The sequence below is a fragment of the Lysobacter sp. KACC 24251 genome, from assembly GCF_057747755.1.
In genome coordinates this window covers 341,259-396,404 of the sequence record NZ_CM173222.1, presented here as the reverse complement: position 1 = coordinate 396,404, position 55,146 = coordinate 341,259, and the positions used below count along the sequence as shown (strand labels likewise).

Genomic DNA, 55,146 nt, shown 5'->3' with positions numbered 1-55,146 from the left:
GGGGCCCGATGGCACCCTCGTCGCAGAGCCACCCGCCGACCTCGCCGACCCGAAAGTGCTGCTGCCGCTGTTCAAGCAGATGCTGTTCGTGCGCACCTTCGACACCAAGGCCATCGCCCTGCAGCGCACGGGCAAGCTCGGCACCTACGCGGCCTGCCTTGGCCACGAGGCGACGCATGTGGGCATCGGCGCCTCGATGCAGCCCGACGACACCTTCGCCCCGAGCTACCGTGAATACGGCGCGCAGTTCATGCGCGGGGTGAAGCCGCGCGAGGTGCTGCTGTACTGGGGTGGCGATGAACGCGGCAACGATTTCTCGGGGCCGAAGCACGACTACCCGTGGTGCGTGCCGATCTCCACCCAGATGCTGTACTCGGCGGGTGCCGCGCTGAAGTTCAAGCTGCGCGGCGAGAAGAACATGGCCGTGGCGGTGTGCGGTGACGGCGGATCGTCCAAGACCGACTTCTACGCCGCGGTGAACTCCGCCGGCGCGTACTCGCTGCCGCTGGTGCTGTGCGTGGTCAACAACGGCTGGGCCATCTCGGTACCGCGCTCGGCGCAGACCGGCGCCACCACGCTGGCGCAGAAGGGCCTGGCCGGTGGCCTGCACTGCCTGCAGGTGGACGGCAACGACATGATAGCCGTGCTGGAAGGCATGCGCCGCGCCAGCGAGCGGGCGCGCAGCGGCGAAGGCGGCAGCGTCATCGAGTTCATGACCTACCGCCTGCACGACCACACCACCGCCGACGACGCGCGCCGCTACCGTGACGAGCAAGAGGTCAAGGACGCCTGGACGCGCGACCCGATGACCCGCCTGCGCACCTACCTCACCGCCAAGGGTGCGTGGAGCGAGGCCGAGGAAACGGCGTGGATCGCCGAATGCGGGGTCAAGGTGGACGAGGAGATCAACGCCTACCTCAACACCCCGGTGCAACCGGTGGAGGCGATGTTCGACTTCCTGTACGCCGACATGCCCGAGGACGTGCGCAAGCAGCGCGCGGCCGCGCTCGCCCTGGAGGGCCGCGCGTGAACAAGGCCGAGACCATGACCAAGATCGACTCCAACGCCAGCACCCCTGCCGCCATCACCCTGATCGAGGCGATCACCCAGGCGCTCGCCTACGAGATGCGCAACGATGATCGCGTGCTCGTGCTCGGCGAGGACGTGGGCGTCAATGGCGGCGTGTTCCGCGCCACCGCCGGGCTGCACGCGCAGTTCGGCAGCAGCCGCGTGCTCGACACGCCATTGGACGAAACCACCATCGCCGGCCTGACCGTCGGCCTGGCCAGCCAGGGCATGCGCCCGGTGGCCGAGGCGCAGTTCGACGGTTTCATGTACCCGATGGTCGACCATATCGTCTGCCACGCGGCGCGCCTGCGCTACCGTACCCGCGGCCGCCTCACCTGCCCGATGGTGCTGCGCGTGCCGTGGGGCGGCGGCATCCGCGCGCCGGAGCACCACAGCGAGGCCAACGAGGCGATCTTCACCAACGTGCCGGGCCTGCGCGTGGTCATGCCGTCTTCGCCGCAGCGCGCGTACGGCCTGCTGCTGGCCGCGATTCGCGACCCGGACCCGGTGATCTATTTCGAGCCCAAGCGCATCTACCGCCAGTACAAGGAAGTGGTGCCCGACGATGGCGAGGCGCTGCCGCTGGACGTGTGTTACGTGCTTCGCGACGGCACCGACGTCACCCTCGTCACCTGGGGCGCCCAGGTCAAGGAGTGCCTCGAGGCCGCCGACAAACTGGCCGCCGAAGGCATCAGCGCCGAGGTCATCGACGTGGCGACGCTGCGCCCGCTGGACTTCGACACCATCGCCGAGTCAGTGAGCCGCACGGGCCGCTGCGTGATCGTGCACGAAGCGCCCAAGACCGCCGGCTTCGGCGCCGAGATCGCCGCTCGCCTGGCCGAGGAGTCGATGTACGACCTGCTCGCACCGGTCGAGCGCGTCACCGGCTACGACACCCACATCCCGCTGTTCCGCCTGGAAATGAAGTACCTGCCCAGCGTGGAGCGGATCGTGACCGCGGCCAAGCGCACCTTGGCCGCCGGCTGAGCCGTCTCGACAGCGGCGTGCGCGAGGCCTTGCAGCGCGCGCCCCACCCCGAACACACCGCGGACGCCCACGGCGTCCCACGAGGATCCAGCATGAGTGAGAAGAAGACGTTCCTGCTCCCCGACCTTGGCGAGGGCCTGCCCGACGCCACCATCGTCGAGTGGTACGTGAAGGAAGGCGATGTCATCCGACTTGACGACAACCTGGTGTCGATGGAAACGGCCAAGGCGGTGGTCGATGTGCCGTCGCCGGTGTCGGGCAAGGTGGTGCGACTGTCCGGCGGCGCGGGTGACGTGATCGTCACCGGCACGATGCTGGCCGAATTCGAGATCGACCCGTCCATGCCGCAGCGCGCCGAGGGCCAGGACACGGGCCACCACCATGGCCCAAGCCACGGCGTGGGCAGCCACGCCCCCAGCGATGGCGACAAGGTGGTCGCCTCCGACGAGGGCGGCGCGATCAGCGCAGGAGCAGCGGCACCGGCCAAGCGCGAGGACGCAGGCACCGTGGTCGGCGCGATGCAGAGCTCCGATGCGGTGCGCAGCGAGCAGGCGGTAGCGGTCGGCGGGGTCAAGGCCATGCCGGCGGTGCGCGCGACGGCGCGCAAGCTGGGCGTGGACATTGCCCGCGTGCGCGCCACCGGCGCCGATGGCGTGGTGACCATGGATGACGTCAAGCGTGCCGCCGCCGATGGCAGCGCCAAGCCGGGCGCTCGTCCTGCCGTGGGCGAGGTGCCGGAACGCGCACCCGCCCACCGCGAACTTCCGCCGGACACGCGCAGCGACATGGCGCGGGACACCGTCCGCAGCACCCTCTCGCAGTCCGGCAAGCCGATGCGCACCCAGCCGCCGGGCGTGGCCGCCAGCGGACAGCCGGAACAGCTCAAGGGGGTGCGCCGCAACATGGCGCGCGTGATGGCCGACGCCCACGCCAAGGTGGTGCCCACCACCCTGTGCGATGACGCCGACCTGCACGCCTGGCTAGGCAAGCAGGACATCACCGCGCGCCTGGTGCGCGGCATCGTCACCGCGTGCAAGACCGTGCCCGCGCTCAACGCCTGGTTCGACGGCGACAACCTGACCCGCACCATGCACCCCAACGTCGATATCGGCGTGGCGGTGGACACTGACGATGGTCTGTTCGTGCCGGCGCTGCGCAATGCCGACATGCTCGATGCGCGCGGCATCCGCGAGGGCATCAACCGCCTGCGCGCGCAGGTTGAGTCGCGCAGCCTGCCGGCCAGCGAGCTGTCGGGCTACACCATCTCGCTGTCCAACTTCGGCATGTTCGCCGGGCGCTACGCCACGCCGGTGGTGGTGCCGCCGTGCGTGGCGATCATCGGCGCAGGGAAGCTGTCGCATGACGTGGTCGCGGTAATCGGCGGCATCGAAGTACATCGCCGCATGCCGATCTCGCTGACCTTCGACCACCGCGCCTGCACCGGCGGCGAGGCCGCGCGGTTCCTCAAGGCGCTGCTGGACGACATGGCGCTGCCGCAGTAAGCGGTCGCGCGCCGGCGGCGCTCAGGCCGTCGGCACCGTCGCGGGCTGCTGCATCGCCGCCCGCGGCCGGCTGGGCAATGCATGGCGCAGGATGCGCCACACCACCTGGCCGAACTGGCTGGCCATCGAGCCGGTGTTGTAGTGCTGGCCATAGCGCGCGCAGATGCGCCGCACTTCCACCGCCATCTCCGCATAGCGGTTGGCTGGCACGTCGGGGTAGAAGTGGTGTTCGATCTGGTGGCTCAGGTTGCCGGTCAGCACGTGAAGCCAGCGCCCGCCACTGAGGTTGGACGAGCCACGCAGTTGGCGCAGGTACCAGTGCCCGCGCGATTCCCCCTTCACCACGTCGCGCGGGAAGGTCTCGACGTTGGCGGTGAAGTGGCCACAGAAGATCACGGTGAACGTCCACAGGTTGCGCAGGCCGTTGGCCACCAGGTTGCCCAGCATCACCGGCAGGAAGAACGGCCCGGCCAGCGCCGGGAACAGCACGTAGTCCTTGCCCAGCTGACGCACCCACTTGCGCGCTACGGGGCGGAACTGGCGCCACATCGCGCGCGTGGTGGTACGCCCGAACAGCCAGCGGCCCAACTTGAGTTCCTGCACTGCCACGCCCCACTGGAACATCAGCGCCAGCGCCAGGGCCGCCAGCGGCTGCAACAGGTACGTCGGCCGCCAACGCTGCTCGGGGAAGATGCGCAGCATGCCGTAGCCGATGTCGTCGTCCAGGCCGCGCACGTTCGTGTAGGTGTGGTGGCGGAAGTTGTGCGACTTGCGCCAGTTGTCGCTGGTGCCGGCGATGTCCCACTCGTAGGTGCGGCCATCCAGGTGCGGGTCGCGCATCCAGTCGTACTGGCCGTGCATCACGTTGTGGCCCAGCTCCATGTTCTCGAGGATCTTGGACAACGCCAGCAGCAGTACGCCGCCAGTCCACGCGGTCCACATCAGCGGCGTGCTGCCCATGGCCAGCGCGACCGCGCCGAGGAAAAGCAGGCCACGACCGCCCAGGCCGGTGTAGCGGACCGCCTTCACCACGCGGCGGATATAGCGGGCGTCGCGTTGGCCCACCGAAGCGAGGATGCGCGTGCGCAGCGCGTCGAGCTCGGCGCCAAAACGCTCCAGTTCGGCGGCGCCCAAGGGTCGGTTAGGGATGGTGCGGGACATGGCGGGGAGGCTCAAAGCTGGATGACGAGGTCGGTGGCGGCGCTGTGCACGCACAGCTTCAGCGCGGAAACGGGTTCGGCAATCGCGTCGCCGGTGTGCAGGTCGCGGGTGGTGCCGCTGAGCTTGGTGCAGGTACAGGTGTTGCAGATGCCCATGCGGCAGCCGTGCGCGGGCTTGAGGCCCTCGGCTTCGAGCGCGTCCAGCAGGGGCACGCCGCGCGGCACCGTCAGCGTGCGGCCGCTGGCGGCCAGCGTCAGTTGCACGTAGCCGCCCTCCTCCACCACCCGCGGGGGCGGCGTGAATGCCTCGGACTGGAACGAGCGCACCTGGCCGGCGAGCAATTCGCGCGCGTGGGCGACGAAACCACCGGGGCCGCAGGCAAAGACCTCGCACTGCGCCAGGCCCGGCACGCGGTTGGCCAGCAGGTCCGCGTCGACGCGGCCGCTGGACTCATCGCGGGCGCAAGCCGCTTCTCGGCTCAGCGCGAAGTGCACGTTGAACGCCGGGTGGGTGGACGCCAGCGCGCGCAGCTCCTCGACAAAACACAGGTCGGCGCGGGTCCGTGCGGCGTAGACCAGGCTGAGCGGCGCCGGCATGCCCTGCGCCGCCAGCGCGCGGACCATCGCCATCAGCGGGGAGATGCCACTGCCAGCGGCCAGGAACAGCCGGCGGCTGGTCGGCGACGCCGGCAGCGTCATCTCGCCGAATGCCGGACCCAGTTCCACCACGTCGCCCACCCGGGCGTGGTGGCACAGGTGGGTACTCAGGCGGCCATCTGGCACGTGGCGCACGGTTACCGCGAGCCGACCGTCGGCGCGGGGCACGTCGGACAGGCTGTAGCTGCGGGTGGTCCAGCTGCCGTCAACCTCGGCGCCCAGGCTCAGGTGCTGGCCGGGTTGGAACCCCCGCCAATGCCGGTTGGGCGCCAGCAGCAGGGTCACCGCATCGTGCGACTCCTGCCGGCGGGCGACGATGCGCGCCCGCGGCCGGTGCAGCGACCAGGCCGGGTTGAAGTGCGTCCCCCAGAACTCGAGGAAGGCGGGCGACACCAAGGTCTGCGCGAGGCGCGCAAACCAGCCTGGACGGAGCGGCAGCGGCCTGGCAGGCGGCGGGGACGGAAGCACGGCACTCATGGTCGGCCACTATACACGCGAACGCACACCCGTATATACACGTGTACATTAACCATTTAGCTATGATGGGGCTTCACGCCTGCCGGCCCATCCCGTGACCCTTCCCTCCGACGTCGCCACCGACTTTCATACCGGGCGCAAGTCCACGATCTCGCGTGAGGACCTGACCGCGGCCGCACTGCGGCTGATCGGGCCCCACCGCAGCGTGTCCTCCCTGAGCCTGCGAGAGGTCGCGCGCGAGGCCGGCATCGCGCCCAACAGCTTCTACCGCCACTTCCGCGACGTGGACGAGCTGGCGGTGGCGCTGATCGACCTGGCCGGCCAGTCGCTGCGCGAGATCGTGGGCAAGGCGCGCCGCCGTGCGACCAGTGGGCGCAGCGTCGTGCGCAGCTCGGTGGGCGCCTTCATGGAACAGGTCCGCGCCGACGACAAACTTCTGCATGTGCTGCTGCGCGAAGGCTCGGTCGGGTCGGACGCGTTCAAGCACGCCGTCGACCGGCAGCTGGTGTTCTTCGAAGAAGAGTTGCGCGCCGACCTGGTGCGCCTCGCCGCCGCCGACAACCTGCCTCTGCACGAGCCGGCGCTGGTGGCCAAGGCGATCACCCGGCTGGTGTTCGCCATCGGCACGGCCGCAATGGACCTGCCGCGGGAGCGCGACGCGGAGCTGGTTGAGCAACTCACACAGATGGTGCGCATGATCCTGCGCGGTTCGCAGGCGATGGCGCGCCCGCGCCCCTGAGGACACCCGCATGGCCCACCGCAGCCGCCTGGCCGGCTTCATCATCGACTGCCAGACCGACGACCTCGACACCGCGGCCACGTTCTGGAGCCAGGCCCTTGGATTGCACGTGGCCGACCCGGATTCGGGTGGTATCGGCCGCTATGCCGAATTCGGCGACGCGCCCGGCGGCCTGCACGTGGAGGTGCAGAAGGTCGAGCACCCCTCGCGCGTGCACCTGGACATCGAGGCCGACGACGTCAACGCCGAGGCCACGCGGCTGGAAGCGCTGGGCGCGAAGAAGATCGCCTTCGTCCGCGAGCGCTGGTGGGTGATGGAAGCGCCGACGGGCCAGCGTTTCTGTGTGGTGCCAATGCGCGAGGACAGCCGGCGCGAACCACCCAACGTCTGGCCCTGAGCGCGGCCGTCAGTGCAGTTCGGCGGTGGTGGGATCGATGATCCCGTGCACCTCCGACACCCGATCCACCGGAAAACCGCCCATCTCGCCATGGCGGCGCAACGCATCCTCGTTTTCGGCGATGTAGACGCAGTAGACCTTGTCGTCGGTCACGTACGACTCCTGCCACTGGATGTGCGGTCCCATGGTGTCCAGCACGCCGCAGGACTTCTGGGCGATGCCCTGCAGTTCGGCGGCAGTCAGTTTTCCCGCGCCGGGGATGGAACGCTCGATGACGTACTTGGGCATGACGGCGCCCTCTCGTTCGCGCGGTGTCACCTGTCCAGTGCCCGCGTTGGGTGGTTGGCGGCACCGCATCCGCGGGCCGCGCCTGCCGCCCAGCAGGCGGCATGCACGAGTCTGCGCCGCTCAGCCGGGGGTGGCAATCGGCGCGGGCTCCTGTCTGGCCAGCCACACGCCCAGGCCCTGGGCGTTGAGTTCGATGTCCATGCCCAGAACTTCAGGCACCACCGCGTTCGCATCGGCCACGCCATGCGCCCGGGCGCGCGTCACGTAATAGCGGGTTAACCCATCCACCAGCAGCACCTGGCGGCCGACATCGTCGTGCGCGCCCGCGTGGGCCTGCCAGGCGAGCGCCACCATCGCATCGACCTGCTCCAGCAAGTCCGCGCCCAGGCGTGCCACGTCGCCGACGCGGCCGTAGTGGGTGAGATGCATCGCCTCCGGGCCGCGCGCGAGCAGCGTGCGGATCGAGCCTTTGAGCGGCTCGGGCTCGAACTGCACCGGCGACGTGGTGGGGATGACGAATGGCCGATCCTCGACATCCAACTCGCGGTACGACAGGCCAAAGGTGTCGCCGGTGAACCAGCTGCGGCTGCGCGCATCCCACACGCAGAAGTGGTGGCGGGCGTGGCCGGGCGTGTCCACGCACAGCAGCGGCCGACCGGCGAGTTCGATGACCGTGCCGTCATCGGCTTCGCGCACCCGGTCAGCCGGCACCGCTTGGATGGCGCCGTAACTGCGCGCGATTTCCGCCTCGCCATACACGGCGGTGGCGCCGGCGACCAGGCGTGAGGGATCGATCATGTGCGGCGCCCCGCGCGGGTGCACCACCAGCGTTGCGTTGGGCAGGTGCTGCATGAGCAGGCCGGCGCCACCCGCGTGGTCGAGGTGCACGTGGGTGAGGATCAACCAGTCCACCGCTTCCGGGCCGAGGCCCTGCTCCGCCAACGCCGCCAGCATCGCCGGGACGCTGTGGTTGGTGCCGCAATCGATGAACGCTGCACGACCCTGCTCCACCACCAGGAAGGCCGCGTCGAAACGAGGTCGCTGGAACCCCGTGTCGATGGTGAAGATGCCGTGCGTCGCACCCATGCCTGCCTCCACGAACCGCGTCATGCCTTGGCTGCTTCTTCCTTGTCCTTGGCGGCCTGCACGATTGCGTCCAACGCAGCCTGTGCTTCCGCCACGGCCACGCCTTCACCCAGCGTCGCCTGCGCACCCAGCGCCGACACCGAAAGCGTGCCGTCCTTCATCGCGCCAACCAGCTGCCCGGCCTCACGCGGCGAGGCGAAGCCGATGCTCTGCAGCAGCACGCGATCGCCATCGGCCAGCTTGAAGTAGAAGCGGCCATCACTTTCGCGGTACTGCTTGATGACCGGCAACGTGGTCTTCTCGGCCGCGGTGGCCACGACCACCGGCACGGCAGCGAGGTTGCGCAGGCCCACTGCCTCGCGCAACTCGGCCATCAGCGGCGTGGCGTACTGCGCGCGCAGGCGGCGCGCGCCATCGCGCAGGATGTCCTCGATGTCGGCCGGGCGCGCCATCAGCGCCTCATACTTCTCGCGCTGCGGTGCGATCTCGGCGTCGATGCGCTCGAACAGCGCCTGCTTGGCATCGCCCCAGCCAATGCCATCGGCAAATGCCTGGCGCATCGCCGCCGCCTCGGCCTCGGTCGAGAACGCCTGGTACAGCTGGAACACATGGGAGCCCTCGGCCTCCTTGGCCTCGCCGGGTGCGCGCGAGTCGGTGACGATGCCGGCGATGAGCTTTCGCAGCTGCTCGCGCGGGGCGAACAGTGGGATTGTGTTGTCGTAGCTCTTGCTCATCTTGCGACCGTCCAGGCCGGGCAGCGTGGCCACCTGCTCCTCGATGTGCGCCTCGGGCAGCACGAAGTACTCACGCCCGCCGGCCTCGCCATACAGGTGGTTGAAGCGCTGGCCGAAGTCGCGCGCCATCTCGATGTGCTGGATCTGGTCACGGCCCACCGGCACCTTGCGCGCGTTGAACAGCAGGATGTCGGCGGCCATCAGCACCGGGTACATGAACAATCCCGCGGTCACTGCCGCGTCATCGTCCTCGCCCGCTTCGCGGTTCTTGTCCACGGCCGCCTTGTAGGCGTGCGCGCGGTTGAGGATGCCCTTGCCGGCCACGCAGGTCAGCAGCCACATCAGCTCGGTGGTCTCGGGGATGTCGCTCTGCCGGTAGAACCACACCTTGTCCGGCTGGAGCCCGCACGCCAGCCACGTGGCGGCGATCTCCAGCGTGGAGCGCTGCACGCGCGCCGGGTCCTGCACCTTGATCAGCGCGTGGTAGTCGGCGAGGAAGTAGAAGCTCTCCACGTCGGCGGCACGGCTGGCGGCCACGGCGGGACGGATCGCACCGGCATAGTTGCCAAGGTGCGGGGTGCCGGAGGTGGTGATGCCGGTGAGGACGCGGGTACGGGACATCGAAGGGCAACCGTGAGGGGAGCGGAACCGCATTTTACCCGGCGCCGGCCAACCCCGTCGGGCGCGGTCATGCGTTCCATGGAGCACCCCAAGTGGAGATACGCCCATGTTGCGCCCCACCCTGTTGCTGGCCGCGGCCTTGTTCGCCGCCTGCGCCCTACCTGTGTCGGCCCGGCCACGGGTCGAGATCAGCGTGATCGACCGCGACGAGGGCGACTGGCTCGCCCCGATGCGCCACCGTGGCCAGGATTGGATCGCCGGTACGCCCGGCCACCGATACAGCGTGCGGCTGAACAACACCAGCAGCGAGCGCGTGCTGGTGGTGCTGTCGGTGGACGGAGTCAACGCGGTGACCGGCCAGACCGCGCACCCGTCGCAGGCCGGCTACGTCCTGGGCCCGTGGCAAAGCACCGAAGTCAATGGCTGGCGCAAGTCGCTCGATGACGTGGCCCAGTTCGTGTTCACCGACCTGCCCGACAGCTACGCCGCGCGCACTGGACGGCCTGACAACGTCGGCGTGATTGGTATCGCGGTGTTTGCCGAAGCCCGGCCGATGGCGCTGCCCCGGCCGTTGTACCCGTCCGCCCCGGTGGCGCGCGAGGCATCGAAGGCGGCGCCGCCAGCAGCCGCCCAAGCAGACGCGGCCAGTGCCGAGGCCATGCCGCAAGGCATCGGTACCGGTCACGGCGAGCGCGAATGGTCACCGGTCTCCCGTACTGATTTCGTACGCGCCACGCGTCATCCGCAGCAGGTTGTGGAACTGCGCTACGACGATCGCGCCAGTCTCGTTGCGCGCGGCATCCTGCCACGGGATCGCCATTGGCATGCCCCCCATGCGCCACGCGCGTTTCCAGACGGCTTCGTCGCCGACCCGCCGTACCCGCGTTGAGCACCGTCACGCTTTAACCAGTTATTCGCTCCCCGCACAGCACACGGGTCGGCATTGCCGACCCGTGAGTTACTGAAGGTGACCAGTCACCGATGTCGCCATTTCGCAACACCGATCGAACCGGCCGTAGCGATCAATGCAGTGACTTCTCGAAGTCACGGACTTCGCGTTGCGCGCGGTCTTTATCCCAGCCGTACTGTTCCTGCAACTTGCCGGCGAGATATTCGGCGTTTCCCTCGCGAACATCGAATACGTCGTCAGTGAGATCGCCCCACTTGGCCTGGGCCTGACCTTTCAGCTGCGTCCACTTGCCTGCGATGATGTCCTTGTTCATTGCCATTGCCTCGTTCCTCGTTCTACTGGGGAGGGGTGCGGCCGCTTGGTGCCGCAGACACAGCATCGCAAGCCGTGCATTCGCATCCCGTAGCCATTGCGTTACGTGGAACTTCGCATGCGGTGAAGGGCCGCGCATTCAGTCGGATGAGCGCGGGATTCGCAAGAAGAAGGGCCGGACAAGCCGGCCCTTCCGCATGCACATACGCCGCAAAGGCGATCAGCGCGTGATCAGCACTTGCCGTCCTTGCAATCGCCGGCCTTGTCTTCGACCTTCTCGCCAACCTTCTGCACGTCCTCGCCCACGCCTTCCATGGTGTTGCAGGCGGTGAGCACGCCGGTCGAGAACGCGGCCAGCAGCATCAGGGAAAAAATACGCTTCATGGGTCATCTCCTTGGATCATGGGGTGGGTCGCGCCACGCGCTGGGGAGGTCACATCACCGCCCGTGTCCGCATCTAACGCGCCGGGATGTGAAACCCATGTATGGAATCCCCGGCGGCGATCAGGGCCCGTTCACGCTGGGATAGCGGACTGTGCACGCAAAGCCCGGCCCAAGCGCCCGCGACACGCTCGGGGCACCGCTCCAGCGGTGGCCACAAACGCCGAAGGGCCGGATCGCTCCGGCCCTTCGCAGGATCACGCGGCTGCTGGAAGACCTTACTTGTCGGCCTTCTCTTCCATGTTCTCGCCCACCTTCTGCAGATCCTGGCCGAAGCCCTTGACGGTGTTGCAGGCGGTGAGGCCGGTGGTCGCAAGCAGGGCAATCAGCAGCAGGAGGGTGGAACGCTTCATTGGGCTCTCCGGGTGGATCTGGCAAGCGGGATGTGGGCCAGCAAGCTATCACAGCGCCTCGCGCGCGGGCGGGACCGGCGCCGCACTCCTTGCAGCCGGCCCGCACGGATTGCGACGCGGGTCGGGCCGGGATACGGCGCCGTCTGCGCTCAGTCGCGCATCAGGGTCGACTTGCCGAACAGGCTTTCGACCAGGTCCACCGCCAGCTTGCCGGTGCGGTTGCGCTTGTCGATGATCGGGTTGAGCTCGACGATGTCCAGCGAGGCCATGCGCCCGGTGTCGGCGATCATCTCCATCACCAGCTGCGCCTCGCGGTAATTGGGGCCGCCGGGCACGGTGGTGCCCACGCCAGGCGCGATGCTCGGGTCGAGGAAGTCGACGTCGAAGCTGACGTGCAGGTGGGTGTTCTCGTCCACGCCTTCCAGCGCTTCCTCCATCGCCCGCTTCATGCCGACTTCGTCGATGTAGCGCATGTCGTAGACGTCGAGGCCGTATTCCTTGACCAGGCGCTTCTCGCCTTCGTCCACCGAGCGGATGCCGATCTGCCGGACCACGTCGGGGGTGATGGCCGGGGCGTCGCCGCCCAGATGGGTGAGTTCGCGCGGGCCCATCCCGCACAGGCACGCGACCGGCATGCCGTGGATGTTGCCGGAGGGCGTGACCTGGCTGGTGTTGAAGTCGGCGTGGGCGTCCAGCCACAACACGCGCAGCTGCTTGCCGGTCTCGCGGCAATGGCGCGCGACAGCGGTGATCGAGCCCAGGCCGAGGCAGTGGTCGCCGCCGAGCATGATCGGCAGACGGTCCTGCCGCAGCTCGGCGAGCACGGCCTCCATCACCAGGCGGTTCCACTCCACCACTTCGGCCAGGTGGCGGTAGCCTTCCACCGGCTTCTGCCACGGGTTGCGGGGGCCGTCGAGGTTGCCACGGTCGGCCACGTCCACGCCCCGGGCCACGAGGGCCTCCCCCAGCCCAGCGATGCGCAATGCTTCAGGTCCCAGGCGGGCACCGCGGTGGCCGGCACCCACGTCGGTGGGCGCGCCGATCAGGGACACGGGTGGGTAACGTCGGCTCATGCGGCAACGGCTCCGGCAGGTCCGCGCGGCGACCCCGGCGGGGCTCCCGGGCGGGGATTCCATTCGATGGTGCCGACAGTCCGATTTGAACGGACGACCTACCGCTTACAAGGCGGTTGCTCTACCAACTGAGCTATGCCGGCATCTGGCCGTACAGTTTACCCGACCGGCGCGCCAAAGCTTCAGCGCAGCGCCGCGCAATCGGTCGGCCGCATCTGGCCGGCGCCGATCTGCGCACGCGCGGCGGCGGCATCGAAGCGGGCCCCGCCACGCACGTCGACCCACGCCGAACCGGTCCCGGTCCCCAGCGGCTCGGCTCGCGCGGCAAACCCGGCGGCGTTGAGCGCATCGGCGTGGCGGCGCGCAGCGGTCTCACTGCCGAATCGGCCCAGCGCCACCGAATTGGCCTCCGCGCCTTCGCGCACGATGAAGTAGTCACGGAAGCCGGCGGCCGAGATTCGTCCCGCGGTGGCGGTGGCTTCTTCGGCCGTCGCCAGAGGCGGCAGGTAGACGCGCCAGCCGCGGCCCGCGAGCAGCGGCATCCGGCGCACGAGCAGTGCCTCGGTCAGTGGTTTGAGCGTCGCCTGGGCGGCGACGAGGCTGTCCTCGCTGTCGAACGGACCGTAGCTGTAACAGCGGGGCGTTTCACCCGGGGAAGCCGGCGTCTCGACGACTGCCATGGCCGACGCGGCGGAAGTGGCGGCCGCGTTGTTACCCGCGGTAGTCGTTCCGGGCACCGGCGCCGTAGCCGGGACCTCCGTTCCCGACATCGGCGGCGGGACATTCCCCGACCCGGTCCGCAGCGTCACGCGCGGTGCGGTCGCCGCAGCGTCATCGCGTTCGCGTACCAGTTGCAGGGGCGCCACGTGGGGCGGCAGGTCCACCGTGCTCTCGGGCGAAGCTGGTGCGGACCAGAACCACCACGCCGCGACGCCCAGGTTCAGCACCAGCAGGAGGACGATGAGGGCACGGATCAGCATGCGGCGATTGTATGCGGCGGGGGTGCTTCAGGCGTCGACGGCCGTCTCGCTCCGCGCCCACACCGCCAGCCCGTGCAGCACCAAGTCGGGCGCAGGCCGCGCCTGCGGCCAGTGGGGCAGCAACGCCGCCGCGCCGCCGCCATGCACGCGCAGCTGCGGTGTGTGGCCCAGGGACGCGGTGGCCTCGCGCAGGCTCTGCTCCACCAGCGCGATGGCCGCGCCTTCGCAGCCCGACGCGAGCGCATCGCCGGTGTCGCAGGCGAAGGCGGTGTAATGCCCGCCCTGCAACGGCAGGTGCGGGGCGCGACCGTGCAAGGCCTCGCGCATGAGCGTGGGCGATGGCGCGATGCGGCCGCCGAGGTGCGTGCCCGCGGCATCGATCAGGTCGATGGTGATGGCCGTGCCCACGCCCACCAGCAAGGCCGCGCCTTGGCCTTCGGCGTGCGTGGCCAGCAATCCAAGGAAACGGTCCACGCCCAGTCGCCGCGGCTCGGAGTAGGCGATGCGCACACCCGCAAGGGCGCGTTGCGTGCGCGCCAGCGAGATCCGCGTGCAGTGCCGGCCCAGCACCTGCAGCACACGCACGGTCAGTGCGGACGGCGCCACGCTGGCCAGATGGGCCACGTCGAACCGAGGCGGCAACACCTGGACCAACCGGGCCTCGAAGGCCGCATCGGCATGGGGCACGGCCCGCACCGGCCCGAGGCGGCCGTCGGCCAGCAGCGGGGCACACTTGAGCCGGGTATTGCCGAGGTCGAACAGCCACACGCTCATGCTTGCGTCCTCATCGCGGCGCCACGCGGCGCACGCTCACTTCACCGGAAAGCACGCGTGTTTCCTGCCCATCGGACAGGCGCACGCGCAACGCGCCGTCATCGGCCAAGCCGAGCGCGACGGCCTCCCGGGTGCCGCTGGGGGCGATCAAAGTCACCGGCTGCCCCGCCAGCGCGTCGAGCGCGGCATAGCGCGACAGGAAAGGCGCCAGGCCTTCGGCGTCAAACTGGTCCAGCGCGGGGACCAGGCGGTCCAGGACGGTGGCGGCGACGGCATTGCGGTCCACCGGGCCCAGCAACGTGGCGAGGTCGCACCACGGCTGGTCGATCAGCGCGGCCTGCGCGCCGGGCATGCGCACGTTGATGCCAAGGCCAATCACGGCACGCGCGGGGCCGGCATGCTCGCCGCCGCCCTCGACCAGCAGCCCGCCCAGCTTGCGCAACCCATCGTCAGTGACGACGACGAGATCGTTGGGCCATTTCAGCCGCACCGTGCGGGCGCCCATCGCGTGCAGGGCCTCGGCGGTGGCGATGCCGGCAACCAGGCTCAGTCCGCCCAACCGCCCCAGGCCTCCGGCGAATCCGCGCGCCAGCGACAGGTAGACATGTGCGCCCAGGGGCGAGGCCCACAACCGCCCGCGGCGGCCACGACCGCCGGTCTGGCGCTCAGCCAGCAGGGCCAGGGCGAGGCCTTCGTCTGGCACGTCGCACGCGAGCAGGCGCGTATTGGTCGAATCCACCGACCACGCCACCTCCAGCGCGGCCAGGCGTGCACGCGTGGCGGGCGACAGGTCCCCTTCGATGGCGTCGGCGGCAAGCAATTGCATCGGCGCGGCCAGCACGTAACCGCGGCCGGGCTTGGCCTCGATCGGCACGCCAGCCTCGCGCAGCGCCTCGATCCGCTTCCACACCGCCGCGCGGGTCAACCCGGCGTGGCGCGCCAGCGCATCGCCCGTCGCGGGACCGGCGATGAGTTGCTCCAGCAGCACGCGGTCGTCCATCAGCCGCCCCGGCGCAGGCGGTGCAGCAGCCTCGCCTGCGCGAACCGCGACTCGGTACCGGCCGCCAGCCGCTGCAGGTTGGCGCGGTGGGTGAACACGAGCAGCGCGGCGGCTGCGACGGCGAACGCCAGGCGCGGCGCTTCCGCCCCGCCCCACCAGGCCAGCAGCGGCAGCACCAGCACCGCCAACACGGTGGCGAGGCCGACGTAGCCGGTGAGGATCACAACCAGCAGCCAGCTCGGCACGATGGCGGCCAACGCCCACGGCCACAACACAGCAAGCGCACCCACCAGCGTGGCCGCGCCCTTGCCGCCGCGGAACCCGTGCCACGCCGGCCACACATGGCCCAGGACAGCGGCGAACGCCGCCAGGTAGCCGTGGGTCGGCACGGCCAAGGGCACCGCCACCGGCGCGAAGCGCATGCCCAGCCAGGCCGCCAGCGCGCCCTTGCCGATGTCGACCAGGACCACGCCCAGCGCGAACTTCGCGCCCTGGGTACGGAAGGCGTTGGTGCCGCCGGCGTTGCCGCTGCCCTGGGTGCGGATGTCGACGCCGCGCAGCCGCCCCAGCAGCAGGCTGCCGGACAGCGAACCCAGCAGGTAGGCCGTGAGCACGACGAGGGCCGACGTGGCCGGCGACGGAAACAGTTCGGCGAAGGACATGGGTGGATTATGCGGGAGCGCGCCCCCGAATCCGGTCAGGGCGCCGGCTGCACCGACACCACCAGCGCTCCGCGACCGGCGTGCGCGCCGATCGCCGGGCCGGTTTCCACCAGGTGCGCCTCGACCACGTCCGCGCGATCGCGCAGGGCCTGCAGCAGGCGCGCGCCATCGTCGGCCGCGTCGCAGTGACCGACAATGGCGCGCCAGCGGGTTCCTGTCGGCAGGCGCCGGGCCACGTACCGCGCGAAGGCTTCCGGCGCGCGCTGGCGGGCCAGCAGGCCGCCGGCCACCTTCAACCGGCCGTCGTCGCGGAATCGCGCCACGGGGGTCAAGCCGGTGAGGCGCACCACGGGTTCGGCCCACGCCGGGATGCGGCCGCCGCGCACCGCATGGCGGATGTCGCGCGCCATCGCCCAGGTCAGAGTCAGGGGACGCAGGCGCTCCAGCTCGGCGACGATGTCGGCCACCGCGCCCCCCGCCGCGGCGAGCTCCGCCGCGCGCCAGGCCAGCAGGCCCTGCCCCCCGGCGGCGTTGACGCTGTCCAGCACGTGCACCCGGCCTTCGCCCACGCGCGTGGCCGCCTGCTCGGCCGACTGCAGCGTGCCCGAGACCGCGCGCGAGAGGCCCACGTACAGCACCGCCTCGTGATGCGCCAGCAGGAACTCGAACGGTCGCCGGAAGTCACCCGGCGGTGGCTGGCTGGTGCGCGGCACATCGCGCGCTTCGGCCATGCGCCGGTAGAAGTCGGCGGTGGCCAGTCCGACCTTGTCGAGGTAGTCGCGGCCATCGACGCTGACCCGCACCGGCACCAGGTAGATGTCGTAGCGCTCGGCCAGCGCCTCGGGCAGGTCCGCGGCGCTGTCCGTGATCACCGCCACGCGTCGGGCGGTGTCGCTGCTGTGTTGCTGCCGCAGCATGTCGTCGGCCTTCATCGCCTCGACCTGGCCGAAGGCCGCGCAGGCATCGAACAGCGCCTGCGGACGTCCCACGTGCGCGTGCACCCGCATGCGCGCGGCGCCGCCGGCCAGCACAAGTGAATCCGCGCCGATCGCTTCAAGCGCGTCGCGCAACGCGACGCGGTCGATGGCCGTACCGAGCACCAGGCACTCGCCGCACCAGCGGCGCGCGGGATCCACCGCATCGTGCGCGGGATGCGCGTCGCCGCAGCCGGCATGTGCCTCGTCATGCGCGGCTTCGGTCAGCGCGCGCGCGGCGCGGGGGCCGCCTTCCAGGTAATCGGACATGCCTTCGAGCAGGTCGACAAAGCCCTTGGCACCAGCATCCACTACGCCGGCCTTCTGCAGTGCCGCCATCTGCCGAGGCGTGTCGGCCAGGGCCTGGCGCGCGCGGGCCAACGCGGCCGCGAATCCGCGGCGCGGGGCCAACTGCGCGTCGCGGCGTACCGCATCCTCCAGCGCTTCGGCGAAGGCGGCGATCACGCTGAGGATGGTGCCTTCCACCGGATGCGCGAGCGCGGCACGGGCGCTGTCGGCGCCGCGACGGGCCGCCGAGGCCAACCCCGCCCCGTCCATCGCCGCCCACCCGCGTGCCTGTTCAGCGGCGCCGAAGAAGAACTGCGCGAGGATCGCCCCGGAGTTGCCACGGGCGCCGTCGATCGCATCGTTGCCGATGCGCTGCAGCAACTCGCCCACATGGCGGCTGCGACGCCGCAGCGCGCCGTTGAGCAGGCTGCCCAGTGTCTGCGCCAGGTTGTTGCCGGTGTCGCCATCGGCCACCGGGAACACATTGATGCGGTTGAGCTGGTCGCGGTCGGCAATGACCCGCCGGGCCCCGGCAATCAGGGCGCGGCGCAATGCGGGGGCGGTGAGGAGTTCGGTTTCGGATGGCCGTACGGCCAAGGATGGTGCGGGCATGGTGCCGAGTGTGCGGCAGGCGCGCGCCTGAACCATGCCGCGCCGCAACAATTACGGCCCCGCCGACACCCTGGCGTGTTTCACGCTATAGTCGCCCGGTTATCCCCTTCCCGCCGGCCGAGGCCAATCGCATGCTCCGTACCAGCCTGCTCATGCTGCTTGTCCTGGCCAGCGCGACGGCCGCCGCGCGCGACGTCAAGCATGCCGACGCCAACGGCGCCTGCAGCAGCCAGGACGACGAGCGCGCGCCCCAGACCGATGCACCGCGTTATCCGTCGACGGCCAAGCCCGCGAAGCCGCGTCCCAGCGTGCACGGCGATGCCCCCGCGCGGATGCAGTCGCCCCGCTGGCACAGCTTCCTGCCGGGCATGTTCCGCTGACGGAGCGACCGGCGGTTCCCGCAGTCGCAACCCGTTAGCCTCGTGATTGGTTTCCTGCGCCGCCTCCGCGGCGGCCCCGCACCCATCCCCGACGACCTGTGGCGGGCCACAGCCGGAGCCCTGCCGTGGGTGTACGCGCTGCCCTCCGCCCGCCAGGCCTCACTTGCCTCTCTCGCAGCGCGCTTCCTGCACGAGAAGACCATCACCCCGGTCGATGGCCTGACGCTGGACGACCGCCAGCGCTGCATGCTCGCCGCGTTGTGCTGCCTGCCGCTGCTGGAATTCGGCGCGGAGGGGCTGCATGGCTGGTCGCAGCTGATCGTGTATCCCGACGCCTTCCGGGTGAACCGCAGCCACGTCGACGCCGCCGGCGTGATGCACGAATGGGACGACGAACTGATCGGCGAAGCCTGGGACGCCGGCCCGGTGATCCTGTCGTGGGCCGACATCGTGGCCGACTGCGCGGACCCGCGCGCCGGCTACTGCGTGGCCGTGCACGAGATCGCGCACAAGCTCGACGTGCTCGACGGCGTACTCGACGGCACCCCCGCCCTGCCGCGCGAATGGCAGCGCGAATGGGCCCGCGATTTCCAGGCCGCCTACGATGACTTCTGCGTCGAAATCGACGCCGGCCGCGAAACCACGATCGATCCGTATGCCGCCGAAGCGCCGGACGAATTCTTCGCGGTGCTGAGCGAATACCACTTCAGCGACCCGCACACCTTGCGCGCGGCAATGCCCGCGGCGGCGGATCATCTGACGCGCTTCTATGGCCCGCCTCCGTTCGCTTGAGCCTTACAACCCCGGCGGCAACACCACCTCGAACCGCGCCCCACCCAGTTCCTCGGACCGGCGCACGTCCAGCGTGCCGCGATAGCCCTTCACCAGGTCCTGCACGATCGACAAGCCGATGCCGTGGCCCTGCACACGCTCGTCGCCACGCACGCCACGCTGCAGCACCAGCGCCACCTTGTCTTCCGGGATACCCGGGCCGTCGTCGTCCACCGCGATCACCAGGCCGGGGCGGCGGTTGGACGCCGTCTCGCCCACGTGCACCGTCAGCAGCACGCGGGAGCGCGCCCACTTGAACGCGTTCTCCAGCAAGTTGCCCAGCAGCTCCTGCAGGTCGCCTGGCTCGCCGTAGAACTGCACGCCCTCGGCCACGTCGAATTCGCACAGCACGCCCTTGGCGGTGTACACCTTCTCCAGCCCCCGCACGATCTGTTCGGCGTGCGGCTCGATCGCGATCGGTGCGGCGAACAGCGCATGGCCCGAGCGCGCCGCACGCGACAGCTGGTACGACACCAGGTCGCTCATCCGCCCCACCTGCGTGTTCACTTCGTCGCGCAGTTCGGCCTCGCTGGCATCGCTGTCCACGCGCGCGCGCAGCACCGCGAGCGGCGTTTTCAGGCTGTGGGCGAGGTCGGCCAGCGTGTTGCGCTGGCGGTCCAGGTTCTCACGCTCGCTCTCGATGAAGGCGTTGATGCTCTCGGCCAGCGGCTCCAGCTCGCGCGGATGGCGCTCGCTCATGCGCGAGGCGGCGCCGCGCTGCACGCGCTTGAGCTCGTGGATCACGCGACGCAGCGGCAGCAGGCTCCAGCGCAGGATCACCGTCTGCAGCAGCAGCAGGATGATCCCGGCGCCGCCGAGGTAACGCCACAGTTCCTGTCGGAATACCTCCACCTGGCGGCTGAGCGCCGTGGTGTCTTCGAAGATGTACACGGTGTAGGCGAACTCGGCCGCCTTGCCGCCTTCCAGGCTCCAGATCAGGCCGCGGCCGTAGCGGTAGGCCTCGCCCTTGGCGCCGCTGATCTCGGTGATCGGCAGCGGGCCTTCGAACACTTCCTCCTGGGCCTTGAGCATGCGCCCCTCCGGAAGGAGCGGGCCGATGGAGGACGGCGAGTCCCAGTGGCCGTTGGGGAACACCACTTCGGCATACAGGCCACTGCCCGGACGCTCGAAGCGCGGGTCGGGCAGGTCATACGGCGGGATGAAGGTGCCGTCGCGGGCGAAGTCGCTGTCGGCGAAGGCCAATGCGTAGCTGCGCATGCGCTCGCGGAGGTTGCCCTTGGCGGTCTCGAGGAAGGCGCGGTCGAGCGCGTAGCCGGCCAACGCGAGGAAGGCGACCAGTCCAAGACTGGCCACCAGCACCTGGCGCGCCTGCAGGGATAGCGGTTGCCTCCAGCTCAATCCGTGCCCCCAGAACCCCTTGTCCCCACGCCCACATGGCTAGCGCCAATGGTACGGCCTGGGGAGGTACCGCTATCAGTCACCCGATCGCGGAATCGCGAATCGGTAGCCGCGGCCGCGCACGGTCTCGATCGGCTTCATGTTGCCGTCCGCGTCCAGCTTCTTGCGCAGTCGGCCGATGAAGACCTCCAGCACGTTGGAGTCGCGGTCGAAATCCTGCTGGTAGATGTGCTCGGTCAGGTCGGCCTTCGAGACCAGTTCACCGGCGTGCATCATCAGGTACTCGAGCACCTTGTACTCGTAGCTGGTGAGGTCGACGTTGGCGCCGCTGACGGTGACCGTCTGCGCGGCCAGGTCCAGCACCACGGGGCCGCATTCCAGGGTCGGCTTGCTCCAGCCAGCGGCGCGGCGCACGAGGGCGTTGATGCGCGCCAGCAGTTCCTCGACGTGGAACGGCTTGACCAGGTAGTCGTCGGCGCCCTGCTTCAGGCCCTCGACCTTGTCCTGCCAGCTCGAGCGGGCGGTGAGGATCAGCACCGGGAATTTCTTGCCCTCGGCGCGCAGGGCCTGGATCAGTTCCATGCCCGACATCTTGGGCAGGCCGAGGTCGATGATGCCGAGGTCGAAGGGGACCTCGCGGCCCATGTACAGGCCTTCCTCGCCATCCTGGGCCGCGTCCACCGCGAAGCCTTCGCGCTTGAGGCGCGCGGCCAGGGTTTCGCGGAGCGGGGCTTCGTCTTCGACCAGCAAAATGCGCATGGGAACTCCTGTTTCCGGCTGTCGGTTGCGGCGGTTCGGCGTCACACGCCGATCCCTGCCAAAGCGCTACTGTGCGGCGTCAGTCGTCGTCGCCACGTGTACGCGGGTCGGGCCCACGCCCGGGTTGGTCTTCCATGTACACGCGAACGCGACCGCTGGAATCGACGACCTTGACCCGGCTGACGTCGCGGCCATCGTACGGCACGCGCTCGGCGCTGAGCACCTGGCCGCCGGTGCGGCGCTCCACGCGGCGCACCGCCTCGGCCAACGCGGCATTGCCGCCGCGGCGGTCATGCTCGCGCTGCGGGCGGCGGTCGTCGTCGCGTTCGGGGCCTCGGCCCATGTCCTGCACCACGGGCACGCGCTCGGGCAACACACCGCGCAGCTGCGCCATGGCGTCGCCCGCGCCCACCAGGGCGGCGAAGGAAAGGGCGATCGAGGCGAGACGGACGGCGGGGCGGGTCATGGCACTCCCAGAACCTGTGGGCAGGTGAGGCGAAGGTCCGGATCGACCGGGTTGACGCCATTCTTGGAACGAGGCGGTGAATCCGGTCTGAACTTTTCCTTCACGCTGCGGCCTCCATTCAGGATGGACTGCGTTGGCGTCCGGCGCCAGCCCCCTCCCATGGGGCAACTCAGAAAATTTCGCCGACACAGCATCGCAGCGAGCCGCCGCCAGCCTCGATCGCGTCCAGTTCCACCGTGCCCACCTCGAAGCCCGCCGCCTCCAGTTGGGTGCGGTGCGCCGGGGTCAGGGCGCGGCCGGCGCCGGCACTCATCCATACCCGGCCGGGGGTCAGGGCGATGCAGTTGCCGACAAAAGCAGCGTGCTCCTCGGGCGTGCACAGCAGCGCGTGCGGAGCGTAGAGGGCGGCGATGGCGTCCACCGCCGCCGGGTCGGCGAAGCCCTTGGGGCAGATCACCGCGGCGCGGCCGGCCAGCACCGCCAGCACCACGTTGGTGTGGTACTCGCCCTCCGCCAGATCGAACAGCAACGTGGCGCGGAGGCCCAGCGCCTCGTGCATCAGGCGCGCGCCTTCGGCGTCGCAGCGCTCGGACAGGCCGGCGAAGCCAAGGCCACGGGCGCGGTCGATGACCAGCGCGCCGGTCAGTTCGGCCGGGTGCGGCTGGGTGGAGAGGTCGACCTCTTGGTAGCCCAACGTGGCGAAGAACCCGCGGATGTCGGGACGGTTGGCCTCGCGCTGCCGCACCTCGTGGCGCATGCGGCCGACCACGTAGCGCGGCGCGCCGTGCGGCTGGGCGGCGGCATCGGGGCGGCCGGTGGCGAACACGTTGTTGGGAAACAGCGCGTCGGGGGTGTCGGGATTGCCGGCAAAGCACACCGTGGGCAGCGCGCTGGCGAAAGCGCGGTGCAGGTCGCGGTGCTGGGCGGAGGCGCGCGCGGCGTCGAAGGCGGCGGCATCGGCCATGTAGCGGTTGTCCTGCGCCGACTGCTCGGCCAGCGTGAAGCCATCCGGTGCGACCAGGAACGCGGCGCGTGCGGTGGCGGGACCGAAGTCCGGGGCCGTGCCGCGGGCGAAGGCAAGGAAGGCGGTGGCGTCGCGGGTGATCATGGGCAGTCCTGTGCGTGGGGGTTTGAGGCGTGCAGGGCGCGCTAGGCTTGGGCGAACGACTCGGTGATGGCGATGGCCTGCTCCACCAGCGCCCAGTCCGCGCCCGGCTTGTGCGCGCCTTCGCTGAGGATCTGCCGGAACGCGCGACCACCGCGCTCGCCGGCGAACAGGCCGAGCAGGTGGCGGGTGATGTGCTTGAGGAACACGCCGCGGGCCAGCTGCGCCTCGACATAGGGGCGCAGGGCGCGCAGCAGCTCGGCGCGGCTGCGCAGTCCGCCGCCGAACCACGCCACGTCCAAGCGGTGCAGCAGGTAGGGGACGTGGTACGCGGCGCGGCCAAGCATGGCACCGTCGGTGTGCTGCAGGTGCGCGGTGGCTTCCTCGGCAACGGCGATGCCGCCATTGACGATGATCTGCAGGTCGGGCCGCTCGCGCTTGAGCCGGTAGGCCCAGTCGTAGCGCAGCGGCGGCACCTCGCGGTTCTCCTTCGGCGACAGGCCCTGCAGCCAGGCATTGCGCGCGTGCACGATGAACATGCCGCAACCGGCGTCGGCGATCCGGTCGATGAAAGCCCGGAAACGGTCGTAGTCGTGGTCGTCGTCCACGCCCAGGCGGCATTTCACCGTCACCGGCACGTGGCGATCCAGCGACGCGCACGCCTCCACCATCGCCGCCACCGATTCGGCCACCAATTCCGGTTCGCGCATCAGGCAGGCGCCAAAGCGGCCGGCCTGCACGCGGTCGGAGGGGCAGCCGCAGTTGAGGTTGATCTCGTCGAAGCCGGCATCGGCGCCAATGCGCGCGGCCTGCGCCAGCAGTTCCGGCTCGCTGCCGCCCAACTGCAGCGCGACCGGGTGCTCCATCGGGTCCATCGCCAGCAGGCGCGCGCGATCGCCGTGGATCACCGCGTTGGCGTGCACCATTTCGCTGTACAGGCGCGCATGCGGGGCCAGCAGGCGGTGGAAGACCCGGCAGTGGGAGTCGGTCCAGTCCATCATCGGGGCCACCGAAAGCCTCAGTGCTTCCGGGGGGATCTGTCCTGTCCTGTTGGCGGGCATCTCGGGGGCGATCACTTTGGGGGCATGACTCCAGAGACCGCACGCGCCCTGGCTGGGCGGTGCAGGAGGAACATGCAGGAAGGCGTGGGTGCCATTGTCCGCTGAAACTCCAGCCGCACCAAATCCGCGGGTTAACCCCCCCGAGGGCCCCGGGCCCCGTCCCCTGCCAGTCGCGGCCTACGTTGGATTCAACTACAGGGGTGTGAATGGCCGCCCATCGGACCGGCACACGAGGAGCGACACCATGCCTGTCCTACGCACGCCACGGCATCGCGGACTCGTGGCCGGCGCCTTGATCGCCTTGGCGGGTGTGGCTGCATGGGCCACCGTGCAGGCGCTGCTGGGTTCAGGCACCTGGTCCAGCGACGATGGCACCGCGCTGGTATACGCACCCAAGAGCGGCGAGTACGCGTTCGCGGCGGCGAAACCCAATGATGCGCGGCGAAATCAGGTGTTCTCCGGTGACGCCGGTACGTTGGCGGCGTTCGAGACCACGCACCCGATCGGCGCAATCACCGCCCTGCCTGCCAGCGGTGATCCGGTACGAGGCACGTTTTCCCCCGTGGTCGACTGGCCCCTGGTGGCGATCCACGCCGTGCTGACCCCCGACGGACGGGTGCTGACGTACGGCAGCACCACCACGGGCGTGCGCACCGGGTACTTCGATTACGACGTCTGGGATCCACAGCTGGGATTGGGCCTGGAATCACACACCACGCTGCCCAACACCAGCGCGGTCGACATCTTCTGCAACACCCAGCTGCTGATGCCCAATGGCACCGTCGAGATGTGGGGCGGCGACATCCTGGACCCAAGTCGCAATGCGGCCTCGCTGCTACCCAACGACGACAGCAATGTGTTCTTCCCTGCCGACAACACGTTGATCCGCACGGGCAAGATGCACCGCCCGCGCTGGTACGCCTCGTCGACCATGCTGCCCAACGGCGAGGTATATCTTCAAGGCGGAACTGGGGGCGGCGATTACCCCGAGGTGCGTACCGGCACCGGCGAGTTCCGGCTCCTGACCGGCGCCCCGACCGGCACGATCGATGAGCTGTACCCGCGCAACTTCCTCGCGCCCGATGGCACCGTGTTCGGCATCATGGGCAACCGCATCTACCGCGTCGACGCGTCGGGACCGGGCGCCATCATGCAGCTGCGGCCCTTCAACAACACCGATACGGGGTCTACGTCGACCTCGGTGATGGTCAAGCCGGGCTTGGTGATGCAGGTGGGCGGTGGCTACAACGAACTGGCCGCAAGCCCCGACGCGCACCTGATCGACATGGCGACGACGGACATCAGCGCGATTACCCCCCCGGCCCATCGCCGGCACTGGGCCAACGCCACCGCCCTGCCCGACGGCCGTGTGTTCCTGTCCGGCGGCAGCACCGCGGACAACGATCCAGTCAACGGGGTGGCCTACACCAGCGAAATTTACGATCCCGCGACGGACACGTGGTCGCTGGGCGCAACCGCCCGGCAGATGCGGCTTTACCATTCCGCCGCGCTGTTGTTGCGGGACGGCACCGTGCTCACCATGGGCGGCGGCGCCAACGGACCCCAGCTCAACCTAAACGCCGAGATCTACTACCCGCCCTATCTGTTCCAGGCCGATGGCACGCCTGCGCCACGGCCTGTGATCGCCTCGGCGCCGATGACGGTCGACCCGGGGAGGTCGTTCCGGATCGGCACGCCGGTGCCCTCCTCTATAGCCCGGGTGACGCTGGTGAAGTCCGGTTCGGTTACCCACTCGGTGGACATGGACCAGCGCTTCCTGGAGCTGCCCTTCTCGGTGGGGGCGGGCGAGCTGCAGGCCAGCCTGCCACCCAATATCTTCGACACGCCACCCGGCTACTACATGGTCTTCCTGATAGACCGGCAGGGAGTGCCGTCGGAAGCGGCGATGATGCGGATCAACATCCAGCCCGAGCCCGCGGCCACGCTGACGGTCGCGACCGTGGTGGTGAACGACAACGGTGGCAAGGACCAGCCCTCCGACTTCCGCTTTTCAGTCAACGGTTCGCCGGGCATCGCCTTCGAGGCCGACGGAAGCAACCAGCTCACCGTGCCGGCCGGCACGTACGACATCGAAGGCCCGGCCACGCCTGGCTACGCGACCAGCCTGTCGGGCTGCAGCGACATCGTGTTGGCCCCGGGCGGCAGCGGGAACTGCACCATCACCCACGATGACACGCCCACCCAGCCCGTCAACCTGGTGGTCAACGGCGACTTCGAGGTCAACACGGTGCCCAACGGGAGCATGCAGCACGTAAAGAGCCTCGTCGGATGGGCCAGCAACGTTGGCGTGATCGAAATATGGAAAGGCAGCAACGGCTACGTCGCGGGCTCCGGCGACTCGCACATGGAAACGGATGCCGTCGACACCGGCCCCAACTTCGTCTACCAGGACATCGCCACGCAGGTCGGGGCGACGTACGACCTCTCGTTCCTGCAGTCGCCACGCCCCAACCACTCGCCGGCGCGCAATGCCTTCGATGTGTATTGGAACGACACGAGGATCACATCTATCGCACGCGACGGACAGGACCTTGCCAACACCACGTGGCGCCGCACGCGCCTGGTGGTCACCGGCACGGGCACCGACCGTCTGTCGTTCCGCGAGTACGACACCAACAAGAGCGGTGCCTTCCTCGATGACGTGCGCCTGGTGGCGCGGAGCGTGTCGCCGCCCCCGCCGCCACCACCGCCGCCACCGCCGCCGCCTGATCCAGCGACGCTGACCATCACCAAGGTGGTGATCAACGACCACGGCGGAAGCAAGGCGGCGTCGGACTTCAGCTTCTCCGTCAACGGGGCGGCGCCGGTCGCGTTCGAGGGCGATGGCAGCAACGTGCTCAGCGTGCCGGCTGGCACCTACAACGTGACCGAGCCACCGGTGCCCGGGTACGCCGCCAGCCTGTCGGGCTGCAGCAACATCGTGCTGGCCGCCGGCGACAGCGCCACCTGCACCATCACCAATGACGACGTGCTTCCCGCAGCCATCAACCTGGTGGTCAACGGCAGCTTCGAGGTCAACAGCGTCCCCGACGGCAACAACTGGCGGGTCAGCAACCTGCTCGGGTGGCGCAACACCGCCGGTGGCGTCGAGGTATTCCGTAACGTCGCCGGCGCGCCGTCGGGCGACGGCCACAGCCACATGGAGACCGATGCCATCGAAGGCGTGCCCAATGCGGTCTATCAGGATTTCGTGACCGTGGCGGGCACCTCGTACGACCTGTCGTTCCTGCAGTCTCCCCGCCCCGGGTATTCGGCCGCGCGCACGTCCTTCGAAGTGTTCTGGAACGACACCCGCATCGCGGTGATCGCGCGCGAGGGCGGTGGCCTGGCCTTGCCAAGCTGGCAGACCACGGCACTGGTTGTCGTGGGCACGGGCTCCGACCGGCTCTGGTTCCGCGAATACGACGCCGACAAGTCCGGCGCCTTCGTCGATGACGTGCGCCTGGTGGCCCGGAGCGGTGGGACACCGCCGCCTCCCCCACCCGCGACGCTGACCATCACCAAGGTGGTGATCAACGACCACGGCGGAAGCAAGGCAGCGTCGGACTTCAGCTTCTCCGTCAACGGGGCGGCGCCGGTCGCGTTCGAAGGCGATGGCAGCAACGTGCTCAGCGTGCCGGCTGGCACCTACAACGTGAGCGAGCCACCGGTGCCCGGGTACGCCGCCAGCCTGTCGGGCTGCAGCAGCATCGTGCTGGCCGCCGGCGACAGCGCCACCTGCACCATCACCAACGACGACGTGCTTCCCGCAGCCATCAACCTGGTGGTCAACGGCAGCTTCGAGGTCAACAGCGTCCCCGACGGCAACAACTGGCGGGTCAGCAATCTGCTTGGCTGGAGCAACACCGCAGGTAGCGTCGAGGTATTCCGGAGTGTGGCCGGCGTGCCCTCGGGAGACGGCAACAGCCACATGGAGACCGATGCCATGCAAAGCGCGCCCAATGCCGTCTATCAGGACATCGTGACCGTGGCGGGCACCTCGTACGACCTGTCCTTCCTGCAATCGCCGCGACCGGGCTATTCGGCCGCGCGCACCGCCTTCGAAGTGTTCTGGAACGACACCCGCATCGCGGTGATCGCCCGCGAGGGCGGGGGCCTGGCCTTGCCAAGCTGGGAGACCACGGCGCTGGTGGTCGTCGGCACGGGCGCCGACCGGCTCTGGTTCCGCGAATACGACGCCGACAAGTCCGGCGCCTTCGTCGATGACGTGCGGCTGGTGCCCCGTTAGTTCCTGTCGCCGCGTCAGGCTCGCGACAGGTGCGCGATTGCGGCCGTAGCGGCCTCGCGATCGGCATCGTCGAACGCGGTGACGTCGAGCCGCTCGACAGTTCCCGGGTCCAGGCAACGCGCGTTGACGCTGAATCCGTCGGGATGGCTGCGCGGCACGTAGAAGCTCTTGATCCCGCAGTGCCGGCAGAACAGATGGTGCGCGGTGCCGGTGTTGAAGGTGTATTCGGTCAGCGCATCGGCGCCCTGCAGCAGGCGAAAGCGCGTGGCCGGCACGATCAGATGCTGGAACCCGGTCATGCGGCAGATGGAGCAGTTGCACTCGATCACCGGCAGCACGGCCGGGGCATCGACTTCAAAATGCACGCGGCGGCAATGGCAGCCGCCGCGGTGCGTTATCAGGGGCGAGGGTGCGGGCGTCGTGTTCACCCGCCCAGCTTACCCTTTGCCGTTGCCCTTCCCTTTGCCCTTGTCGTCATCCTGGCCCTTGCCCTGGCCGCCCTTGCCGGACTGGCCCTGCGCCTTGCCCTGGCCGCGGTCGTCCGCACGGCCGCCCTGCGCGCCCTGGCCCTTGCCGGCGGGCGGCCCCTTGGCCTGGCCGTGCCGGTCGCCCGCGCCCGTCGCCTTGCCCGGGCCATTGCCCGGACCGCCCGCGTGCGCCGGATTGCCGGCCGCGCTCGGCGCCTTGCCCTTGGCCGAGTGGCCGGGCGCATGGCTGCCGTTCGGACCCTTGCCGCGGGCGGGAAAGTCGTTGCGCAGGTCGTCCGACAGCGAGATCGGGCGACCCCAGCGGTCGTAGGTGGGCACGAAGCCCTTCTTCAGCCGATGGAACTCGGCCGACCCCGGCTTGATGCCCAGTTCCTTGGCGACTACGCCCCAACCCTTGCCGCGGTGCTCCTCCCAGTAGTCGGCCACGTAACGGCACGGCCGGCCAAGCACCTGCGCAACCGAGCAGGCGTAGTAGACATCGCCGGGCGCCCAGTTGCGGGTGGTCAGCAGGTCCACGACCAGGTCACGCGGCGCGCCGTAGTAGCGCACCATCTCATTGACGAACGGCTCGCGGTAGCGACTGCCGTAGCGGTTGACGTCGCCGAGGTAGTTGTCGACCCAGACGTCGCCGCTGCGCGGGTCCCAGCCGATGCTGTAGTCCTGCGCGTTGGCGTTGCCAGTGAATGCGGCCATCGCGGTGGCCAGCGCCAAGATCATGGGCTTGAACGAACGCATCAGCGGATTCCTCCGTGTTCGAATGGTTGACCGGTGTCGGTAGCCGGCCCGGTGGATCGACCGGGGCGCGCCACGGGCGATCAGGTTCCGCACGGATACTGGCGACCACGGCATGAACGCGTGGTGAGAAACATCCACGCGGGGGCGCAGCCATTCAAGCCCCGTTGGCGGAGGTGAGGGCCGTGGCAACGACGCTACTGGCTCAGCGTCACCTTGCTGACCGCGAAGCCGAGATCCCAGCCCCGGCCCTTGCCCACCATTCGCAGCCGCACCGGTCCGTTGGTCATCGCGTGCGCCGAACCGGCACGGTGGGCACCAGCGTGCGCATCCACCGACATGTAATTGCCCAGCACGTCGCGGATCCGGTACACGCCGGTAAAGCGGCCTTGGCCCTCGATGGTACGAAGGCGGCCGAAACTGAGCCCGGCGCCCCGTGCGCGGATCTTTACCGTCAGGGTGCGTCCGCCGTTGCAGGTCACCTTGCCGGTGCCGGTGGCGGTGCTGTACACGGCTGACCAGCCGGTCAGGGTGTAGCGCAGCGTGCACGCCTGCGGCCCCTTGGCCGCGGCCGCCGGCAGCGACATCCCCAACAGCAAAACCAACGCCCATCCTGGCGTGAACCGGCTCATGCAAACCCTCGCGGTGATTCCTTGCCGCAAGGCTATCACCGGGCGCGGGTCTGGCAAGCGCTGCGGCCCGCCCAAACGACGACGGCACCGGAGATCCGGTGCCGTCGGTGATCCGCATCACAGTGCCTCAGTCGTCCCAGCGGTCGCGCCAGCGATAACCGTCCCAGTAGCGGTCGCCACGGTCGTAACGGTCGCTGTAATAGCGGTTGTCGTAACGGTTGTCGTAACGCCGGTCATAGCGGTTGTCGTAACGCGGGTCGTAGTACTTGCTGGTGCAGCGACCACGGCTGTCGCAACGCGCCGTCTCGCGGCTGCCCGGCCCGTTGCGCCAGTAGCCGTGGGCCTTGCCGTACGGCGGGCCGGCACGGTAATCGCGCGGCACCTGGCGGTAATAGGTGGGGCGACCGTAGCGGTCACGTACCACGATCAGGCGATCGTCGTAGCCGTAATTGCCATGGCGGTAGTACGGTTGGCCGCTGCGGTAGATCACATCGGCCACGTCGACGATGACGCGCGCCCAGTCATTGCTGCTTTGCGCCTGCGCAGGCGCGGGGGACAGGCCGGCCACGCCGAGGCCGGTGGCGAGGACTGCAGGGGCAAGCCAGCGGGAAAGCATGGTCATGGTGACTTCTCCTTCGTCGGGCTCACCCGCAATGGGTGGCCACGGGATCGACGATGCAGAAGTGCCAGTGAACCGGTTTTTAACCGTGCCCCAGCGTGGGCTGAATGCAGTAGCGCGTATACGAAGCGTTCACCCGCTGGCCTGCGACACGAGTGCGCGCACGGCGTCGGGGAGCTCGGCGGCGGCCGCCACGCGGCGCATCCGCGCGGCGTCCTGCGTCGGCACGCTGGCTTCGTTCTCGTGCGCCCAGGTGGTGTGGTACGGCATGTACACGCCCCACCCGCCCAACGCCAGCACCGGCACGATGTCCGATCGCAGCGAGTTGCCGATCATCAGGAACTGCGACGGCGCCACGCCGAACTCATCGAACAGCCGGGTGTAGGTGGCAGTGTCTTTTTCGCTGACGATCTCGATGCGGCGGAAGCGGTCGGCCAAGCCGCACTGCTTCACCTTTGCTTCCTGGTGGAACAGGTCGCCCTTGGTGATCAGCACGACGTCGAAATCGCGGGCGATCGCCGCCACCGCCTCGGGGATGCCGGGGAGCAGTTCCACGGGATGGCGCAGCAGGTCTTTGCCCATGCCAACGATGCGGTGGAGGTCGGCGGCGCTGATGCGCTGGCCGGTGATCTCGACCGCGGCCTCGATCATCGACAGCACCATGCCTTTCACGCCATAGCCGAAGACTTCGATGTTGCGCTTCTCGATCTCGTACAGATGCTGCTGCGCACCCCGCGCATGCAGGTCGACGTACTGGCCGACCAGCCGTTCGAACTCAGCCTGGGCCTCGTCGAAATAGTCCTGGCTGCGCCAGAGGGTGTCGTCGGCGTCGAAGCCGACCAGTCGGACCGAGGGAGCGGCGTTGGGCATGTGTGCAGTATGCCGCGGGCCCATGTGCCGAGGGTGGTGGTTGTGTGGCGAAAAACAGGGGGCGGCGGGAAGACCGCCCCCGAAAACAAGCCAGCCGCGTCCTTGGTCTTTTACTTCTTGGACGCGCCGCCAGCCTGCTTGCCAGCACCACTGTTGGCCGCGGCCACGTAGGCCTTGTACTCGGCGCCCGTCAGGGAACCGTTGGCGTCGGCATCTGCCTTGTCGAACACGGCGGCGAGGGCTTCCATCGCGCTGGCCTCGGTCTTGCTCAGGCTGCCGTCCTTGTCGGCGTCCAGCTCGGCCCAGGTCTTGCGGGCCGGGGCGGTGGCGGACACGGTCGCACCCGGGGCGGTGCCGGTGGCAGCCGGGTTGCTCGACGCGGCTTCGTTGGCCGGCGCGCTGGTGGCAGCCGGCGCGGCGGCATCGGCGGCGGGGGTGGTAGCGGTTGACTGGGCGAAGGCCAGCGGGGCGGCCATCACGGTGGCGAGCGCCGCGGCACCCAGCAGCGTCTTGCGGGAAAGGGTCTTCATCGATTGAAACTCCATGTGCGGAACGGGAGGGATGATCGGCCCGTGCGGGGGAAGCACGGTGGGGGAGCCGAACGCCCCGAACCTTGCCGTCGCACAGGTGAACGACGCCCCTGTGGCAGACGCGGGCTCCACGTGGTGTTAACCACTTCCTCGCGCAGACGCGCTAGCCGCAGCCCCAAAACGTGATGCGCTAAGTGCTTGGAGCACGTTCAGTGATGGGTGCGTTGGCTGAACACAACACAACCTTTACGAACGCACGGGTCAACCGTCGGGCTCAGTTCAGGAGCCGGCCTCGGATTCGACGGTCACGATTGGCGTGCCGTCGTCATCGATGTCCACGACCACGTACATGGGCTTGCAGCACACCGGGCAGTCCTCGGTGTAACGCTGCTCTTCGGCGCAATTCTCCACGCGCAGTTCGATGCGCTCGCCGCAGTAGGGACATTGGACTTCGACACTCGGCAACATGGCGGCACCCCCGGTCACAGGGGACAACGGCCGTGCGTCGCGGCAACGGCCACGGCGTCGCAACCAAGAGCCAGGCTGGGCCCTCACGCCGTCACGCATGGATAACAGTGGCGGTACAAGGCTATGCATGCTCCCCCAGCGAGAAGCCGCGATGAAGACCCGGCATGTGTTCAGCACGCCCGATATCGCCAGCGCCCAGGCCGCGATGGACGCCGCGCGCGACGCGGGCGTCGAAGACCACGACCTGCTGCTGGTGGCACGCTCCGACATCGAGCTCGCCGCGATTCCCAACGAGCGCAAGGAGGCCGATACCGACATGATGCCCGCCGCGGTGCGCGGCGCCGGCTACGGCGGCGCAACGGGGCTACTCGTTGGGTTGGTGGCGTTCGCCATTCCGCCGCTGGGCGTCACCCTTGCCGGAGCGGCGGCCGCGGGACTCGCGGGGGCGATGGTCGGCTGCTGGGCGTCGGCGCTGGCGGGCGCGTCTTTGCCTGATCCGATCCGGCGCCGCTTCGAAGGCGAAATCGAGGCGGGCCGCATCCTGGTGGTGGTTGACGGCTCGCATGAGCTGCTGTCCAAGGTGGAACCGGCGATCACCCGCACCGGTGCGACCCTGCTGCCGTTCGAGGCGCCCAGCCTGATGGCCTGAGCGCCGCAACGCGGTTCAGCGGCGCAACACCAGCGTGGTGCGCTCGGTTTCCTGCTTGCCCCCAAAACGCTTGCGCTGCACCAGTTCCATGCGCTGCACGATGCCGCTCTGCGGATCCACGCGGTAGGTCACCTCGGTGACGAACTCGGCGTCTGCCTTGAGCTTGGCCACCATCGCCTCGCGCTCCTTGCCCGCTGGCGCCTGGCCCTGCAGCGTGCGGTCGACGAACCGCGCGATCACCGCGGTGATGGCGTCCAGGTCCGGGCGCACCGTCCAGCGCACATCCACTGCCTTGGTGTCGTCGGCCGGGCGCGACAGCAGCAGGCTGTTGCTGCTGGCGATCATCTCGCCGTCGAGGGGGTTGGCGTATTCGTCGTCGTAGTCGTAGCGCCGGTCGGGCACCAGCCCGCCGCGGCTGACGAAGTTGTAGGCCGCAGGGGTCTCGCCCAACTGTGACTCCAGCACCGCCGGCGCCGACATCGCGTCGACCATGCGCGCGAACATCACCTCCGCCTCGCTGGCGCCGGGTTTGCCCTTCAACTCACCCAACACGCCATCGAACATGCCCTGCAGCGCGCGGCGGTAGCGCGGCTGCACGTCGGGCAGGTTGGCCACGTTCTCGAAGTGACCCTCGGGGCCCAGGGCGATGTCGATGGGCAGGTCGCGGAACGACTCCACCGCCACCGCCATCAACTTCTGCATCTGCGGCGGCAAGCCCTCGGTCTGCACCTGCGGCGCTCGGCCGGTCCAGCGCTGGACCCAGCCGCCCCCGGCACGCTCGCTCATGCGCAGTTCCAGCACGTCGGTGGACCTGATGCGCATCGACTCCCCGTCCTTGGATTCCTCCGACTCGTAGGCCTGGTCGTAGGTCAGGACCATGCCCGGCTGCCAGGGCAAGGGCCAGCTCAGCGCATTCGGGTCGGGTTTCGACGAACTCTTCGAGATTTCGCGCTTCTCCCCCGCCTGCACCGATAGGCAAGACGCAAGCACCACGGCCGCCACCAGCAGCCGACCCCATCCTTTCCGCATGCGATGTCCCCTTGTACGACCGGCCCAGGGAAGGACCGCCCCACATAGTCTAGCCTTGGCGGGCGGGCCGGGGGTCGGACCGCCCGCCGAGCGCAATCCGTCATGTTCGACAGCTAGAGTCGGCGGCTTCATCGTCAGCAGGGAAGGGTTTGCATGTCCACACATCCACATCGCATGGCGCGCCGGCTGTTGGTCCTCGCGCTGGCGGCATCGCCGCTGGCAGCGTCCGCCGACGTCTTCATCAACGAACTGCATTACGACGACGCCACCAGCAGCGGCGACGTCGGCGAGAAGGTCGAAGTGGTGGCCACCGCGGGCGAAAGCCTTAGCGGCTATCGCATCTACCTGTACAACGGCGCCACGCCGTCGGCGGCGACGTCCTATGACAATGACCTGGTGCCCACCGGCAGCCTGGTGACCTGCGGCGGCACGGTGCGCATCGCCACCGTGAGCTACCCCAGCAATGGCATCCAGAACGGTGCGCCGGATGCCATCGCGCTGGTCAACGGCAGCGGCCAACTGGTGCAGTTCATCAGCTACGAAGGCACGGTCACCGGCTCCAGTGGCCCTGCGGCCGGCCGCACCAGCACCAACCTGCCCGTGTCCGAAACCGGCTCGACGCCAGCGGGTACCTCGCTGCAACTGGGCGGCAGCGGCAGCACGTATGCCAACTTCAGCTGGAAGGCATCAGCGACGCAGACCTTTGGCGCGTGCAACAACGGCCAGAGCTTCGCCGCGGCCAACCCGGCGCCGACGGTCGTGTCCACCTCGCCGGCCAACGGCGCGACCGGCGTGGCCCCGGCCACCGACCTGGTCGTGACCTTCAGCGAGTCGGTGGGACTCACCAGCGGTGCCTTTGCCCTGCAGTGCAGCCAGAGCGGCGCGGTGGGTCTGACCCATCCGGCCAGTGGCACCAGCTTCACCATCACCACCGGCGCCACGCTGGCGGGCGGCGAAAGCTGTGCCTTCACCATCGACGCGAGCAAGGTGTTCGATGCGGGTGGCGCATCCCCCGCGCAGAACACGGTGGCCAACTTCACCGTGGCCAGCAGCGGCGGCACCGGCTACTACTCGCGGGTAAACACCAGCAGCGCCAGCCAGCTGCGCTGCTCGCTGCACGAGACCATCAAGGGCCACACCGCCTACCCGTACAGCGCCAGCACCACCGACACCTGGGACATCCTCGAGATCGCCGACGAAGACCCGAACAACGCGGGCCGCATCCTCGACGCCTACCGCAACCGCAGCTACATCAAGGGCAGCGAGCGCGCGGGCACAGGCACCGGCATCACCTACAACCGCGAGCACACCTGGCCGAACTCGCTGGGCTTTGGCAGCGCCACCGGTGACAAGGGCCTGCCCTACGCGCCGTACACCGACACCCACATGCTGTACCTCACCGACACCACCTACAACGCCGACCGCGGCAACAAGCCCTATGCCAATTGCGCGCTTTCCGGCGGATGCGGCGAGCGCGCCACCGAGGCCAATGCAGGCTTTGGCGGCGGCAGCGGCGTGTACCCGGGCAACTCCAACTGGGTGAAGGGGCCGGACGGCAACGGCGGCTCGTTCGAGGTGTGGGGCCACCGCAAGGGCGACATCGCGCGCGCGGTGCTGTACATGGCGATCCGCTACGAAGGCGGTGTGCATCCGACCCATGGCCAGGGAGAGCCCGACCTGGAGTTGACCGACGACCGCAGCAAGATCGTCATCACCTCCGCCTCCCCCGCGTACATGGGCCTGCTGTCCACGCTGCTGGCCTGGCACCAGGCGGATCCGGTCGACGCCGCCGAGCGCGAACGCAATGAAGTGATCTACAGCTTCCAGGGCAACCGCAACCCGTTCATCGACCACCCGGAGTGGGCAAGCCCGGCGCTGTTCACCTCCAGCAAGCCCGCCAGCTGCCAGCTCAACTGAGCCCGCAGGAGTGACAGGGAAAGGCCCGGGTACCGTCCCGGGCCTTTCTCCGTTTTCGTATTTCCGCATGGGGTCTCGCGACAGCCACGCCAGGCGACGGCGCCGGTCGCATAATCAACCGGCACCCCCACGCCCCCACCGGAGCCACGCATGACCACCAAGGCCTACGGCGCCCACGCTGCCGACAAACCGCTCGAAGCTCTCGACATCCAGCGCCGCGCCCCCGGCGCGCACGACGTGCAGATCGACATCGCCTACTGCGGCGTGTGCCATTCCGACCTGCACACGGTACGTTCGGAATGGGGCGGCACGTTGTACCCCTGCGTGCCCGGCCACGAGATCGTGGGCCATGTCACCGCCGTCGGCAGCGATGTGAGCGGCTTCAAGGTTGGCGACACCGTTGGCGTCGGCTGTCTGGTCGACAGCTGCCAACGTTGCCACGCCTGCGACGAGGGCCTGGAGCAGTACTGCGAGAACGGGTTCACCGGCACCTACAACAGCGCCACCCCTGACGCGCCGGGCCACACGCTGGGTGGCTATTCGCAGCGCATCGTGGTCCATGAGAAGTTCGTGCTGCGCATCCGTCACCCCGAAGCGCAACTGGCCGCCGTCGCGCCACTGCTGTGCGCCGGCATCACCACCTGGTCGCCGCTGCGTCACTGGAACGCGGGCCCGGGCAAGAAGGTCGGCATCGTCGGCATCGGCGGACTGGGGCACATGGGCATCAAGCTGGCGCACGCGATGGGCGCGCACGTGGTCGCCTTCACCACCAGCGAGAGCAAGCGCCAGGACGCGCATGACCTGGGCGCGGACGAAGTGGTGGTGTCGCGCAACACCGACGAGATGAAGGCACACACCGGCAGCTTCGACTTCATCCTCAACACCGTGGCCGCCAGCCACGACCTGGATGCCTACACCCGCCTGCTCAAACGCGACGGCACGCTGTGCCTGGTCGGCGTGCCGGAGCATGCGCACCCCAGCCCGAACGTGGCCGCGCTGATCTTCGGGCGCAAGGCGATCGCCGGCTCGCTGATCGGCGGCATCGCCGAGACGCAGGAGATGCTGGATTTCTGCGCCGAGCACGGCATCGTCTCCGACATCGAGCTGATTCCGGTGCAGCAGATCGACGCCGCGTACGAGCGCATGGTCAAGAGCGACGTGAAGTACCGCTTCGTGATCGACAGCGCGACGTTGGCGGCGTAAGCCGCACAGGCCGAGGATGCCGCCGGGGTTCTCGCCCGGCGGCATCGTCACCGTGCGGCGGCCGCGCGGAAGCTCGCCTCGCGCAGGCCACCGCATCCAGCCCGCGTCGCGGCACCTGTGCCGCGACCGGCCCACGCATGCACCACCGCGAACGGCGACGCACCCCCTGCGGGCTGTGCGCACCCCTGCCGCAAGGCCCAAGACAACGGTCTGGTTGCGTGCTATATATCCGCCCCTTCATCGATGTACTGCACGCGCTCAACGGACTGAGACCGCGTTTCCCAACCCGGGAAACTGGCTGACAGGCGGGCGCGGAATCTCAAAGGAATGGGACATGCGTAAGACCACCGCCACACACTGACGGGCGCCTCGCCGCCCACTTGCCCGCATCGGGCCATCACTCGCCCCTTCCGCTCGCCGTTCTCGGCGCGGACGCGCGGGCGTTCAACACCATTCCGTTCGACGTGCATGTGCGCGCCGGCGAGGAGTACCCCCGTGGTTCAGGCCGTACTGTTTGATCTCGATTTCACCTTATGCGACGCCTCTGATGGCATCCGCCTGTGCGTTGAGCACGCATTGACCACGATGGGCAAGCCATTGCCCGAACCGGAACGGATCAGGCGCTCGATCGGCCTGTCGTTGCCCGAGACATACCGCTTCCTCACCGGCGACCACGGAGCCGATGCGGCCGAACGCGAATTCGAAAGCCACTTCCTGACAGCGGTTCCCACCCACCTCACCGCCAACACCCGCCTGTACCCCGGCGTGGCTGACACCCTCGCCCAGTTGCGCGGCTACGGGCTGCGCACTGCGCTGGTGACCTCCAAGTACCGGGAGGCCGTGGAGGAACTGCTGGAACGCCACGCGCTGGCGCCGCTGTTCGACTGCGTGGTGGGTGGCGACGATGTCAGCGCCACCAAGCCCAGCCCCGAGGCGCTGGCGCTGTGCTGCCAGACCCTGGACGTGGACCACTATGTCTACATCGGCGACAGCCATGTTGACCTGCAGGCGGTCAGCAACCACGGCCAAGGCCACTTCCTTCCGGTGCTGACGGGGACCGTCGCCCGCGCCGACTTCGAGCAGGCGGGCGTCACCGCGGCCATCGAGCACATTGCCGCGGCGCCCCAGGCCGTGGCCGAACGGCTGTGGCCCGCGCCGGCTGCGTATGGCGAACTGCAGGCCCAGGTTGACCGGATGGTCAGCCGGCTGGGGGGCTACTGGAGCGCCCCCAGCGCCATGCTGCGGGTCATCGAGGAACTGGGCGAGCTGGGCGCCGCCCTGCGGGCAGGGGACGTGCAGGAGATCGCCGATGAGATGGCGGACCTCTTCGTCATCACCACCTGCCTGGCCAACCAGTACTGCGCGGTGCTGCCGGAACGCCACGACGTGCTGGCCCCGGAAGCGGTCGCGGCCCTACCGGCCCTGGGCGCGCAGGACAGCCTGGCCGCGCTGCTGGAGATCGCTGGCGAGCTCGCCCGGCGGGTGAATGCCTATGACGGCGACAAACCGCCCAAGGCAAGCGAAGCGCACGAGACGGTGGAAATGCTGGTGGCGCGCTTCCACGCGCGGCTGATGCGGCTGGGCGCGACCCTGCACCTGCGGATCACCGACCAGATCCAGTCCAAGATCGATGCGTGCATGGCGCGCGACGCCTCGCGTTTTGCCAGCAAGTTCGACCCCGCCGCTTCCCCGGTGCTGACGGGTTTCCGGCACGTGCAGCAGCAGACCAGTTGCCCCTTCGCGAAGCGGGCGAAGGTGTGGGGCGCGCCGCAATGGGACGACGGGATCGGCTTTGCTGCCAACGTGGTCGCCATTGCACCGCATCTGCGCCGCTTCGCCCGCATCTCGCGGCACGAAGGGCTCGACGTGTTCGTGGTCGCTCTGCCTGACCACGCCGGCGCGACGCTGGACGCCCTGCAGGAGAGCACCTTCCGGCTGCTTGACGGGTTCACGCGCCTAGAAGACAGTCGCGGCCTCGTGCCTGATGACGTGGGCGTGGCCGGGTGGCAGTTCACCTTCGGCGGTGAGCGCTTTTTCGTGACCACGCACGCGGCGTGCTACCCGCGCAGCCACTCCCGGCATGCGTACGGCTGCGGGCAGACGTTGTTCGCCTTCCACCCCGAGCACTCGTTCGACTCGCCCCGATTCAACGTCAACGGCCCTGTCTTCCACAACGTGGTGCAGAAGCTGTTCGCCAACAACGGACAGGCCTATGCGGACGGTGCCGCCATGCGCACGCGGGTGGAGGCGGCGAAGTACGTCAAGCCGCTCAACCTGGACGATGCCGTCGTCGAATGGTGGCGCACGTCATCCACCGCCCACTGAGGCGCCCCCCGCCGCGCCGCCCACAGACCCAGTAGCAGCACACAGATGATTCAATGGATTGAAGCCGAGATCGTCGGCAGGATCGAGGAGGCGACGGACGCCGTATCCCTGATGATCCGCCCGGCCGTGGACTTTGCGTTCCGCCCGGGCGACCACGTGGGCATCCGTACCTGGATCGATGGCCTACCGCTGGTCCGCACCTACACGGTGTCGGACGCGCCGCGCCCGGGAGAACCGTTCCGGATCACCTTCCGTCGCGTGCCGGATGGGCGCATGACCGAGGACCTGTGGCGGAACGGCGTGTCGGGCAGGCGCATCGGCGTGTCCCGCCCGTTTGCCGGCATGGACTTCTCCCACCTGCCCGCGAGCAACGTGGTCTTCGTGGCGGGAGGCAGCGGCATCACCCCCTTCCAGTCCTGCCTGGAAGGCATCGCCGGCAACACGCCGGCCATGCTGAAGCTGGTTTACGTCACCCGATCACTGCAGGAGTGCATCTTCCTGCCCAAGCTGCAGCAGTTGGCCCGCGCGCATGCCTGGTTCAAGCCCGAGTTGTTCGTGACCCGGGTTGCCGCCACCCAGGCACCGCTGGACGGGCTGCCCGTGCACTGGCGTCGCCCACACCTGGACGACCTCGCCGAACGCATGATCGGCGCAGACCGCACGTACTGCGTCGGGCCGACGGGACTGATCGCATCGGCCCGGCAGGCGCAGGCTCGCGCGGGCCTCTCGCCCGAGCGCATGCAGACCGAGACCTTCGTGCCGCGGGTGCCGGATGAAGGCGACTCAGGTGACATTCGCATCGAGGTCAACGGCGCGCCCGCATTGACCACGCGCAAGGACCGCAGCCTGCTCGAAGCGCTGGCCGATAGCGGCATCCACCTGGGCTCGGGCTGCGGCGCCGGCCTGTGCCAGACGTGCAAGGTGCAGGTGGTGCGCGGGCAGGTACGACACATGGAAACCTCCACGCTGTCCAGCGCGGAACGTGCCAAGGGCTACTGCCTGGCGTGCACGGCCGTGCCGGTCTCGGACGTGGCGATACGCACCATCAACTAGGAACAAAGCCATGAACCAAGCTTTCCGCACCGACCTGGCACTGGATGAAACGCTGGTCCGGGCCGACCTGCAGCGGCGCCTGAACAGCGCCCCGGAGTTGCGCGTCAATCACATCTACGAAAGGCTGCTGGATGCGGGCATCGGGTGCTACATCGTCGGCGGCGCGGTGCGCAACTGGGCGCAGGGCCTGCCGGCGCGCGACCTGGACATCGCCATCACCACGCCCATCCAGGAGGCGATGAAGGCGCTGGAGGGCGTGACGGCCGGGGTCAAGACCAAGGTCAATGAAAGTTTCGGGCTGACCTACGTGCTGGGCGACGTGGACTCGGTCGACGTGACCATCATGCGCAACTGCGACGACATCGATGGGGAGATCGACGACGTCACCTTCAGGGGCGGCGCCACGCTGGTGCAGGATGCGTTGTCCCGGGATTTCACCATCAACACGTTCTATTACTGCCTTGGGACGAACACCATCCTCAACCCGTTCCCCTCGGCGAAGCAGGACCTGGAGGATCGGGTTGCCCGCCTGATCATGGACCCGCGCAAGACCGCCGTGGACTACCGCATCGGCATCCGGCTGGTGCAGTTCCTCTCACGCGGCTACGCACTTTCTGCGGAGTCGGCCGAAGTGCTGCAGGCCAAGCTGGAGCCGGACGTACTGAGGTTCGACGACTTTGGCTACTGGATGGATATCTACGTGCCCAGCACCCAGCCGAACTATCCGGCCTTCAAGCAGCTGATGTACGCCCACACCACCAGTGCGGCCGCGCATGCGCGCCTGGGGCAGTGGTTCGAGGACATGGAACGTGATGCGCGCCCGCAGGCGTCCGCGGCCTGAGGGCGCCCGGTAGGTGAACTCGGAATCCGCGGGCTCGATGCGTTACGTGGGATGTCCCGGCGCGATGGACAGCCCGCCGGTGCTCAGACCATGTGCGCCGATGCCACAACGTGGACGCCCGGCGTGGCACTGACGGCCGCCTGCAACAAGCGCCGTGCAATCTGGTCCGCCGGATTGATCCGCCAACGGCGCGGCAGCAGCGGCCGCAGGGCTCCGAGCGCCAACAGTCCCACACGCTCACCGGGGCGAAACTCCTCGCGCTGGCCGCCAATCAGGCCAGGCCGGACCAGTGTCAGCGAACGGAAGCCGACGTCGGCCAGCTCACGCTCCACTTCGCCCTTGACCCGGTTGTAGAACACGCGCGAGTTGGGATCGGCGCCCAATGCGGAGTTGAGCACGAAGGTCGGCGTTCCATGCCGGCGCGCCAAGCGCGCCACGGTCAAGGGATAGTCATGATCGACGCGGCGAAACGCCTGCTCGGATCGCGCCACCCGCATGGTAGTACCCAACGTGCAGATGACGGCGTCGGCTTGCCACCACGGTGCACCCTCTGGCAGGGCATCGAAATCAACAATGGGGGCCACCAGTTTGGGCGCGGCGTTCATCGCGCGACGCACCGGCGCAACGACCGTTTCGACTTCCGGGTGCACCAGCGCCTGGGCCAGGACGTGGCGTCCCACCAGACCCGTTGAACCCACCAGGAGCAGCTTCATCGTTCCATCCTCGCACTATTCACGGGGCGATGGACGGCACCACATCCAGCTGCGTCAGGTAGAGGCGCAGATCGAACTCCAGCTGGTGGTAGTCAGGCGCCATGTGCGTGCACAACTGGTAGAACGCCTTGTTGTGCTCGGCTTCCTTCAGGTGTGCCAGCTCATGCACCACGATCATCTTCAGGAACTCCGCGGGCGCATCGCGGAACACACTGGCGATCCGGATCTCGCGGCTGGCCTTGAGCTTGCCGCCGTGCACCCGCGAGATGGCCGTATGGGTGCCGAGCGCGTGCTTCATCACCTGCAGTTTGCCGTCGTAAAGCACCTTCCCCAGCGGCACCGACTTGCGCAGGTGCCGGTCCTTCAGCGCCTGGACGTAGTCATAGAGCTGGCCGTCATTGCGCACCGCGTGGGCCTGGCCGTACTTGTCGGCCAGCATCGGGCCTAGCCGACCTTGCGCGATCAGCGCGTGCACCCGCTCCAGGATGTGCGGCGGGTAACCGGCAAGGTATTTCAAGGGCTGCATCGGCAGGCAGATCGAGGGCGGGCGGTGGGCACGGCAGGTATCATGGGCCGGAAACCCTGAACAAGACACTGCAACATGGCGAAGGCGAATCCGCTACAGGAACAGCTGCTCAAGGCGGGCCTGGTCAAGAAGTCCAAGGTGGCCGAGGTGGCGCGCGAGCAGAACAAGGCCCGGCATGCCAAGGGCCCGGCCGCGCCGAACGAGATCCAGCTGGAAGCCGAGCGGGCGCGGGCCGAGAAGGCGGAGCGCGACCGCGCGCTGGAGGCGGAGCGCAAGGCCCAGGCACGCGCCAACGAGTTACGGGCCCAGGCGCGGCAGATCGTTGAAGACCGGAAGGTGCCGCGCACGGGTGAGAGCGAGTATCGCTTTACGGCCGACGGCGCCATCCGCACGCTGCTGGTCAACGATGACCTGCGCAAGCAATTGGCGTCAGGCGCGCTGGTGATCGCACGTCTGGGCGAGCGTTACGAGCTGTTGCCGCGCGTAGCGGCCGAGAAGGTGCGGGAACGCGATGCCAGCATGATCGTGCTGGATCATGGGCAGGCGGCGGGCACCGAGCAGGCGGCCGCGACGTCCGAGGACGATGCGTACTACGCGCAGTTCAAGGTGCCTGACGATCTGATCTGGTGACAGTGCAACGGGGGCCGCTCCCCCGCTGTCCTCGATAATTCCGGGTGGTCCGAACCCCACCAGAGAAAAGAAAAGGGCCCACCGGGCCCTTTCTTCTTGTTTCGATCCTACGCCACCCTCACCCGCACTTGCTGTAACCGCAGTTCAAGCAAGTCGCACACCCATCCATGATCACCACGGCCTTCTGGCTGCACTTGTGGCACATGGTGGCCGACGGCGGGAACGAGGCGCCTTCGCCGGTGACCGCCACGTCCTCGCTTCGCGGGGCTTCGGCCACCTTTGGCTCGGGGAACAGGTCGGTTACGTCAGAGTTTTTTTTTGAGCGGTCTTCGTACGCGCGGCGCTTCTCGGCGATCAGCGCGCGCTGCTCCGGGCTCATTTCCGGGTCGTGCAGCATGCCGATCGACTTGAGGTGGTCCTCGACAATCGCGCCCAGTTCGGCCACCAGCGACGGCATGTACACGCCACCGGCCTTGAAGTAGCCGCCGCGCGGGTCGAACACGGCCTTCATTTCCTCGACCACGAAGGTCACGTCGCCGCCCTTGCGGAATACGGCGCTCATGATGCGGGTCAGCGCCACGATCCACTGGAAGTGGTCCATGTTCTTCGAGTTGATGAAGATCTCGAAGGGGCGGCGCAGTTCGTGCTCGGTGCCGGCATTGAGCACGATGTCGTTGATCGTCACGTACAGGGCGTGCTCGAACAGCGGCGATTTGATCTTGTAGGTGCTGCCGATCAGGATTTCCGGGCGCTCGATGCGCTCGTGCATCTGGATGACGTTGTCGGCCGGGGCCTCAACCGGCGCGGCGCTCTTGGCAGCCTCCGCCTGGGCCTGCTGCTTGGCCTTGTCCTCGGGCGTCACGACGCTGTAGCCCTTGATTTTCTTGTCGATCTTGACGGCCATCGGCCCTGCTCCTGATGCGGTATTGCGGCTGTGTTGCGGTGTGGGGTGGTCCGGGCCTCCCCTGCAACGCAGGGGAGGTTCGGTACCGGGACGTGCTTACTTCTTCTTGGCGGCCTTCTTCGCGACCTTCTTGGCGGGACGCTTGGCTACCTTCTTCGCGGCCTTCTTGGCCGGCGCCTTCTTGGCTACCTTCTTGACCGCCGCCTTGCGTGCGGTGGTCTTCCTGGCGACCTTCTTCGCAGCCTTCTTGGCCGTTGCCTTGCGGGCGGTCGTCTTCTTGGTGGCCTTCTTGACGGCCTTCTTCACTGCCTTCTTGGCCGCGGCCGTCCTGGCGGTCGCCTTCTTCGCCACCTTCTTGGCGGCCTTCTTCACCGCCGCCTTCTTGGCGGTGGCCTTCTTGGCAGCCTTCTTGGTGGCCTTCTTGGCGGCGGTCTTCTTGCCGGTGGCCTTGGCCTTCAGCACCTTGGCCTCCTTCTTGGCGGCGGCGCTGGCGCTGGCGAGCTTCTTCTTCGCCGTACCGACGGCCTTCTTGGCCGCCTTGCGTGCCTTGGTCGCGGTCTTCTTGACCTTGGACACGGCGCCTTCGGCGGTGTGGGCAATCGCGGAGCCGATGTTGCTGGCGGTTTCCATCACGTTCTCGGCGGCCTGGTTCAGGGTCGCCGTCACTCCATTACCGTTGCTCATGCAGCCCTCCTTGCGGGCATATGCGTACAGAAGTTGGGTGTTACCGGAGCGATGCTATACCTGCTGCGCGTGCAACGCGCTGTGAAGCGCGCGCACGCGGGGCCAGGAACGTGACCACGGAACCGGCCCGGTTTCCGCGCGGGGCGTTGCGGTCGCCCCCAACCGTGATCCGCAAGGATCAGAACTTGCCGTAATAGCCTTCCTTCAAGGCATCGAACAGGTTGGCGGCGGTGTGCATCTCGCCGTCGTATTCGATCTGTTCGTTGCCCTTGACCTCCAGCACCGTGCCATCTTCCAGCTCGAAGCGGTAGGTGGTGTTCTCCAGGTCGGCTTCCTTGACCAGCACGCCCTGGAAGGCGGCCGGGTTGAAGCGGAACGTGGTGCACCCCTTCAGGCCCTGCTGGTGGGCGTAGGTGTAGATGTCCTTGAAGTCCTCGTACGGGTAATCGGTCGGGACGTTGGCGGTCTTGGAGATCGAGCTGTCCACCCACTTCTGCGCGGCGGCCTGCACGTCCACGTGTTCCTTGGGCGTGATGTCGTCGGCGGAGATGAAGTAGTCCGGCAGCTTGGCGGCCTCGTCCTCGGCAAACGGCATGGCCTTGGGGTTGACCAGCTCGCGGTAGGCCAGCAGCTCGAACGAATAGACGTCGACCTTTTCCTTCGACTTCTTGCCTTCGCGGATCACGTTGCGGCTGTAGTGGTGCGCGAACGAAGGCTCGATGCCGTTGGAGGCGTTGTTGGCCAGCGACAGGCTGATGGTGCCGGTCGGGGCGATGGAGCTGTGGTGGGTGAAGCGCGCGCCGACGTCGGCCAGCTCGTCCACCAGTTCCGGGGCCACGCTGGCCACGCGTTGCATGTAGCGGCTGTACTTGGCGTGCAGCACCTTCCCGGGGATTTCCTGGCCGATCTTCCAGCCGTCCTTCACCATCTCCGGGCGCTTGCGCAGCATCTCGGCGGTGACGGCAAAGCGCTCTTCCATGATCGGCGCCGGGCCCTTTTCCTTGGCCAGCTCCAGGCCCATCTCCCAGCCGGCGACGGCCATCTCGCGGGCGATGCGCTCGGTGAACTCGCACGACTCCTTGGAGCCGTACTTCATCTGCAGCATGGTCACGGTGCTGCCCAGGCCCAGGAAGCCCATGCCGTGGCGGCGCTTGCGCATGATCTCGTCGCGCTGCTGCTGCAGCGGCAGGCCATTGACCTCCACCACGTTGTCCAGCATGCGGGTGAACACGCGCACCACTTCCTTGTACTCCTCCCAGTCGAACTCGGCCTGGTCGGTAAAGGCGTTGCGCACGAACTTGGTCAGGTTGACCGAGCCCAGCAGGCACGCGCCGTACGGCGGCAGCGGCTGCTCGCCGCACGGGTTGGTGGCGCGGATGTTCTCGCACCACCAGTTGTTGTTCATCTCGTTGACGCGGTCGATCAGGATGAAGCCCGGCTCGGCGTAGTCATACGTCGAGACCATGATCATGTCCCACAGGTGGCGGGCACGGATGTGGCCGTAGATCTTGCAGGCCACCAGGCCGTCGTCGCGGGTGATGTAGTTGCGGTGCGCCGGCCAGTCGCGCCAGACCACCTGGGTGGCGTCGGCCAGGTCCAGGTCGTCCTTTTCCTTGATGTTGACCGGGAACACGAGCGGCCAATCGGCGTCGTTGTGCACGGCCTCCATGAAGCCGTCGGTGATCAGCAGCGACAGGTTGAACTGGCGCAGGCGGCCGTCCTCGCGCTTGGCGCGGATGAAGTCCTTCACGTCCGGGTGCGACACGTCGAAGGTGCCCATCTGCGCGCCGCGACGGCCACCGGCCGAGGACACGGTGAAGCACATCTTGTCGAAGATATCCATGAAGGACATCGGGCCGGAGGTGTACGCGCCGGCGCCGGCGACGAACGCGCCGCGCGGGCGCAGCGTGCTGAACTCGTAGCCGATGCCGCAGCCGGCCTTCAGCGTGAGGCCGGCCTCGTGCACCTTCTCCAGGATGCCGTCCATCGAATCCTCGATGGTGCCCGACACGGTGCAGTTGATGGTCGAGGTGGCGGGCTTGTGCTCCAGCGCGCCGGCGTTGGAGGTGATGCGGCCGGCGGGGATGGCACCGCGGCGCAGCGCCCAGGTGAAGCGCTCCTGCCAGTACTGCTGCTTCTCGGCGGTCGGCTCGGCCTCGGCCAGCGCCTTCGCCACGCGCTGGTAGGTGCCGTCGATGTCGGCATCCAGGGCCTCGCCGGTCTTGGTCTTCAGCCGGTACTTCTTGTCCCAGATGTCCGTGGACGCGGGCTGCATCGGGATTTCCCTGGCTGTGGTGACCATCTTTACCGCCTCGAGGCGCACGGTGCTCATGCCTGTCCTGTCTCCGTGATTGTGGCTGCGGAGGGCATCCGCAACCATGGTTTCTTGTTGTTCCCGCGCCCGCGGACATCCGCCGACGCGCTTGCCCGCGGCTGCGTCATCCGCGCCGCGTTCGCTGCTGTTTTTCCGGGCCAAAGGTCATGCTGGCTTCGTTCACGCGCCACTCCCCAGGGCCGCACTACCGATCCAAGCGAACCCCTACGACTGGGATTCCCCGCCGACACGACCACAAGATGTAGTGTGCCCCGACGGCATTCGAAACTACCCCCCACCCCGGACGGTGTCAACGGATTTTTGATGGCCGTCTCGTATTGACTTCGCTGTCGCGCAGTCACGGCGCGGGCTGCAACGGGATGGCGCAATTTCCCATCCGACGGCGGCGTGGTGCGCCGCATCACAGAAGCAGCGCGGTTGCCGGAAGCTCGCTACCGGCGACCCAACCGCGCGCCCCCGCACCATCGCCACGCAGCCGGCTTGAACCGCCGGCCTTCAGCCCCGATTGCAGCACCCGATTCGAAACTGAACGCCAACCGCTTATGGTGGGGCCTCGCGCTCCGTGCGGCCCGCCCCCAACCGATGCAACGCCGATGAAGACTTCGACCAAGACGCTGCTCGCCCTGTCCCTTGCCGCCGCCTTCGGCGGTTTCGCCGCCACCGCCATCCGCGAAGGCCTGCGCACCCCGGCCCAGGCCGCGCCATTGCCGGCCGCGACCACGCCGATGACCGCCGCGCTGCCGGCCGCGGTGGGCAGCCAGACGCTGCCCTCGCTGGCGCCGATGCTGGCCCGGGTCACCCCGGCGGTGGTCAGCGTGCACACCAAGCAGCGGGTGCGGGTCAGCCCGTTCGGCAGCGACCCGATCTTCCGCCGCATGTTCCCCGAGCTGACCCAGGAACGGATCAACGAGTCGCTGGGCTCGGGCGTCATCGTCGACGCGCAACGCGGGCTGGTGCTGACCAACCACCACGTGATCGAAGGTGCCGACGCGGTGTCGGTGACCCTGTCGGACGGGCGCACGCTCAAGGCCGACTTCATCGGCTCCGACGCCGACACCGACATCGCGGTGATGCGCATTCCGGCCGACAAACTGCAGGCGCTGCCGCTGGGCGACTCCAACGCGCTGCGCGTGGGCGACTTCGTGGTCGCCGTGGGCAACCCGTTCGGCATCGGCCAGACGGTGACCTCGGGCATCGTCTCCGCCATCGGCCGCAGCGGCCTGCGCGGCTTGGGCTTCCAGAACTTCATCCAGACCGATGCCTCCATCAACCCGGGCAACTCCGGCGGCGCGCTGGTCAACCTCAACGGCGAGCTGGTCGGCATCAACACCGCCAGCTTCAACCCGCGCGGCAGCATGGCCGGCAACATCGGCCTCAGTTTCGCGATCCCGACCAGCCTGGTGCGCAACGTGATGAACCAGCTGGTGGCCACCGGCGAGGTGCGCCGCGGCACGCTGGGGCTGGAGACGCAGGACCTGGATGCGCGCCTGGCCGCCGGCCTGGGCGTGGCCGATGCGCGCGGGGCGGTGGTGACGCGGGTGTTTGGTGGCAGCGCGGCGGCGACCGCGGGCCTGCGCGCCGGCGACGTCATCATCGCCGCCAACGGCGAGCGGGTGGACGGTCGCGACGCGCTGCGCAACTTCGAAGGGCTGCAGGCGGTGGGCAGCCGGGTGACGCTTGACGTGCTGCGCGACGGCAAGCCGCTGAAGCTGGCGACCACGTTGCGCGAGCAGCCGCGCGCGCTGCCGGGCGCCGAGTTGGACGAGCGGCTGGCCGGCGCCACCTTCGCCGAGCTGCCCGAGCGCCTGCGCCAGGCCGGCGAAGGCGGCGTGCTGGTGGAGGCGGTGGCCCGCGGCAGCCGCGCGGCGCAGAATGGCCTGCAGGCCGGCGACCGGATCGTCGCGGCCAGCACCGGCGAGTTCGACGACCTGCCGGGCTTCCGCGCGGGCTTCACACGCGCCCCGGCACAGTTGGTGCTGCGCGTCGTGCGAGGCAACCAACGCGGCGACCTCCCGATGCGCTGACCCCACCCCATAAGGAGCGGTAAGGATGAGCCCGAACGCAACCGATTCGATGAAGTCCAACCTCGGCGAGGCCGGCGGCCAGTTGCGCCAGGCCGCGGTCGATGCCGGCAGTGCACTCAAGGAAGCCGCCAGCGCGGCGGGCGCGGAGCTGAAGGTGGGCAAGGCCAACGTCAAGGCGGACCTGGCGGACAGCGCCCTGGCGGGCATCGCTGCGGCCGAAGAAGCCGGCGGCGCCGCACGCGAGCAGGTCGACGCCCTGATGGACAAGGGCCGCGACCTGATTGAAAGCGCCGCCGAACTGATCCGCGAGCGCCCCCTGGCCTCGTTCGGCGTGGCCTTCGCCGCGGGCTGGATCATCGCCAAGCTGGCCCGCAGCGGCGACAAGTAAGCCATGGGCGCCAGCGGGATGGGGGATGACCGCACCACGCCCAATGACCCCGGGACGGGACCCGCGCCCGACCTGAGGGAGTCGCTGCGCGACGTCGGCGACGCCGGCAAGGCCACGCTGAAGGCGTCGGTCGATGCGGCCAAGGCGTTCCGCACGCTGGTGCTGGCGGATATTTCGCTGGCGCGCAGCGCATTCGGCCGCGCGCTGGCGTTCACCGGGGTGGCCATCGCCTTCGGCGCGTCGGCGTGGCTGCTGCTGATGGCGGCGATGATCGTCTTCCTCAGCAATGGCCTGGGTTGGCCATGGACGCTGTCGCTGCTGCTGAGCGCGGCGATCAGCCTTGCGATCACCGGTTTCGGCGTGTGGAGCGCGATCCGCTACTTCGAACACACCCGGTTGAAGGCGACGCGCCGGCAACTGGCGCGACTGGGCATCGGTGAACTGGCCGACTTCACCCCGGACCCTGGCTCCCCGCAGTCCACCCGGCACGCCACCGAGGCCGCGCCACCGGAAACTCCCGCCGGCGAACCGGTGAAGGACAACCGCGGCGTGGATATCACTCCGCCCTGAGGCACGCCCATGGGATTCGAGCAGCTCATCGAGAAGGTGCACCAGGCCGAGGACGCGCTGGAAGCGCGCGAGCGCGCGGTGGTGGCGCACGTGCGGCACATCAAGGCGTCGTGGCTGTCCGCATGGACGCCCGGGCGCATCGTCGTGGCAGGGCTGGTGAGTGGCTTCTTCGTCGGTCGCGCCCGGCCGCTGCGCGCGGCCGGCAATGGCGGGCAATGGCTGCAGATGGTGACGGCGCTGTCGGGCCTGCTGGCCAGCGGCAGCGCGCAGGTGGCGGCGGCGAGTGCCGATGAGGCCGCCAGCGAGGCCAGTCATGCGGCAGCGGCCGTGGCGCCCCCCACCCCAGTTCCCGCGGCCTCCTCCGGCTCGGATCCCGACCATCCCGATGCCTGATCTCCAGCCGACCGCCATGCCCCCTTCGCCTCCTGCCGCATCCACCCCCGCCGCGCCTCCTGCCACCGGCCGCGACGACGGCTCCGCCAGCGCGCCCCCCGCCGCGCACGCCGAGCTTCCGCCGCGCCCACGCTCCAGCACCGCCGCCATGGTGCTGGCCACGCTGGGCGTGGGTTTCACCCTGTGGGCCACCCAGGGGCTGGTACTGCCGATCCTGTTGGCGATGTTCTTCGCCCTGGTCGGCAACCCGATCATCCGCGGGCTGCAGCGGCTGTACGTCCCGCGTTTCATCGGCGCGCTGGCGGTGTTGTGCGGCGGCATCGCCATCACCGTGCTGCTGGGCAGCCAGCTGGTGGAGCCGGTGGGCGACTGGATGCGCGAGGTGCCGCGCGAGATGCGCAGCGTGGCCCCCAAGCTGCAGCGCATGGTCAAGCCAGTGCAGGAGGCCAACAAGGCCGCCGAGAACATCGCCCGCGCGGCCGGTGGCGAGAGCACCACCAAGCCGGTACAGGTGGTGAAGACCGAGGCCAACGACCCCTACAAGGTCCTGACGACCACGCCGCGCCTGGCCGCCTCGGTGCTGGCGGTGGTGCTGCTCACCTTCTTCTTCATGGTTTACGGCGCCAACCTGCAGAAAAAGGCGCTCGCACTGCTGCCCGGTCGGCAGCAACAGAAACTGACGGTGGAGATCCTGCAATCGATCGAGCGCGAGATCTCCCGCTACGTGCTGACCATCACCGTGATCAACATCGTGGTCGGCCTGGTGTTCGCCGGCGCGCTGGTGATGCTGGGCGTGGACACGCCGGAGGCGCTGATGTGGGGCACGATGGCCGCACTGCTGAACTTCGCGCCGTACGTGGGTCCACTGATCGGCATCATCGTGATGCTGCTGATGGGCTTCGTCAGCTTCGACGAGCCGCTGCAGTCGCTGGCGCCGGCGGCGATCTACCTGCTGCTGCACACGCTGGAGGGCCAGATCATCACGCCCATCGTGCTAGGCAAGCGCATGGCCATCTCGCCGCTGATGCTGATCCTCGCGCTGATGGTATGCGGCTGGCTGTGGGGCATCATCGGCCTGCTGCTGGCGGTGCCGCTGCTGGTCTGCGTGAAGCTGGTGCTGGAGCGGATCGAAGGCCTGGACGGCTGGGCCCGGCTGCTCGAGTGAGGGGTGGCGCGGTCTCACCGTACGTTGCGCCACCCTGAAGTGAACGCGAGCGACCGCCACGGGTAATGCCACGTTCCGCCAGCGCGTGAAGCCGCGGGGTAAAATGGCGGGGTGAGCTTCCCCGTCCGCGCCATCACCCTCGACCTCGACGACACGCTGTGGCCCATCGGCCCCGCGATCAACCGCGCGGAGGAGCAACTGGACGCGTGGATGAAGGCGCACGCCCCGCGCAGCTTCGCCCGCTGGCCGCAAGCCAAGCGCCGCAAGCTGCGCGAACAGGTCGATCTGGAGCGCCCGCACCTGTCGCACGACATGACCGTGCAGCGGCAGTGGATGCTGGAACGCATGCTGGCCGAGGCGGGAGATGACATCGCCCTGATGCCCGCCGCCTACGAGGCCTACTTCGCCGGCCGCTGCGACGTGAAGCACTACGGCGACAGCGTGCCTGCCCTCGACCGCCTCGCTGCGCGCGTTCCGCTTGCGGCGATCAGCAACGGCAACGCCGACCTGCAGCGCATCGGCCTGATGCACCTGTTCCGCTTCCAGCTGGGCGCGCGCGAGCACGGCAGGGCCAAGCCGTCGCCCTGCATCTTCCACGCCGCCTGCGCGCAGTTGGACGTCGCGCCGATGCACGTGCTGCACGTCGGCGATGACCCGGAAGCCGACGTCATCGGCGCGCATCGCGCTGGCCTGCGCACCTGCTGGATCAACCGCGAGCGTCGCACCTGGCCGCGCCGCGACATCCAGCCCGACCTGCAATTCACCAACCTCGCCGCGCTGGCCGACTGGCTGGACGCGACCCACCCCACGAGCTGACCCCATGCCCCTGCCCACCGGTTTCACCGACGCCTCCGCCTCCGCCCTGCCGCTGCACGTGGTCAGCCGCGCCGACTTCGCCGCCTGGCGCGATGCGCAGCCCGCGCACGTCGCGGCGTGGACGCAGGCGCAGGGTTTCGACGGCTGCGCCGGCAGCGCGCTGACCCTGCCCGGCGCGGACGGCCAGATGGCCGGAGCGGTGATCGGCGTGGGCGATGCGCTGGACCCGTATTCCTACGGCCACGCCCCGACCGCGCTGCCCGCACGCGCATGGGCGCTGGCGTCCCCGCTGGTCCCCGAACAACGCGCCGCGCTGCAGCTGGGCTGGGGCCTGGGCAGCTACCGCTTCAACCGCTACAAGCAGCCGCTGCGCCAGCCCGCGCAACTGGTGCTGGACGGTGACACCGCCGAGCTGACCGACGTGCTCGCCGCCTGCCTACGCACGCGCGACCTGATCAACACACCCACCGAGCACATGGGCCCCGACCAGTTGGAACAGGTGGCCTGCGAGATTGCCGAGCGCCACGGTGCGCGCATCGAAGTCATCAGCGGCGACGACCTGCTGGCCAAGAACTTCCCTGCAATCCACGCCGTCGGCCGTGCCAGCCACCGCGCGCCGCGCCTGATCGCGCTGACCTGGGGCGATGCCGCGCACCCGCACGTGGCCATCGTCGGCAAGGGCGTGTGCTTCGACACCGGCGGCCTGGACCTCAAGCCCGCCGACGGCATGCGCAACATGAAGAAGGACATGGGCGGCGCCGCGCATGCCATCGCGCTGGCCGAGCTGGTGATGGCGCGCAAGCTGCCGCTGCACCTGACCCTGCTGGTGCCGGCGGTAGAGAACGCGGTGGGCCCCAACAGCTACCGCCCGGGCGAAGTGATCGCCACGCGCGCCGGCCTCAGCGTGGAGATCGACAACACCGACGCCGAGGGCCGCGTGGTGCTGTGCGATGCGCTGACCTATGCGGGCGAGCAGAAGCCCGCGCTGATCCTGGACTTCGCCACGCTCACCGGCGCGGCGCGCATCGCGCTGGGCCCGGACCTGCCGGCGCTGTTCAGCAACGACGACGCGCTCGCCCAGCAGTGGCTCGACGCCGGCGTGCAGCTGCGCGACCCGCTGTGGCGCATGCCGCTGTGGCGTCCGTACTGGCGCTACCTCACCAGCGGCATTGCCGACATCGCCAACGGCGGCCCGTCGAAGATGGCCGGCAGCGTCACCGCCGCGCTGTACCTGGAGCGCTTCGTGCCCGCGGGGCTGAAGTGGGCGCACCTGGACGTGTACAGCTGGAACGATGCCGACCGCCCGGGCCGTCCGGCGGGTGGCGAGGCACAGGGTCTGCGCGCGGCGTATGCCCTGTTGAAGGCGCAGGCCTGAGGGCACCACCGGGGTGACGTCCTCGAACGCCTTGGACCGGACGAGTTGACTTCCGGCAGGTTGGCGGCGGCCCGCGATCACCGTCACACTGCACGCCATGCCTGTAACGGATGACCGCATGAACCGTCCGCAAGATATGCTGGAGCAGTTGCGCATTGAACGTCGCCCGGGCGCCAAGGGCACCAAGCGCCGGAAATGGCCTTGGTTCGCCGGCGGTGTCGCCGTCCTGCTCGGATTGTTCGTGGTGATGGGCATGAACCGCCCCGTGCCGGTGGACACCGCGCCCGCCCTTGATGCTGCCGACCCGGCCAATGCCTCGGTGCTGGATGCGTCCGGCTACATCGTCGCGCGGCGCATCGCCACGGTCTCCTCCAAGGTCACCGGCAAGGTGCGCGAGGTGCTGATCGAGGAAGGCCAGAAGGTCGAGGAAGGCCAGGTACTGGCGCGGCTGGATCCGCTGGACGCCGATGCCCAGCGCGAACTGGCCGGTGCGCAACTGGCCGCCGCGCGCAGCCAGGCCGCGCAGGTGCAGGCACAGTTGCGCGAGGCGGAAGCACAGGCGGCGCGCCTGCAATCGCTGGTGCGCGACAAGCTGGTCTCGCGCGCGCAGTACGACCAGGCCATCGCCCAGCGCGATGCCCTGCGCGCGCAACTGGCCAGCGTGCAGCGCAACACCAGCGTCGCCGGCCGCCAGCTGCAGGTCGCCGAGATCGGTGTCGACAACACCGTGGTGCGCGCACCATTCGCCGGCGTGGTCACCGCCAAGGCGGCGCAACCGGGCGAGATCGTGTCCCCCATCTCCGCCGGCGGCGGGTTCACCCGCACCGGCATCGGCACCATCGTCGACATGGATTCGCTGGAAGTGCAGGTCGACGTCAACGAGGCCTACATCGGCCGCGTGCAACCGGGCATGCCCATCGAAGCGGTGCTCAATGCCTACCCCGACTGGCGCATCCCCGGCG

General features: G+C 68.8%; 56 protein-coding genes and 1 tRNA gene (2 of these 57 running past the window's edge). 24 read left to right on the top strand and 33 right to left on the bottom strand.

The window, feature by feature from the left end:
• The 3 genes from pdhA to AC3ARF_RS01815 form a co-directional block, all read left to right on the top strand.
• Window positions 1–1,030, top strand: the 3' portion of a protein-coding gene (gene pdhA, locus AC3ARF_RS01825; protein WP_498929758.1) for a pyruvate dehydrogenase (acetyl-transferring) E1 component subunit alpha. Its footprint begins 44 nt before the window's first position; 1,030 of the gene's 1,074 nt are visible here — the last part of the coding sequence; its start codon lies beyond the left edge, outside the window; the stop codon is at window positions 1,028–1,030.
• A 14-nt stretch (window positions 1,031–1,044) separates the two neighbouring features.
• A complete protein-coding gene (locus AC3ARF_RS01820; RefSeq protein ID WP_498931946.1) occupies window positions 1,045–2,055 on the top strand; it encodes an alpha-ketoacid dehydrogenase subunit beta in 1,011 nt (336 codons plus the stop codon).
• A 92-nt stretch (window positions 2,056–2,147) separates the two neighbouring features.
• Window positions 2,148–3,557 (top strand): dihydrolipoamide acetyltransferase family protein, encoded by a 1,410-nt coding sequence (locus tag AC3ARF_RS01815; protein ID WP_498929756.1) that lies wholly within the window; start codon window positions 2,148–2,150, stop codon window positions 3,555–3,557.
• A gap of 21 nt (window positions 3,558–3,578) precedes the next feature.
• Here the strand turns inward: AC3ARF_RS01815 and AC3ARF_RS01810 are convergent, their stop codons facing one another.
• Window positions 3,579–4,718 (bottom strand): fatty acid desaturase family protein, encoded by a 1,140-nt coding sequence (locus AC3ARF_RS01810; RefSeq protein WP_498929754.1) that lies wholly within the window; start codon window positions 4,716–4,718, stop codon window positions 3,579–3,581.
• Window positions 4,719–4,729: 11 nt separating this feature from the next.
• Entirely contained in the window at window positions 4,730–5,851 is a 1,122-nt protein-coding gene (locus AC3ARF_RS01805) for a ferredoxin reductase (RefSeq protein ID WP_498929752.1), read from the bottom strand.
• 94 nt (window positions 5,852–5,945) lie between these two features.
• Between AC3ARF_RS01805 and fabR the strand changes: the two genes are divergently transcribed.
• Window positions 5,946–6,590, top strand: a complete 645-nt coding sequence (gene fabR, locus AC3ARF_RS01800; protein ID WP_498929751.1) for an HTH-type transcriptional repressor FabR — start codon at window positions 5,946–5,948, stop codon at window positions 6,588–6,590.
• 10 nt (window positions 6,591–6,600) lie between these two features.
• Complete coding sequence (locus AC3ARF_RS01795) at window positions 6,601–6,987, top strand: VOC family protein (RefSeq protein WP_498929749.1); 387 nt, start codon at window positions 6,601–6,603, stop codon at window positions 6,985–6,987.
• A 9-nt stretch (window positions 6,988–6,996) separates the two neighbouring features.
• Here the strand turns inward: AC3ARF_RS01795 and AC3ARF_RS01790 are convergent, their stop codons facing one another.
• The 3 genes from AC3ARF_RS01790 to AC3ARF_RS01780 all read right to left on the bottom strand — a co-directional run bounded on the left by AC3ARF_RS01790 (window position 6,997) and on the right by AC3ARF_RS01780 (window position 9,716).
• A complete protein-coding gene (locus tag AC3ARF_RS01790; protein WP_498929747.1) occupies window positions 6,997–7,275 on the bottom strand; it encodes a DUF4242 domain-containing protein in 279 nt (92 codons plus the stop codon).
• A gap of 120 nt (window positions 7,276–7,395) precedes the next feature.
• Window positions 7,396–8,361, bottom strand: a complete 966-nt coding sequence (locus AC3ARF_RS01785; RefSeq protein WP_498931944.1) for an MBL fold metallo-hydrolase — start codon at window positions 8,359–8,361, stop codon at window positions 7,396–7,398.
• Between the two features lie 20 nt (window positions 8,362–8,381).
• Window positions 8,382–9,716, bottom strand: coding sequence for a tryptophan--tRNA ligase (locus AC3ARF_RS01780; protein WP_498929745.1), 1,335 nt, complete (start codon window positions 9,714–9,716; stop codon window positions 8,382–8,384).
• A gap of 106 nt (window positions 9,717–9,822) precedes the next feature.
• Here AC3ARF_RS01780 and AC3ARF_RS01775 point away from each other — a divergent pair, with 106 nt between their 5' ends.
• Entirely contained in the window at window positions 9,823–10,605 is a 783-nt protein-coding gene (locus AC3ARF_RS01775) for a hypothetical protein (protein WP_498929743.1), read from the top strand.
• 133 nt (window positions 10,606–10,738) lie between these two features.
• Here AC3ARF_RS01775 and AC3ARF_RS01770 read toward each other — a convergent pair whose 3' ends face one another.
• From AC3ARF_RS01770 to AC3ARF_RS01725, 10 genes are all read right to left on the bottom strand, one after another.
• Window positions 10,739–10,939, bottom strand: coding sequence for a CsbD family protein (locus tag AC3ARF_RS01770; protein ID WP_498929741.1), 201 nt, complete (start codon window positions 10,937–10,939; stop codon window positions 10,739–10,741).
• Between the two features lie 230 nt (window positions 10,940–11,169).
• Window positions 11,170–11,322 (bottom strand): entericidin A/B family lipoprotein, encoded by a 153-nt coding sequence (locus tag AC3ARF_RS01765; protein WP_498929739.1) that lies wholly within the window; start codon window positions 11,320–11,322, stop codon window positions 11,170–11,172.
• A gap of 275 nt (window positions 11,323–11,597) precedes the next feature.
• Window positions 11,598–11,732 carry an entericidin A/B family lipoprotein gene (locus AC3ARF_RS01760; RefSeq protein WP_498929736.1) on the bottom strand — a complete coding sequence of 45 codons (135 nt, stop codon included), beginning with the start codon at window positions 11,730–11,732 and terminating at the stop codon, window positions 11,598–11,600.
• A gap of 149 nt (window positions 11,733–11,881) precedes the next feature.
• Complete coding sequence (rocF, locus tag AC3ARF_RS01755; RefSeq protein ID WP_498929734.1) at window positions 11,882–12,805, bottom strand: arginase; 924 nt, start codon at window positions 12,803–12,805, stop codon at window positions 11,882–11,884.
• Window positions 12,806–12,872: 67 nt separating this feature from the next.
• Window positions 12,873–12,948: transfer RNA gene (locus tag AC3ARF_RS01750), tRNA-Thr, on the bottom strand.
• Window positions 12,949–12,987: 39 nt separating this feature from the next.
• Window positions 12,988–13,785, bottom strand: a complete 798-nt coding sequence (locus tag AC3ARF_RS01745) for an SPOR domain-containing protein (RefSeq protein ID WP_498929732.1) — start codon at window positions 13,783–13,785, stop codon at window positions 12,988–12,990.
• Between the two features lie 27 nt (window positions 13,786–13,812).
• Window positions 13,813–14,559: a type III pantothenate kinase gene (locus AC3ARF_RS01740; RefSeq protein ID WP_498929730.1), complete on the bottom strand. Its 747-nt coding sequence runs from the start codon at window positions 14,557–14,559 to the stop codon at window positions 13,813–13,815.
• A 10-nt stretch (window positions 14,560–14,569) separates the two neighbouring features.
• Window positions 14,570–15,559: a bifunctional biotin--[acetyl-CoA-carboxylase] ligase/biotin operon repressor BirA gene (gene birA, locus AC3ARF_RS01735; RefSeq protein WP_498929728.1), complete on the bottom strand. Its 990-nt coding sequence runs from the start codon at window positions 15,557–15,559 to the stop codon at window positions 14,570–14,572.
• Window positions 15,559–16,221 (bottom strand): glycerol-3-phosphate 1-O-acyltransferase PlsY, encoded by a 663-nt coding sequence (plsY, locus tag AC3ARF_RS01730; protein ID WP_498929726.1) that lies wholly within the window; start codon window positions 16,219–16,221, stop codon window positions 15,559–15,561. The genes birA and plsY overlap by 1 nt, the downstream gene beginning before the upstream one ends.
• A 35-nt stretch (window positions 16,222–16,256) precedes the next feature.
• Window positions 16,257–18,095, bottom strand: a complete 1,839-nt coding sequence (locus AC3ARF_RS01725) for a DegV family protein (RefSeq protein WP_498929724.1) — start codon at window positions 18,093–18,095, stop codon at window positions 16,257–16,259.
• A 131-nt stretch (window positions 18,096–18,226) separates the two neighbouring features.
• Here AC3ARF_RS01725 and AC3ARF_RS01720 point away from each other — a divergent pair, with 131 nt between their 5' ends.
• A complete protein-coding gene (locus AC3ARF_RS01720; protein ID WP_498929723.1) occupies window positions 18,227–18,475 on the top strand; it encodes a hypothetical protein in 249 nt (82 codons plus the stop codon).
• 42 nt (window positions 18,476–18,517) lie between these two features.
• The gene (locus AC3ARF_RS01715; protein WP_498929721.1) at window positions 18,518–19,267 is read left to right on the top strand and encodes a M90 family metallopeptidase; all 750 of its coding nucleotides are present in this window, start codon (window positions 18,518–18,520) and stop codon (window positions 19,265–19,267) included.
• 3 nt (window positions 19,268–19,270) lie between these two features.
• On the opposite strand, the gene AC3ARF_RS01710 is transcribed toward AC3ARF_RS01715, so the two are convergent.
• The 5 genes from AC3ARF_RS01710 to dusA form a co-directional block, all read right to left on the bottom strand.
• Entirely contained in the window at window positions 19,271–20,665 is a 1,395-nt protein-coding gene (locus tag AC3ARF_RS01710) for an ATP-binding protein (protein WP_498929719.1), read from the bottom strand.
• A 75-nt stretch (window positions 20,666–20,740) separates the two neighbouring features.
• Window positions 20,741–21,424, bottom strand: a complete 684-nt coding sequence (locus AC3ARF_RS01705) for a response regulator transcription factor (protein WP_036138860.1) — start codon at window positions 21,422–21,424, stop codon at window positions 20,741–20,743.
• 79 nt (window positions 21,425–21,503) lie between these two features.
• Window positions 21,504–21,890: a PepSY domain-containing protein gene (locus AC3ARF_RS01700; protein ID WP_498929717.1), complete on the bottom strand. Its 387-nt coding sequence runs from the start codon at window positions 21,888–21,890 to the stop codon at window positions 21,504–21,506.
• 169 nt (window positions 21,891–22,059) lie between these two features.
• Window positions 22,060–22,998 (bottom strand): arginine deiminase-related protein, encoded by a 939-nt coding sequence (locus AC3ARF_RS01695; protein ID WP_498929715.1) that lies wholly within the window; start codon window positions 22,996–22,998, stop codon window positions 22,060–22,062.
• A gap of 41 nt (window positions 22,999–23,039) precedes the next feature.
• Window positions 23,040–24,056 (bottom strand): tRNA dihydrouridine(20/20a) synthase DusA, encoded by a 1,017-nt coding sequence (dusA, locus tag AC3ARF_RS01690; protein WP_498929713.1) that lies wholly within the window; start codon window positions 24,054–24,056, stop codon window positions 23,040–23,042.
• Window positions 24,057–24,300: 244 nt separating this feature from the next.
• Between dusA and AC3ARF_RS01685 the strand changes: the two genes are divergently transcribed.
• Entirely contained in the window at window positions 24,301–28,305 is a 4,005-nt protein-coding gene (locus tag AC3ARF_RS01685) for a galactose oxidase-like domain-containing protein (RefSeq protein WP_498929711.1), read from the top strand.
• A gap of 14 nt (window positions 28,306–28,319) precedes the next feature.
• Here the strand turns inward: AC3ARF_RS01685 and AC3ARF_RS01680 are convergent, their stop codons facing one another.
• From AC3ARF_RS01680 to AC3ARF_RS01650, 7 genes are all read right to left on the bottom strand, one after another.
• On the bottom strand, window positions 28,320–28,733 hold the full coding sequence (locus AC3ARF_RS01680) for a GFA family protein (RefSeq protein ID WP_498929709.1): 414 nt from the start codon (window positions 28,731–28,733) through the stop codon (window positions 28,320–28,322).
• A 9-nt stretch (window positions 28,734–28,742) separates the two neighbouring features.
• Complete coding sequence (locus tag AC3ARF_RS01675; protein WP_498929707.1) at window positions 28,743–29,528, bottom strand: hypothetical protein; 786 nt, start codon at window positions 29,526–29,528, stop codon at window positions 28,743–28,745.
• 194 nt (window positions 29,529–29,722) lie between these two features.
• Window positions 29,723–30,157: a hypothetical protein gene (locus AC3ARF_RS01670; RefSeq protein ID WP_498929706.1), complete on the bottom strand. Its 435-nt coding sequence runs from the start codon at window positions 30,155–30,157 to the stop codon at window positions 29,723–29,725.
• A 127-nt stretch (window positions 30,158–30,284) separates the two neighbouring features.
• Window positions 30,285–30,779 carry a hypothetical protein gene (locus AC3ARF_RS01665; protein ID WP_498929704.1) on the bottom strand — a complete coding sequence of 165 codons (495 nt, stop codon included), beginning with the start codon at window positions 30,777–30,779 and terminating at the stop codon, window positions 30,285–30,287.
• Window positions 30,780–30,908: 129 nt separating this feature from the next.
• Window positions 30,909–31,646: an HAD family hydrolase gene (locus AC3ARF_RS01660; RefSeq protein WP_498929702.1), complete on the bottom strand. Its 738-nt coding sequence runs from the start codon at window positions 31,644–31,646 to the stop codon at window positions 30,909–30,911.
• A gap of 110 nt (window positions 31,647–31,756) precedes the next feature.
• Window positions 31,757–32,176 (bottom strand): EF-hand domain-containing protein, encoded by a 420-nt coding sequence (locus AC3ARF_RS01655; protein WP_498929701.1) that lies wholly within the window; start codon window positions 32,174–32,176, stop codon window positions 31,757–31,759.
• Between the two features lie 279 nt (window positions 32,177–32,455).
• Window positions 32,456–32,644 carry a CPXCG motif-containing cysteine-rich protein gene (locus AC3ARF_RS01650; protein WP_498929699.1) on the bottom strand — a complete coding sequence of 63 codons (189 nt, stop codon included), beginning with the start codon at window positions 32,642–32,644 and terminating at the stop codon, window positions 32,456–32,458.
• 151 nt (window positions 32,645–32,795) lie between these two features.
• Between AC3ARF_RS01650 and AC3ARF_RS01645 the strand changes: the two genes are divergently transcribed.
• Window positions 32,796–33,293, top strand: a complete 498-nt coding sequence (locus AC3ARF_RS01645) for a hypothetical protein (protein WP_498931942.1) — start codon at window positions 32,796–32,798, stop codon at window positions 33,291–33,293.
• Window positions 33,294–33,308: 15 nt separating this feature from the next.
• Here AC3ARF_RS01645 and AC3ARF_RS01640 read toward each other — a convergent pair whose 3' ends face one another.
• Complete coding sequence (locus AC3ARF_RS01640; protein WP_498929697.1) at window positions 33,309–34,322, bottom strand: hypothetical protein; 1,014 nt, start codon at window positions 34,320–34,322, stop codon at window positions 33,309–33,311.
• 174 nt (window positions 34,323–34,496) lie between these two features.
• Here AC3ARF_RS01640 and AC3ARF_RS01635 point away from each other — a divergent pair, with 174 nt between their 5' ends.
• The 5 genes from AC3ARF_RS01635 (at window position 34,497) to AC3ARF_RS01615 (ending at window position 41,661) form a co-directional block, all read left to right on the top strand.
• Window positions 34,497–36,239, top strand: coding sequence for an endonuclease (locus tag AC3ARF_RS01635; RefSeq protein ID WP_498931940.1), 1,743 nt, complete (start codon window positions 34,497–34,499; stop codon window positions 36,237–36,239).
• Between the two features lie 150 nt (window positions 36,240–36,389).
• Window positions 36,390–37,442: an NAD(P)-dependent alcohol dehydrogenase gene (locus tag AC3ARF_RS01630; protein WP_498929695.1), complete on the top strand. Its 1,053-nt coding sequence runs from the start codon at window positions 36,390–36,392 to the stop codon at window positions 37,440–37,442.
• A 495-nt stretch (window positions 37,443–37,937) separates the two neighbouring features.
• Window positions 37,938–39,767, top strand: coding sequence for an HAD-IA family hydrolase (locus AC3ARF_RS01625; RefSeq protein WP_498929693.1), 1,830 nt, complete (start codon window positions 37,938–37,940; stop codon window positions 39,765–39,767).
• Window positions 39,768–39,812: 45 nt separating this feature from the next.
• Window positions 39,813–40,820: a 2Fe-2S iron-sulfur cluster-binding protein gene (locus tag AC3ARF_RS01620; RefSeq protein ID WP_498929691.1), complete on the top strand. Its 1,008-nt coding sequence runs from the start codon at window positions 39,813–39,815 to the stop codon at window positions 40,818–40,820.
• A 10-nt stretch (window positions 40,821–40,830) separates the two neighbouring features.
• A complete protein-coding gene (locus AC3ARF_RS01615) occupies window positions 40,831–41,661 on the top strand; it encodes a nucleotidyltransferase family protein (protein WP_498929690.1) in 831 nt (276 codons plus the stop codon).
• An 83-nt stretch (window positions 41,662–41,744) separates the two neighbouring features.
• On the opposite strand, the gene AC3ARF_RS01610 is transcribed toward AC3ARF_RS01615, so the two are convergent.
• The gene (locus AC3ARF_RS01610) at window positions 41,745–42,374 is read right to left on the bottom strand and encodes a Rossmann-fold NAD(P)-binding domain-containing protein (RefSeq protein ID WP_498929688.1); all 630 of its coding nucleotides are present in this window, start codon (window positions 42,372–42,374) and stop codon (window positions 41,745–41,747) included.
• Between the two features lie 19 nt (window positions 42,375–42,393).
• Window positions 42,394–42,900: a M48 metallopeptidase family protein gene (locus AC3ARF_RS01605; RefSeq protein ID WP_498929686.1), complete on the bottom strand. Its 507-nt coding sequence runs from the start codon at window positions 42,898–42,900 to the stop codon at window positions 42,394–42,396.
• Between the two features lie 75 nt (window positions 42,901–42,975).
• On the opposite strand from AC3ARF_RS01605, the gene AC3ARF_RS01600 reads away from it, so the two are divergent.
• Window positions 42,976–43,530, top strand: a complete 555-nt coding sequence (locus AC3ARF_RS01600) for a DUF2058 domain-containing protein (protein WP_498929684.1) — start codon at window positions 42,976–42,978, stop codon at window positions 43,528–43,530.
• Window positions 43,531–43,648: 118 nt separating this feature from the next.
• Here AC3ARF_RS01600 and AC3ARF_RS01595 read toward each other — a convergent pair whose 3' ends face one another.
• The 3 genes from AC3ARF_RS01595 to AC3ARF_RS01585 all read right to left on the bottom strand — a co-directional run bounded on the left by AC3ARF_RS01595 (window position 43,649) and on the right by AC3ARF_RS01585 (window position 47,450).
• Window positions 43,649–44,434: a TSCPD domain-containing protein gene (locus AC3ARF_RS01595; RefSeq protein ID WP_498929682.1), complete on the bottom strand. Its 786-nt coding sequence runs from the start codon at window positions 44,432–44,434 to the stop codon at window positions 43,649–43,651.
• Window positions 44,435–44,530: 96 nt separating this feature from the next.
• The gene (locus AC3ARF_RS01590; protein ID WP_498929680.1) at window positions 44,531–45,118 is read right to left on the bottom strand and encodes a hypothetical protein; all 588 of its coding nucleotides are present in this window, start codon (window positions 45,116–45,118) and stop codon (window positions 44,531–44,533) included.
• 178 nt (window positions 45,119–45,296) lie between these two features.
• Window positions 45,297–47,450: an adenosylcobalamin-dependent ribonucleoside-diphosphate reductase gene (locus AC3ARF_RS01585; RefSeq protein WP_498929678.1), complete on the bottom strand. Its 2,154-nt coding sequence runs from the start codon at window positions 47,448–47,450 to the stop codon at window positions 45,297–45,299.
• Between the two features lie 596 nt (window positions 47,451–48,046).
• On the opposite strand from AC3ARF_RS01585, the gene AC3ARF_RS01580 reads away from it, so the two are divergent.
• From AC3ARF_RS01580 to AC3ARF_RS01545, 8 genes are all read left to right on the top strand, one after another.
• Window positions 48,047–49,477: a Do family serine endopeptidase gene (locus tag AC3ARF_RS01580; RefSeq protein ID WP_498929676.1), complete on the top strand. Its 1,431-nt coding sequence runs from the start codon at window positions 48,047–48,049 to the stop codon at window positions 49,475–49,477.
• 25 nt (window positions 49,478–49,502) lie between these two features.
• Window positions 49,503–49,865 (top strand): hypothetical protein, encoded by a 363-nt coding sequence (locus AC3ARF_RS01575; protein ID WP_498929674.1) that lies wholly within the window; start codon window positions 49,503–49,505, stop codon window positions 49,863–49,865.
• Window positions 49,866–49,868: 3 nt separating this feature from the next.
• Complete coding sequence (locus AC3ARF_RS01570) at window positions 49,869–50,435, top strand: phage holin family protein (RefSeq protein ID WP_498929672.1); 567 nt, start codon at window positions 49,869–49,871, stop codon at window positions 50,433–50,435.
• Window positions 50,436–50,444: 9 nt separating this feature from the next.
• Window positions 50,445–50,828, top strand: a complete 384-nt coding sequence (locus AC3ARF_RS01565; protein WP_498929671.1) for a hypothetical protein — start codon at window positions 50,445–50,447, stop codon at window positions 50,826–50,828.
• Between the two features lie 16 nt (window positions 50,829–50,844).
• Window positions 50,845–51,993, top strand: a complete 1,149-nt coding sequence (locus tag AC3ARF_RS01560; protein WP_498929669.1) for an AI-2E family transporter — start codon at window positions 50,845–50,847, stop codon at window positions 51,991–51,993.
• A gap of 111 nt (window positions 51,994–52,104) precedes the next feature.
• Complete coding sequence (locus AC3ARF_RS01555; protein ID WP_498929667.1) at window positions 52,105–52,809, top strand: HAD family hydrolase; 705 nt, start codon at window positions 52,105–52,107, stop codon at window positions 52,807–52,809.
• 4 nt (window positions 52,810–52,813) lie between these two features.
• The gene (locus AC3ARF_RS01550; protein ID WP_498929664.1) at window positions 52,814–54,184 is read left to right on the top strand and encodes a leucyl aminopeptidase family protein; all 1,371 of its coding nucleotides are present in this window, start codon (window positions 52,814–52,816) and stop codon (window positions 54,182–54,184) included.
• A gap of 118 nt (window positions 54,185–54,302) precedes the next feature.
• Window positions 54,303–55,146: the 5' portion of an efflux RND transporter periplasmic adaptor subunit gene (locus AC3ARF_RS01545; RefSeq protein WP_498929662.1), read on the top strand. 404 nt of this gene lie beyond the right edge of the window; 844 of the gene's 1,248 nt are visible here — the first part of the coding sequence; it begins with the start codon at window positions 54,303–54,305; its stop codon lies beyond the right edge, outside the window.

Bases quoted from the DNA above. Each gene is read 5' to 3' on its own strand.
- AC3ARF_RS01600 (WP_498929684.1), top strand. From the start codon at position 42,976: ATGGCGAAGGCGAATCCGCTACAGGAACAGCTGCTCAAGGCGGGCCTG.
- AC3ARF_RS01580 (WP_498929676.1), top strand. From the start codon at position 48,047: ATGAAGACTTCGACCAAGACGCTGCTCGCCCTGTCCCTTGCCGCCGCC.
- AC3ARF_RS01685 (WP_498929711.1), top strand. From the start codon at position 24,301: ATGCCTGTCCTACGCACGCCACGGCATCGCGGACTCGTGGCCGGCGCC.
- AC3ARF_RS01640 (WP_498929697.1), bottom strand. From the start codon at position 34,322: ATGCGGAAAGGATGGGGTCGGCTGCTGGTGGCGGCCGTGGTGCTTGCG.
- AC3ARF_RS01655 (WP_498929701.1), bottom strand. From the start codon at position 32,176: ATGAAGACCCTTTCCCGCAAGACGCTGCTGGGTGCCGCGGCGCTCGCC.
- birA (WP_498929728.1), bottom strand. From the start codon at position 15,559: ATGGACGACCGCGTGCTGCTGGAGCAACTCATCGCCGGTCCCGCGACG.
- AC3ARF_RS01725 (WP_498929724.1), bottom strand. From the start codon at position 18,095: ATGCCCGCACCATCCTTGGCCGTACGGCCATCCGAAACCGAACTCCTC.
- AC3ARF_RS01550 (WP_498929664.1), top strand. From the start codon at position 52,814: ATGCCCCTGCCCACCGGTTTCACCGACGCCTCCGCCTCCGCCCTGCCG.
- AC3ARF_RS01645 (WP_498931942.1), top strand. From the start codon at position 32,796: ATGAAGACCCGGCATGTGTTCAGCACGCCCGATATCGCCAGCGCCCAG.
- AC3ARF_RS01765 (WP_498929739.1), bottom strand. From the start codon at position 11,322: ATGAAGCGTATTTTTTCCCTGATGCTGCTGGCCGCGTTCTCGACCGGC.
- AC3ARF_RS01570 (WP_498929672.1), top strand. From the start codon at position 49,869: ATGGGCGCCAGCGGGATGGGGGATGACCGCACCACGCCCAATGACCCC.
- rocF (WP_498929734.1), bottom strand. From the start codon at position 12,805: ATGAGCCGACGTTACCCACCCGTGTCCCTGATCGGCGCGCCCACCGAC.
- AC3ARF_RS01775 (WP_498929743.1), top strand. From the start codon at position 9,823: ATGTTGCGCCCCACCCTGTTGCTGGCCGCGGCCTTGTTCGCCGCCTGC.
- plsY (WP_498929726.1), bottom strand. From the start codon at position 16,221: ATGTCCTTCGCCGAACTGTTTCCGTCGCCGGCCACGTCGGCCCTCGTC.
- AC3ARF_RS01795 (WP_498929749.1), top strand. From the start codon at position 6,601: ATGGCCCACCGCAGCCGCCTGGCCGGCTTCATCATCGACTGCCAGACC.
- AC3ARF_RS01745 (WP_498929732.1), bottom strand. From the start codon at position 13,785: ATGCTGATCCGTGCCCTCATCGTCCTCCTGCTGGTGCTGAACCTGGGC.
- AC3ARF_RS01560 (WP_498929669.1), top strand. From the start codon at position 50,845: ATGCCCCCTTCGCCTCCTGCCGCATCCACCCCCGCCGCGCCTCCTGCC.
- AC3ARF_RS01605 (WP_498929686.1), bottom strand. From the start codon at position 42,900: ATGCAGCCCTTGAAATACCTTGCCGGTTACCCGCCGCACATCCTGGAG.
- AC3ARF_RS01705 (WP_036138860.1), bottom strand. From the start codon at position 21,424: ATGCGCATTTTGCTGGTCGAAGACGAAGCCCCGCTCCGCGAAACCCTG.
- AC3ARF_RS01650 (WP_498929699.1), bottom strand. From the start codon at position 32,644: ATGTTGCCGAGTGTCGAAGTCCAATGTCCCTACTGCGGCGAGCGCATC.
- AC3ARF_RS01675 (WP_498929707.1), bottom strand. From the start codon at position 29,528: ATGCGTTCGTTCAAGCCCATGATCTTGGCGCTGGCCACCGCGATGGCC.
- dusA (WP_498929713.1), bottom strand. From the start codon at position 24,056: ATGCCCGCCAACAGGACAGGACAGATCCCCCCGGAAGCACTGAGGCTT.
- AC3ARF_RS01770 (WP_498929741.1), bottom strand. From the start codon at position 10,939: ATGAACAAGGACATCATCGCAGGCAAGTGGACGCAGCTGAAAGGTCAG.
- AC3ARF_RS01740 (WP_498929730.1), bottom strand. From the start codon at position 14,559: ATGAGCGTGTGGCTGTTCGACCTCGGCAATACCCGGCTCAAGTGTGCC.
- AC3ARF_RS01660 (WP_498929702.1), bottom strand. From the start codon at position 31,646: ATGCCCAACGCCGCTCCCTCGGTCCGACTGGTCGGCTTCGACGCCGAC.
- AC3ARF_RS01665 (WP_498929704.1), bottom strand. From the start codon at position 30,779: ATGACCATGCTTTCCCGCTGGCTTGCCCCTGCAGTCCTCGCCACCGGC.
- AC3ARF_RS01720 (WP_498929723.1), top strand. From the start codon at position 18,227: ATGCTCCGTACCAGCCTGCTCATGCTGCTTGTCCTGGCCAGCGCGACG.
- AC3ARF_RS01630 (WP_498929695.1), top strand. From the start codon at position 36,390: ATGACCACCAAGGCCTACGGCGCCCACGCTGCCGACAAACCGCTCGAA.
- AC3ARF_RS01590 (WP_498929680.1), bottom strand. From the start codon at position 45,118: ATGAGCAACGGTAATGGAGTGACGGCGACCCTGAACCAGGCCGCCGAG.
- AC3ARF_RS01790 (WP_498929747.1), bottom strand. From the start codon at position 7,275: ATGCCCAAGTACGTCATCGAGCGTTCCATCCCCGGCGCGGGAAAACTG.
- AC3ARF_RS01810 (WP_498929754.1), bottom strand. From the start codon at position 4,718: ATGTCCCGCACCATCCCTAACCGACCCTTGGGCGCCGCCGAACTGGAG.
- AC3ARF_RS01565 (WP_498929671.1), top strand. From the start codon at position 50,445: ATGGGATTCGAGCAGCTCATCGAGAAGGTGCACCAGGCCGAGGACGCG.
- AC3ARF_RS01595 (WP_498929682.1), bottom strand. From the start codon at position 44,434: ATGGCCGTCAAGATCGACAAGAAAATCAAGGGCTACAGCGTCGTGACG.
- AC3ARF_RS01615 (WP_498929690.1), top strand. From the start codon at position 40,831: ATGAACCAAGCTTTCCGCACCGACCTGGCACTGGATGAAACGCTGGTC.
- AC3ARF_RS01785 (WP_498931944.1), bottom strand. From the start codon at position 8,361: ATGGGTGCGACGCACGGCATCTTCACCATCGACACGGGGTTCCAGCGA.
- AC3ARF_RS01760 (WP_498929736.1), bottom strand. From the start codon at position 11,732: ATGAAGCGTTCCACCCTCCTGCTGCTGATTGCCCTGCTTGCGACCACC.
- AC3ARF_RS01815 (WP_498929756.1), top strand. From the start codon at position 2,148: ATGAGTGAGAAGAAGACGTTCCTGCTCCCCGACCTTGGCGAGGGCCTG.
- AC3ARF_RS01805 (WP_498929752.1), bottom strand. From the start codon at position 5,851: ATGAGTGCCGTGCTTCCGTCCCCGCCGCCTGCCAGGCCGCTGCCGCTC.
- AC3ARF_RS01620 (WP_498929691.1), top strand. From the start codon at position 39,813: ATGATTCAATGGATTGAAGCCGAGATCGTCGGCAGGATCGAGGAGGCG.
- AC3ARF_RS01700 (WP_498929717.1), bottom strand. From the start codon at position 21,890: ATGACCCGCCCCGCCGTCCGTCTCGCCTCGATCGCCCTTTCCTTCGCC.
- AC3ARF_RS01670 (WP_498929706.1), bottom strand. From the start codon at position 30,157: ATGAGCCGGTTCACGCCAGGATGGGCGTTGGTTTTGCTGTTGGGGATG.
- AC3ARF_RS01610 (WP_498929688.1), bottom strand. From the start codon at position 42,374: ATGAAGCTGCTCCTGGTGGGTTCAACGGGTCTGGTGGGACGCCACGTC.
- AC3ARF_RS01780 (WP_498929745.1), bottom strand. From the start codon at position 9,716: ATGTCCCGTACCCGCGTCCTCACCGGCATCACCACCTCCGGCACCCCG.
- AC3ARF_RS01575 (WP_498929674.1), top strand. From the start codon at position 49,503: ATGAGCCCGAACGCAACCGATTCGATGAAGTCCAACCTCGGCGAGGCC.
- AC3ARF_RS01635 (WP_498931940.1), top strand. From the start codon at position 34,497: ATGGCGCGCCGGCTGTTGGTCCTCGCGCTGGCGGCATCGCCGCTGGCA.
- AC3ARF_RS01585 (WP_498929678.1), bottom strand. From the start codon at position 47,450: ATGAGCACCGTGCGCCTCGAGGCGGTAAAGATGGTCACCACAGCCAGG.
- AC3ARF_RS01695 (WP_498929715.1), bottom strand. From the start codon at position 22,998: ATGATCACCCGCGACGCCACCGCCTTCCTTGCCTTCGCCCGCGGCACG.
- AC3ARF_RS01820 (WP_498931946.1), top strand. From the start codon at position 1,045: ATGACCAAGATCGACTCCAACGCCAGCACCCCTGCCGCCATCACCCTG.